We start from the raw sequence: 56,709 nt of genomic DNA on the forward strand, positions 1-56,709 counted from the left end.
CGCCATACTGCGGGATATCCGCGACCGCGGCAGACAGTGCGATCAGCGCGGCGGTGACGGGCTGCTGCTGGCCGGTCGTGAACGTCACGCCGAAGAGGAACTCGTTCCAGATATGCGTGAACTGCCAGATCACGGTGACGATCAGGATCGGAGAGGAGAGCGGCAGAATGATGCGCCAGAAGATTCGGAAGAACCCGGCGCCATCGATGCGCGCGGCCCTGATCAGCTCATGGGGAATGGCGACGTAATAGTTTCGGCAGAACAGCACGGTGAAGGAGAGGCCCTGGATCGTGTGAATCAGCACGAGACCTGTCAGCGTGTTGATGAGGCCGATGTCTCGCAGCACGATGGTCCAAGGTAAGAGGCGCATCTGCTGGGGGAGGAAGAGGCCGAGGGTGACGATGCCGTAGATCCAGTTGTCGCCGCGGAATCGCCAGAGCGACACGGCGTAGCCGGCGACAGCGCCGAGAAGGGTGGAGAGGATCGTCGCGGGAATCGTGATGAGGGTGGAGTTCAACATGTATGGCCGGATGCCGGCGCAGGTCTCGGCAACGCAGAACCCGCTCCAGGCCTTGGCGTAGTTGCTCCAGGCCAGTTGTTGCGGCCAGCCGATCATCGACCCCTGCGCAATCTCCTCGTTGGTCCGGAGCGAGTTCAGCACCACGACGACCAGCGGAGCGAGATACGCAGCCGCGAACAATGTCACGATGACATAAATCAGGATGCGGCTCGGAGCAAAACCTCGGTCACGCATGGGTGGCCCGCCGTCGCCGGAGATAGCGCCACGCTGCGTAGGGTAGCAGCACCGCGAGAAGGATGAGCAACATCAACACTGCCGCCGCCGCGCCGCGGCCGAGCTGGCTGCGCTGGAACATGAGGTCGTAGACGACCAAAGCCGGCAACTGGGTCGCGATCCCGGGCCCGCCGTTGGTGAGCGCACGGACGAGGTCGAACGCCGAGATCGCAAACTGCAGCTGAACGACGATGACGGTGATGGTGATCGGCCAGAGCGTCGGCAACACCACCCGCCAATAAGTTCGGATCGGCCCGGCGCCGTCGATCTGCGCGGCCTTGATGATGTCGGAATCGACGGAGCGAAGCCCGGCCAGGAAGAGCGCCATGGCGAAGCCCGAGGACTGCCAGATCGCAGCGATGACGATCGTCCAGATCGCCATGTCGCGGTTGACCAGCCAGTCGAAGTGGAAAGCGGTCCAGCCGAGGTCATGGACGAGCTTCTCGATCCCGATGCCGGGATTGAGCAGCCAGCTCCAGACCGTGCCAGTGACGACGAACGACACCGCCAAGGGATAGAGGAAGATGGTCCGCAGCACGTTCTCGCCGCGAATGCGCTGGTCGAGCAGGATCGCGAGCAGCAGGCCGGTGATCAAGCTGAGCAGCACGAAAGCGATGCCAAACAACAGCAGATTGTCGAAGGCGACCTGCCAGTTCCGCGACGCGAGAACCGCGGTGTAGTTGCGCAAGCCCACCCAGCCCGAGACCGGAACGAGGGTGGAGGGCGTGAACGAAATCCAGATCGTCCAGATCGAAAACGAAATGAGGTGCGCTGCCGACAGTAGCAGCGGCACCCAGATCATCAGAAATTCGGGCAGCCGGCGCACCGTCTCAGAGGTCGCCGACCGGCCCGGCCCTGTTGCTGTCGAGGCGACGTCGGTCAACGTGCGCCCTCGACGGCGTCGGCGAGGCGTGTGACCGCCTCTTCCGGCTTGATCGTCTTGTTCTTCACATATTCGGTGATGACGTCGATCATCGCGGCGGTCAGGCCGTTTTCCTGCGCCATGTTGTGCGCAACACTCAGGACGGCCTGGTTGCTGGCGACGGCGTCTTTCAGCGCCGCGGCCGTCCGCCGCTGGCCGTCCGACCAGCCTTCACCGGACAGATCGACATCGGTGCGCACGGGGATCGATCCCGTGATCTGCGAGTACATGGTCTGGATCGCCGGATCCATCACGAGCTGCGCCATCAACATTTGGCCGGCCTGCAGATCGGCCTCCTTGCGCTGCCAGAAGATGAAGGCATCGGCATTCAACAGGAACACCGGCTTGCCATTGTCGCTGGGGCCCGGAGCGATGACGTAGTCCTCAAACTTGAAACCGGCGTTTTTCAACACGCCCTGCGCCCAGCCGCCATTGATCAACATGCCCATGTCGCCGTCGACGAAGCGCTTCAGATTGACCGCATAAGGCTGCGCGCCGACATTGGGATCACACCAGTCGGCGATCTTGCGCGTCTGTGCGAAGGCTGCCTTGATTTCGGGCCCCTCCAGCGCCTTCTTGTCGAGATTCATGATGGCTGCGCGATATGCCGTCGGGCTGATGCCGGCGAAGGAGGCCTCGAATTTTTGCCCGTCATCGGGACGGGTGCCACCATTGGCGAGGGGATAAGCCATGCCGGCCGATTTCATCTTCTCGGCAAGTGCATTGAAGTCAGCCCAGGTGACGGGAATCTTGTCGGCCTTGGCCTTGTCCATCCCGCGCTTGGAGAGAAACAGCATGTTGGTGCTGTAGATCTGCAGCGGCAGGGCAATCCACTTGCCGCCCGGCTTGTGCAATTTTGCAAGGTCCGGCGCGACGACCTTCTCGTAGCCGGCAGCCGCGACCACGGCGTCAAGATCGACGGTCGGAGCAATCTTCGACCAGGCCGCAATCTCGGGGCCCTTGAGTTGCGAGCAGGCCGGCGGATCGCCTGCGATGATCTGCGCGCGCAGCTTGTTCATCATCTCGGTGGTGAAGCCGGGAACGGGCGAGTGCTGCCAAACGCCGCCTTTCTCCTCGAATTTCTTGCCGAGTGCGGTGATCGCCGCGCCGTCGCTGCCTGCTGACCATTGCGAGATCGCGGTGAGGCGGGGCTTGACCGCACCTTGCGCGCGGGCAAAGGCCGGCAGCGCGAGTGCGGCAGCAGATCCAGCGAGCAGACGACGCCTTGTTGTTGTGATCGGCATGGCAAGTTCCTCCCGGGTGTGAACTCTTTGGCGCGAGACGCGCGACATCAGATTATTTCAGGCGGCCTCCGTCGATGCGGCCGGCATGCCGCCGCTTCTGGTCAGGCAGAACGCGGCGAAGGCGAGGGCTGCCTGCGGGTCGTTCCCGTTCGAGGGCGGCACGAAGGCGACCGACACCTGCGCCAGCTTCCGGCCGCCCAGCAGGCAGGCGTCGATCCCGTCGATGACTGCCTTTCGATCCTCTTCGGCAAGATGCGATGGCCAGCCGCTGACGACGACGCCGCGGCAAGGCTTGACGTTCAGCGTGTTGCCGACGGCAAGGCCAAGCCTGAACAGCCGCTGACGCAATTCCCGGCGCACGCGCGATGTGAGGGGGATCGTGGTCACCCAATCAGGGCCAAGCTGAAGCAATTCCGTTTCGGTGGCGCGTAGCAGGTCGGCCAGTGCCGGCAGCGACGTATAGGCTTCGACACAGCCGTGATGACCGCAGCGGCAGCGAGGGCCATCGGTTCCGAACACCATATGGCCGAGCTCGACCGGGTCGAGCGCGTCGTCTTCGATTGGATCGTCAACCCAGGCGCCGGCGACGCCCTGGCCGACGAACACGAACAGATGTGCGTCGTTGAACGGATAGTTTTCCGTGCGGCAACGATGAAAGGTGGCGTGTGCCACCACCGAGTTGGTGAACGTGACTGGCACCTCCGTAAACAATTCGGCAAACATGTCGCCGATACGTCCGACGTCACAGGGAATGATCGGATTGCCTGATACGCTGAGGCGGCCGAGACCAGGAATGGTGATGCCGACCTGCGCGAGGGCGATCCGGCGGCGGCGCGTCCAGTCGCGCAGCAATGTCAGCGCCTCGCGAAATACCCGGCCGACGGATTCGATCGTCGGCTTCTTCGGCAGCGGCACGCGCTCGGTGTAATGCAGCTCGCCAGACAGACTGCCCACGCCGACGCTGAGCCATTGGCTGGTCAGCTCGAGCGCCCCAAGCGCCACGCTGTCGTCAAGTGAAACGAGACCCGTCGGGCCGCCGACATAAGGGGCAGGGCGCCGCACTTCCTCGATCAGGCCTTCGGCCTTCAGGTCAAACAGGATGCGCGACAGGCTCGCTTCCGACAGGCGTACGGCTCTCGCCAGCGGCGGCCGGAACGAGCCGCCCGACTGCAGCAAGTGAGTCAAAATGGCAGCGCGCGTCTGCCGCCGACTTCTCGGCTGCTCCGGCATTTCCATCCCTGTCGTCGTCATTCTTACTTAGTGTAAGAATTTGCGCGCGGAGCGTTTCGTCTGTCAAGCGCTCGTCGGCGCGATGCATGGACTTGTTGTTGTGCGCGGCAGCAAGATCGGAGCGTGCGACACTGCTCACGACAAACGCGTGACGTCGACGATGATCCGTTTGTGGTTGTCTGGGTCAACCAGAACGGGCAACTCGCTGCCTGGCGCGGCGCGGCTTTCGCGGCGGCTTGAACTGCTGAACGACATGCGCGTGACCGCTTCCCAGCCTGGTCCGCCGTTGGGGTCGTTTACCCGGACGGCAATGTTCCATGTCCCGCCCGGCGCGCTGCTCGGTTGCACCTCGTGTGCAGCCAACACCATCGCCGTGGCGGGCACCAGGCCGAGGGCCGCGGCGCCGCCGGCGAGCGCGATCTCAGTCTGTTGCGGCGTGAGGCCGTTGACCAGCGCCGGCGATGGCGCTGCGTGCTCGACCTCGCGCCAGGTGCGGGGAAAGGGATGGCGGCCGGGCGTGTCGGTCTGCTCCGCGCCCGTTGGCTCGCGGCGCAAATGCGCGGCGAGCCGTTCGGCGGCCTCTGGTTCGGTCGGCACCAGATCCCATTCAATCCTGAACCGCGAGGGGGCAGCCAGGTCCACGGTGACGGGAAGCGTCATCCCCGGGCGCGGCCATTTCGGCTTGGGCACGTCGTAACCGTTGTACCGCACGGCCGTCGCGGCCAGGCGCTCTGCAGTGATCACCCCGTCAATGTCGCATTTGGGGTAAAGAACCATCTCGCCGGCCGCGTCGGGGAATGGCGAGCAGGCTGTGACCTGCAACCATCCATCCACCGGGTTCGTGATCCGCATCCGCTTGCCCCGTGCTTTGCTCCGTCTGTCTGGCGTCTTGCCAAACAAAAACGGCGCCATCGTGAGATGGCGCCGTCTTGTGAGTCGTGTCGTTTGCAGACTTACTTGCGATCCTTCATCGCGACGTAGTCGCGGCGGGTGACGCCGGTGTAGAGCTGGCGCGGACGGCCGATCTTCTGCTGCGGATCCTCGATCATCTCGCTCCACTGGCTGATCCAACCGACGGTGCGGGCGACCGCGAACAGCACGGTGAACATCGAGACCGGGAAGCCCATCGCCTTCAGCGTGATGCCCGAATAGAAGTCGACGTTCGGGTAGAGCTTGCGGTCGATGAAGTACTGGTCGCTGAGCGCGATCTTCTCGAGCTCGAGCGCCACCTTCAGCATCGGATCGTCGCCATGGCCGGTCTCCTTGAGAACGGCGTGACACATCTTCTGCATGATCTTGGCGCGCGGATCGTAGTTCTTGTAGACGCGATGACCGAAGCCCATCAGGCGGACTTCGGAGTTCTTGTCCTTCACCTTGGCGATGAACTCGGGGATCTTGTCCACGGAGCCGATCTCGGCAAGCATTGCCAGTGCGGCTTCGTTGGCGCCGCCATGCGCCGGGCCCCAGAGGCAGGCGATGCCGGCGGCGATGCAGGCGAACGGGTTGGCGCCCGAGGAGCCGGCGATACGCACCGTCGAGGTCGAGGCGTTCTGCTCGTGGTCGGCGTGCAGGATGAAGATCTTGTCCAGCGCGTCAGCCAGCACCGGGTTGATCTTGTACTCCTCGCACGGCACCGCGAAGCACATGTTGAGGAAGTTCTCGGCGAAGGTGAGCGAGTTCTTCGGATACACGAAGGGCTGACCGACCGTGTACTTGTAGGCCATCGCGGCGAGCGTCGGGATCTTCGCGATCATGCGCATGGAAGCGATCATGCGCTGCTTCGGATCGTTGATGTCGGTCGAGTCGTGATAGAACGCGGCGAGCGCGCCGACCGAAGCGACCATGACGGCCATCGGGTGAGCGTCACGACGGAAGCCCTGGAAGAAGCGGGCCATCTGCTCGTGCACCATCGTGTGACGGGTCACGCGGTCGTCGAAATCCTTCTTCTGCGCTGCTGTCGGCAGGTTCCCGTAGAGCAGCAGATAGCAGGTCTCGAGGAAGTCGCCGTTCTCGGCGAGCTGCTCGATCGGATAGCCGCGGTATTCCAGCACGCCCGCATCACCGTCGATATAGGTGATCTTGGACTGGCAGCTCGCGGTGGAGGTAAAGCCGGGATCGTAGGTGAACAGGCCGGACTGGCCGTACAGCTTGCCGATATCGACGACATCAGGTCCGACGCTGCCGCTGTAAATCGGAAGATCGTAATTCTTGTTTCCGACCGTCAGCGTGGCGGTCTTATTGCTTGGTTTTGCGTCCATCGTAGGTCCCCGATGTGTGGTGAAACGGGCCGGAGCCGGAGTCCCCCAAGGGAGAAAATGGGGCAGGCCGGATGTTCCAGAATGTACGGGGGAGATGGGTATATTATTGCTGTGTGCGCTGCAAGATCACCCGCACGCATGGTCGACTTACGTCGTAGATTGATCCTTCAGCCGGGCGAGGCTTTCCTGGCGCCCGAGCACGTCCAAAACCTCAAATATACCAGGCGATGTGGTGCGGCCGGTCAGCGCGGCCCGCAGCGGCTGGGCGACGGCGCCGAGCTTGAGACTATTTTCCTCGGCAAAAGCGCGCAGCGCAGCCTCCGTGGCGCCGCCGCTCCAGGTCTCAACTTTCTCCAGCGCGGAATGAAGCTGGCCGATCAGCTTGCGGTTTTCCGGCGTCAGCAGCGCTGCTGCCTTGGGATCGAGCTGCAACGGCCGCTCGGCGAAGATGAAATAGGCGCCGTCGATCAGCTCGATCAGCGTCTTGGCGCGCTCCTTCAGGGCCGGCATGGCCTTGAGAAGCTGGGCGCGCGTGGTGTCGCTTAACTTGGCCTTAATCTCGGCGCGCGCGGGCACGACGTGGTCGAGCACGTCCTCGAACATCTTCACGAGCGATTGATCGTCGGCGTGACGGATGTAGTGGCCGTTGAGGTTCTCCAGCTTGGCGAAGTCGAAGCGAGCGGCAGCGCGGCCGACATTGGCGAGGTCGAACGCCGCGATCATCTCCTCGGTGGAGAAGATTTCCTGATCGCCGTGGCTCCAGCCGAGGCGGACGAGGTAGTTGCGAAGCGCGGCCGGGAGGTATCCCATTGCGCGATAGGCATCGACGCCGAGCGCGCCGTGGCGCTTGGAGAGTTTCGAGCCGTCCGGGCCGTGGATCAGGGGGATGTGCGACATGTTCGGCAGCGCCCAGCCCATCGCATCGTAGATCTGCTTCTGGCGCGCGGCATTGATCAGATGGTCGTCGCCGCGGATGACGTGGGTGACGCCCATGTCGTGGTCGTCCACGACCACCGCGAGCATATACGTCGGGTTGCCATCGCCGCGCAGAAGGACGAGGTCATCGAGGTTCTCGTTCTGCCAGACCACGCGGCCCTGAACTTGGTCCTCGATCACAGTCTCGCCGGTCTGCGGCGCACGGAGCCGAATGGTCGGCTTGACGTCGGACGGTGCGGTTGCGGGATCACGGTCGCGCCACATGCCGTCATAGAGGCGGGTGCGGCCCTCTGCGCGCGCCTTCTCGCGCATCGCGGTGAGCTCTTCAGCGGTGGCGTAGCAGCGGTAGGCCTTGCCGTCGGCGAGCAGCTGCTCGGCTACCTCGCGGTGGCGGGCGGCGCGCCTGAACTGGTAGATGACGTCGCCATCCCAGCCGAGCTCGAGCCATTTCAGCCCGTCGAGGATGGCGCCGATCGCGGCCTCGGTGGAGCGCTCGCGGTCGGTGTCCTCGATCCGGAGCAGCATCTTGCCGCCGTGCTTCTTCGCATAGAGCCAGTTGAACAGCGCCGTGCGGGCGCCCCCGATATGGAGGAAGCCGGTCGGCGAGGGAGCGAAGCGCGTGACGACGGAATCGGTCATTCTTGGCAGGGCCTATGCATTGGAAGCGGTGGTGTATAGCAGGAACGGGACATAACTAAAGCCCGGCGGCGGATGGCTTGCAGCCTCGCTTAACACTTGGCTCGGCGACGCGAATTTGGCAGAAGGGCCGCTGATTTCCCTACAGGATTTTCGTAATGACAGAACCGGTGGCGACTGAGGTTGGGCGCGATTTCATTCGTGACATCATCCAGGCTGACCTCGATCAGGCCAGGTACAAGGAGATCGTGACCCGGTTCCCACCGGAGCCGAACGGCTACCTGCATATCGGCCACGCCAAGTCGATCGCCCTCAATTTCGGCATCGCCCAGGAGTTTCCAGGCCGCTGCCATCTGCGCTTCGACGACACCAATCCGGTCAAGGAAGAGCAGGAATATATCGATTCCATCCAGGCCGACGTGCGCTGGCTCGGCTTCGACTGGGGCAAGAATCTGTTCTTCGCCTCGGACTATTTCGAGCGGCTCTATGAATGGGCGGAGAAGCTGATCCGCGACGGGCTCGCCTATGTCGACGACCAGACCCAGGAGGAGATCCGCCTCTCGCGCGGCACGCTGACCGAACCCGGCAAGAATTCGCCGTTCCGCGACCGCAGCGTGGACGAAAACCTCGACCTGTTCCGCCGCATGAAAGCCGGCGAATTCCCGAACGGCGCGCGCGTGCTCAGGGCCAAGATCGACATGAGCGCGGGCAACATCAATCTGCGTGACCCCGTGCTGTACCGCATCCTGCATGCGCATCATCCGCGCACCGGGACCAAGTGGCACATCTATCCGAGCTACGACTATGCCCACGGCCAGTCGGACGCGATCGAGGGCATCACGCACTCGATCTGCACGCTGGAGTTCGAGGATCATCGGCCGCTCTATGACTGGTTCATCGAGAAGCTGCCGGTGCCGTCCAAGCCGCACCAGTACGAGTTCGCGCGGCTGAACCTGACCTACACGCTGCTGTCCAAGCGCGTGCTGACCCAGCTCGTTCGCGACGGCCATGTCGCGGGCTGGGACGATCCGCGCATGCCGACCATGGCGGGCATGCGCCGCCGCGGCGTGCCGCCGGCCGCGCTCCGTGAATTCGTCAAGCGCATCGGCGTCGCCAAGGCCAACAGCGTGGTCGATGTCGGCATGCTGGAGTTCTGCATCCGCGAGGAGCTGAACCGCAGCTCGCAGCGGCGCATGGGCGTGCTGCGGCCGCTCAAGGTGGTGATCGAGAACTATCCGGAAGGGCAGACCGAGGAGCTCGAGGCGATCAATCACCCGGATGATCCCTCCGCCGGTACGCGCAAGATCACGTTTGGCCGCGAGCTCTATATCGAGCAGGACGACTTCATGGAGAATCCGCCCAAGAAGTTCTTCCGCCTGTCGCCGGGCAATGAGGTGCGGCTGCGCTACGCCTATTTCGTCAAGTGCACCGGCGTGATCAAGAACGACAAGGGCGAGGTGGTGGAGCTGCGCTGCAGCTACGATCCCGCGACCAAGGGCGGCAATGCGCCCGACGGCCGCAAGGTCAAGGCGACCATGCACTGGCTGCCGGCGGCGAATTCGGTGCCCGCGGAGATCCGCATCTACAACCAGCTCTTTGCCAACCCGAGCCCGGACGCCTCGAACTTCGCCGCCGATCTCAATCCGCAGTCGCTGGAGATCCTGTCGGACGCGCGGATCGAGGCATCGGTCGCCGAGAGCAATTCGACCGAGCCGATGCAGTTCGAGCGCCAGGGCTACTTCGTGCGCGACAAGGACTCGACGCCGGGCAAGCCGGTGTTCTCGCGCACCATCGGTCTGCGCGATACCTTCGCGAAGGAAGTTGCCAAGGGCTGAGGAAAGGCCATGCAGGACGGAGCCGACGCCATCGTTTCCGCCATCATCGCGAAATGGTGCGCCGGCTTCGCGACGCTCGATGCGGCCGCGCTGTCGTCGCTGTACTCCAAGAACGCGTTCTTCTTCGGCTCCAATCCAAAACTCTATCGGGGCAGGGATGGCGCTGCCGACTATTTCAACGGCCTGCCGCGTTGGCACAAGCCGAGCGCGGTGTTTTCCGAGGTGCAGGCGGCGCACGCGGGGCCGGATCTGATCAACATGGGCGCGACCATCTCATTTGATCTCGCCGGGGAGCGGCCGGATCTCGTGGTCAAGATGAGCTGGGTCATCATTCGCGAAGATGGCGACTGGAAGATCGTCAATCACCACGCTTCGGCGAAGGCGCCGCTGATTTGACGTAGGTGCTAGCACATCAGTTTCGTCATTCCGGGCTCGCGCCAAGTGGCGCGCCCCGGAATGACGATAGAAACGAACGAGCTCCCCCGGCGTTGATGTGGATCCAACCAATGGGATCCCGCCATGCAGAACATCGCAGAACACATGGAAGTCATCGGTGCCGACGGCGTCCATGTCGGCACGGTCGACAAGGTCGAAGGCAATCGCATCAAGCTGACCAAGAAGGACAGCGGCGAGGGCAGCCACAGGGGTCACCACCATTTCATCGACAAGGGCCTGGTCGCCGGTGTCGAGGGCAACAAGGTCCGGCTATCGGCCAAGGCGGATGTCGCCGTGACGATGGAAGAGGAAAAGTAGGGCTGCGGCCCCTCGTTCTCGATCTGTACCGCTATTCGACGGGCTGCACGTTCCGGTAGCTTCTGACCCCGTCGCGTATCGCAGGGTTGCTCAGGAATGGCGGAGCCGGGCCGGCCACAGCGCGCCTCGCAGGGGATCGCCGGGACGCCGATTGCAGGGACCTGGCCGACTGGCCGGACCGCGTCGGCCGGCGGCCTTGTGCCGGCAGGTTTTGACGTCTGGCCTTCGATCGTTGGGACGCTGCGCGAATGGGTGCGCGCCGAGGCCGGCGCTGGGCGGTTGTTCCCTTGGGTGCCCATCGCTTTCGGCTGTGGCATCGCGCTCTACTTCGCCGCTGATCATGAGCCGGTGCTGTGGGTCGCCGCCACGACGGCGGCGGCACTCACGATCGGCGCGGTGCTGTTGCGGCGGAGCCGGCTGTTTGCGCCTGCGATCATGACCGCGGCGGTCGCGGCCGGCTTTGCCATGGCAACGTGGAAGACGGCACGCATCGAACATGCCGTGCTCGCGAAGCCGCTCTATTCGGTGTCGCTATCGGGCTTCGTCGAGACTCGCGACATCCGCGAACGAACCGATCGGTTCGTGCTGCGCGTCACCGCGATGGAGGCGCAGCGCAGCGACGTGAAGCTCGATCGCGTCCGTCTCTCCGTGCGCAAGGGGACGGCGCCCGACGTCGGCAGCTTCGTGCAGTTGAAAGCGCGGCTGATGCCGCCGCTCGCACCATTGCGGCCGGGCAGCTATGATTTCTCGCGCGATATGTTTTTCCAAGGCATCGGCGCCTCCGGTTTCGCAATGGGGGCGATCACCGTGTCGGCGCCGCCCGCTGCCGGTGGCCTGCAGTTGCGCTACGCGGCCGTCATGCAGGGCCTGCGCGATGCGATCGATGCGCGCATTCGCTCTGTGCTCGACGGCGACAAGCGCGCGATCGCCACCGCGCTTCTGACCGGCCGCCGCGATGCAATCACCACGCCCGTCAACGACGCGATGTTCATCTCCGGTCTCGGCCATGTGCTGTCGATCTCCGGCTATCACATGGCCGTCGTCGCCGGCGTCGTCTTCTTCGCAGTCCGCGCGCTGCTGGCCCTGATCCCGGGACTGGCGGTCGGCTTCGCAATCAAGAAATGGTCGGCCGCCGCGGCGCTCATCGCATCCGCATTCTATCTGCTGCTCTCCGGCGCGGAGGTCGCAACGCAGAGATCGTTCTTCATGACCGCGGTGGTGCTGATCGCCGTGATGGTCGATCGCCGCGCCATCACGTTCCGCACCCTGGCCGTGGCGGCTTTGATCGTGCTTGCGGTTGCGCCGGAGGCGCTCGTCCATCCGAGTTTCCAGATGTCGTTCGCGGCGACGCTTGGGCTGGTGGCGCTGGTGCAGATCGGTATGCCGAACCTGTTTGCTTCGCCGGATCATTCGGCGACCGCGCGGATCGCGCTGTGGGGCGGCCGCGAGATCGCGATGCTGTTCATGGCCTCGATGATCGCGGGGCTCGCGACCACGCCCTATGCCGCCTTCCATTTCCATCGCGTCACGCCCTACGGCGTGCTCGCCAATCTCGGCGCCATGCCGGTGGTCTCGGCGCTGGTGATGCCGGCCGGGCTGTTGGGATTGCTCGCGGCACCGTTCGGGCTCGACGGCGTGTTCTGGTGGCTGATGGGGATCGGCATCGACTGGATGGTGGCGGTGTCGCGCTGGGTGGCCGCGCTGCCAGGCGCGGTCGGCCACATCGCAGCCTTCGGTACCGCGCCGCTGATCGCTGCCAGCCTCGGCCTCATCCTATTGGGTCTGTTGCGCACTCCGCTGCGCTGGTCGGGCGCGTTCGTGCTCATGGCAGCTGCCGTCTGGGGTCTGTCGGTCCGTCAGCCCGACATCCTCATCGCCGGTAACGGTCAAAGCGTCGCGGTGCGGGGCAGGGACGGGCAGCTGCATCTGATCAGGACCAGCAAGGACAATTTCCTGCTGAAGGAATGGCTAGCTGCGGACGCCGATCCGCGCGATGCCGGCAGCGCCTCGCTCGGTGACGGCGTGTCCTGCGACGAAATCGGTTGCGTGACGCCGCTCGCCGACGGCCGCATGATTGCGCTGGCGCTGCGCATCGACGCGCTGGCCGACGATTGCAGCCGTGCCGCGCTGGTGGTGACAGCCAGGCCCGCGCCGCCGGATTGCGCTGCGATGGTGGTCGATCGGCCGCGTCTTGCGCGTCAGGGTGCACTGGCGCTGACGCAGCGTGGTGACGGTTTTGCGATTGCGGCGGTGAAGGCGAGGGGCGCAAATCGCCCCTGGTCGCCGGCGGCGGCCGGCGATGGAGAATTCGAACAGACCCTCATGCCACGATCGACAGCTCCGCGCGCCAAAGACGCAACACCATCGGAGGCCGACCTTCAGGCCGAGGATTAAGGCCGTTGTCTCAGCCGATCGGCAGACGCGGGGGCGTCGTGCGGTTGTCGGCGATCACGCGCGGCTTCTGCTCGCGTTCGCCGAGCGGCTGGGTCACCGGCAGTTGCAGCACGGTCGCGCGCTGGCCTTCGACCAGCTGCGTCACCAGCACGTACTTGCCGTCGGGGAATTCGATCGCGTCGTGATGGCGATCGGGAATGTGCGGATCGATCTTGCCGAACTTGCCGACGCGCGAGTTGACAGTGCGGGTCCAGATCCAGCGATTATCGTAGCGGACGTTGTCGGCAAAGGCGAGCTCCGTTCCTGGAAGGAGGCAGACCGCGACCGACATGTCGGCTTCGGAGGCGAAGCCGCGCGTCGAGGTGCCGCGGAAGGTTGTCGTGACGATCGTCTCGCCCACTTCTGCGGGGCGCGTCGCGACAGCGTGCAGGCTGTAGTCACACATCGGGGTGCTCCTCAATCAGGATAGCGACCCACGCCTCTGTCTCGGACGCGCAGGCCCCTATCAGAGTGGAAGTCTGCGATCTTATGCTTGTTTGTGGGCAAATCTGCGGCTCGCATCCGCAGCGCGCGATCACATTATCTTTTTCAAATGCACGAGGAACAAAGCTTGCTCTCGCGCATTCGGAGAGCGCGTTGCCTCAGCGGCCAGCAGGTGCCGACCAGCCCGAATATTGCCAGCCCGGTTGCGACGGCTGCTCGACGGCGTTGCGGGCATTGCGGAATTGCTCGCTCGTCGCCTGCGGTGCCTTGCGGGCGTGGTGCTGCGCAGCCAAGGCCTGCGACGCTGATGCTGCGATCAGCGCCATCGCGACGGTGCTCAAAATGATCTTGCGCATGGTTGTCTCCTCGGTCTCTCAAAGGCCTGCGAAGCGACGCGTGCTTCGTTGCGGCGTACCGAGGATGTCGCGCTGGAGAGGGGGCCGGATAATCTGTGCAAAACCAGAAAGACTATCCAGCCAGGGCGGACAATCGTCCGCTCCAATCGTTGATCGCGGTCGTCGATCGCGGCGCGCTCAATACTTCCGGTACAGCCCGATCAGCTTGCCCTGGATCTTCACCCGGTTGGGCGGGAGGATGCGCACCTCATAGGCCGCATTGGCAGGCTCAAGTGCAATCGAGGCGCCGCGGCGGCGGAAGCGCTTCAGCGTGGCCTCTTCGTCGTCGATCAGGGCCACCACGATATCGCCGGTGTCGCAGCTCTCGTTGCGCTGGATCAGCGCCATGTCGCCATCGAGAATGCCGGCATCGACCATCGAATCGCCGCGTACTTCGAGCGCGTAGTGCTCGCCAGCCCCGAGCATGTCCGGCGGGACGCTGATGGTGTGGCTGCGGGTCTGCAAGGCCTCGATCGGCGTACCGGCCGCGATCCGACCCATCACGGGCACCGCGACGGGGCGCTCACCCTCGTCGGCGGGTGGACTCGAGGTCGTGCGCACCTTGCCGAGGTTGCCCTCGATGACGCTCGGCGTGAAGCCGCGGCGGTTGCCGGCGGCGGCCTGGAGCTCGGGCAGCTTGATCACTTCGATCGCGCGGGCGCGGTTCGGCAGGCGCCGGATGAAGCCACGCTCCTCGAGCGCGGTGATCAGGCGATGGATGCCTGATTTCGAGCGCAGATCGAGCGCGTCCTTCATCTCGTCGAAGGAGGGCGGCACGCCGCTTTCCTTCAACCGCTCGCTGATGAACCGCAGGAGCTCGTATTGTTTGCGCGTTAACATCTCGACCAAAATCCCCCGGTTGATGTCGTTCGATTCCGAGACGCTGAGTTCAGCGATAAGCCGCTACATGCTCGAAACAAATCATGAACGGACACTATATGTTCGATACATGTTCCGCAACTGCTTAATTTACCGTGAACGCGACAAAGTTCGCGGAACGGTTGCGAACGAAGCGGTCAGGCGGGCAGTCGCAGCACCTCGCAAGGCATGCCCGTCGCGGCCTTCGGCGCAAACGGCGGGCGCACGAGAAGTGCCTGTGCCGCAGCGAGATTCGCAAGCAGCGAGGAGTCCTGGTGATCGACGGGGACGGCGACGAGCGTGCCGTCGTCGCGCATGTCGAGGCGCGCGCGCAGATAATCCTCGCGCTGGTCGTTGGCGCCGACATCGCGGCCGAGCACGGCGCGTTCGCGACGGTGATGAACCGCGGAGCGACCTGAGAGCGCGCGAATCAGCGGCACCATGAACAGGAAGGCGCACACATAGGACGACACGGGATTGCCGGGCAGTCCGATCACCCGCATCGGCCCGAGCTGGCCGTTCATCATCGGCTTGCCCGGCCGCATCGCAATCTTCCAGAACGCCATCGCGGTGCCTTCTTCCCTCAGCGCCTGCTGCACCAGATCGTGGTCACCGACTGAGGCGCCGCCGGTCGTGATCAGGATGTCGGCACCGGATTCGCGCGCACGGCGGATGCCGGCGGTGGTGGCGGCAAGCGTGTCGGCGGCAACGCCGAGGTCGATGGTTTCGGCGCCCTCGCTGCGGGCGAGCGCATGCAGGGCATAGCCGTTGGAATAGACGATCTGGCCATGGCCGGGCGTTGAGCCCGGCATCACCAGCTCGTCGCCGGTGGCGAGAATCGCGACCTTCGGGCGGCGGCGAACGGCAAGCTGCGGGTGGTTCATGCCGGCGGCGAGCGCGACGTCGCGCTCGGTCAGCCGCGCGCCCTTGCGCAGGAGCACGTCACCCTCGCGGAAGTCGATACCGGCAGGGCGGATGTGCCGTCCGGCGATGGCGGCTTCCCTGATCACGATGCGTCTGCCGTCGGCGACCGTGTCCTCCTGGATCACGACGGCGTCCGCGCCATCGGGAACGATGCCGCCGGTGAAGATCCGGACCGCTTCGCCCGCGCCGACAGTTCCTGCGTAAGGGCGGCCGGCTGCGACCTCGCCAATGACGGTCAGCTGCGCGTCGACCTTTGCGGCATCGGCCGCGCGGACGGCATAGCCATCCATCGCTGACATCGCCTGTGGCGGTTGCGTCCGCCGCGCCGCGACATCGCGCGCGAGCACGCGATGAAAGGCCTCATCGAGCGAGACTGATTCTTCGGCCAGCGGCTCTGCACCGGCGAGCACGGCGGCAAGCGCATCGGATACCGGCATCAGGGCCACAGTGAACTCCTGCTACAAATCGAGTGATTTGGTCGGCAAGGTTCTAGCCGAGCGAAGGGGCTGAGGCAAAACACCGCGAGATCACGTGCAACACGCGCGCCTGCCTTGGTCGCAGGAGATTTATTTCTGCAGCATGAGCCGCACCAGCTCGGCCTGCCGGGTGACACCGGTCTTGTCGAAAATCTTCGACAGATGGCTGCGCGCGGTTCCATCGGTGATGCCGAGGCGCTCCGCCGTGGCCCTGCGGCCGCCGCCCTTGACGATCTCCAGCGCGAACGCGGCTTCAGCGCGGGTGAGGCCGTAGCGCTCGCGCAAAGTCTCGCCTTGCGTCTTGGCGGCGGGTTCGGGGTCGGTGATCAACACCATCGCGCTCGAGCGCCAGCCGGAGGCGAGGGGGACGGCCTTCTCGGTCCATTCGCTGCCGACCGGTGTTACCTGCACGCGCAGCGGCATGCGGCCAGGCGGTCGCTGCAGGCTCATCTCGCCGCCGATGCGGTCCGGATTGTCGAGGCTGCAGGAGCTGATCAGTGCGCGCAGCTGATGACCGTCCTCGGCGTTGACGGCGCTCAGCACGCCGTCCTCGACAACGACACCGTGGCCGGCCTCCATAAGCTCGCGTGCCCGGCGATTGATGAAAACCGGGCGACCCTGCGCGTCCGCGAGAACAAATCCCTGATCGAGCCCGTCCAGGCCCGCCAGCGCCGCGCGGCCGGTGATGTCGAGCTGGTGCGTACGCCGCTGGATAGCAACGGCGCGCACGAGATGCTGTGCCAGTGTCGCAAACAACCGGCGCGCCTTGGCATCATAGGGCTCCAGATTGGACGGCCGGTGGCTGGTCAGGATGCCGGTGGCATTGTGATCGACCAGCAAATTGGTCGTCAGCGGCTCGGTGTCGAAGCCGGCCGGCTGCCACCATTCGTTGTAGAAATCGCTGCTAGTGAACTGCGCGCGGCTGATGAAGTCGCCAATGGTGAAGATTTCGCCCGGCGTCCTGCCGACCCCCAGTGGCAGCAGCGGATTGCGCGGCGCCCAGCCGAGCAGGTCCTGCACGCGGGCGGGATCGATGCGCGGCGAGAGCAGGCTGGACAGACCGTTGGCCGGATCGTAGATGCCAAACAGCACGCGGCCGCCGATGGCGTCATCGACGCGCTCCAGCACGCTCGACCAGCGGTCCTGCTCGAGCGCGGCGTCGTAGATTGCGCCCACGAGGTCCAATACGGCGTCGTCCGAAAGCTCGCCGGCGCGCATTCCAACCCCCGCAGTTGCAATGCGACATTTGAACGCAGTTTCAGGGTGGGAACAAGGTCAGAAAAGCGGCAGGTCGGGCCTTGTTACCGCGAAGCCGCAGTTTCCTGGGTATGGGCGATCGGATATCCGGCGAAGGGTGCACGAGATCACGACGTCGTCGGGTTTCCGTCCAGAGCCACATCAGGCGCTTGGGGGCCTTGATCCCGGTCGGGCATTGGATCGGCCTGGGCCTTCAAATCGGCGGCCTTGCTGATCAGCTTTGCGGAAAGGTCAGAATCCGAGGTGGTTCTGGCGAATTTCATCAGCAGAGAGGCCTGCTTGGTGAGGTAGGTTTTGCCCAACACGTTGATACGTCCGATGTAGAAATCCCAACGGACTCATGAGTCCGGGAGGCGGGCATTCGTTCCAGGAACTTCGTATAAAAATGCACAGAGCTGGTTGGTTCCTGATCTCCGGACGAAATTGTTCCGGAATCGGCCGGTTGGGCAGCCGGCTCCGGCGGATCAGATCCCCAGCGCCTCCAGCGCAAGGCCGACGTCGCGGGGCGAGGTCACATGCACCGCGGTGAGGCCGCGAGCCCGGGCGCCCTCGATGTTCTCGGCGAGATCATCAAAGAACACGATACGGTTGGCCGGCACGCCCATCGCGGCGACGACATGGTCGAATGCTTCCGCATCCGGCTTGCGCAGGCCGATGTTGGAGGACAGATACAATTTGCGGAAGTGGCCGAGCAGGTCGGCATATTCCTTCGAGAAATGGTCCACATGCGGCCGATTGGTATTTGAGAATGCATAGAGCGGCATCCGCCTCGCCGCGCGCGGCAGCAGGTCCGCGATGTCGGGCATCTCGCCGGCGAAGATCGCGTTCCAGCCCTCGAGGAACTGCGCATCCGAGATGCCGATGCCGAGCGAGGAGCGCAGCGACTGGAAATAGTCCTCGTCGCTGATCTTGCCGACCTCGTGCAACCGGTAGGCCTCGCTGTCGCGGACATAGCGTGCGACGATGGCCTCTGGCTGGCACCCGGCATGTCGCGCCCAGCAGACGATCGCCTTGGAGAAATCGATGTCGAGCACCACGCGCCCGAGATCGAACAGAAGCGCATCCGCGCTGCCGGGAGAGAGCGATGTCATGGCGTCGTTTTCTCGTCAGTAGCGATATGGTTCGTGATCGAACAGCGGGAACGCGCTGAACACGCTCGGCGCATTGGTTGCCGTGGCCGGGTGCAGGCAGGATTTGTTGACCTCGGTGAACGAGGTGGCGCCCAAAAGACCGAGGCAGCGCAGCACCTCGTCCTCGAGGAGTTCCAGCATCCGCGTCACACCGGTCTCGCCGGCCGCGGCCAGCGCCCAGCATTGCAGCCGGCCGATGCCGACGAGGTCGGCACCTGCTGCGATCGCCTTGACGATGTCGGTGCCGCGGCAAATGCCGCCATCGACCATGATCTTGGCCCGGCCCTTCACCGCATCGACGATCTCGGGCAGCACATGCATGGCGCCGCGGCCGTGATCGAGCTGGCGGCCGCCATGGTTGGAGACATAGATCCACTCGACGCCGTGATCGACCGCGATCTGCGCATCCTCGGCCGTGGCGATGCCCTTGAGGATCAACGGTATCCTGAACTTGTCCTTGACCATCTTCACCGTCCGCCACTCCAGTCCTTTCTGGAAGTCGCCGCCGGTCGCGCGCAGGCGGCTCTCGCGCACGTAACGCTTGGCAATGTCGCGCTCTCGACGGCTGTAATGAGCCGTGTCGACGGTCAGGCAGAAGGCGGCATAGTTGGCCTTCTCGGCGCGGCTGACGACGTCGGCGACGAACGCGTCGTCGCCGCGGACATAGAGCTGGTAGATGCGCAGCGCATCGGGGGCCGCCTCGGCGGTCTTTTCCAGGCCCGGCTCGGAGACCGAGCTCAGCATATGCGACGCCCCGAATGTGCCGGCCGCACGCGCGACGCTGGCAGCGCCATGCGGGTCGAAAATCTCCAGCGCACCGACCGGGGCGAGCACCACCGGCAGGCGCATCTTGCGGCCGAACTGCTCGACAGAGCCGTCGACCTTGCGGACGTCGCGCAGCACCCGTGGGCGGAAAGCGATTTCATCCAGCGCCATGCGGTTGCGGCGCATCGTGGTCTCGGTCTCGGCGGCGCCGACGATGTAGTCCCAGGCATTCTGGTTGAGGTTGGAACGGGCCTTCCGGATGAATTCGTGCAGGTTCTGGAACGGCTCGCTGCTGGCGCCGAGCTCGACGTTCCGTTCCGGCCGGAGTGCTTCGTTCATTGTTATCCTCCCGAGAATTTGAAGCCTTACGCCATCGCCTATCCCGTCCGGCCGGCCAAAACCATCCTAAAATCGCATGGCTGCGAGGCGTTGTCCGGTTGACCGATTCCCGCTGAGAACGGGGCATTCTTCCGAACGTTGCCAAATGTTTAGGTCAAGGCGAAGGGATTTCGACCGGGTACGCGCCGGCGTGGCAGGCCGGCCTTGAAGAAACCAGAATGATATTGTGAGAACCGGGCTGGATCGCCATTTGCTTGGCGGCTGCCAAGCCTCAAAAGAACCGCTCAGCGAAAAGGCTACCCATTCCATGCGGAAAACCCTGCTATTCCCCCTGGGCGCGCTCACCGGCGCGTGCCTCACTCTCCTCGTATCCGGTCCGCAGGGCGGACTATGGGCGGCGCGGGCGGCGGCGGGCGCAGGTGATGCTTATTCCCAGCTCAATCTGTTCGGGGAGGTCTTCGAGCGGGTGAAGGCGAGCTATGTCGAGAAGCCCGACAATTCCAAGCTGATCGAAGGCGCGATCACCGGCATGGTGACCTCGCTCGATCCGCACTCGCGCTACATGAACGCCAAGGCCTGGACCGATATGCAGGAGACCACCTCCGGCGAGTTCGGTGGTCTCGGCATCGAGGTCACGATGGAGGAGGGCCTGGTCAAGGTCGTCTCGCCGATCGACGACACGCCGGCGTCCAAGGCCGGCCTCATGTCCGGCGACCTCATCAGCAAGATCGATGGCGAGGCCGTGCAGGGCATGACGCTCGAGCAGGCCGTCAACAAGATGAAGGGCCCGGTCGATACCAAGGCCAAGCTGACCATCATGCGCAAGGGCGCCGACGCGCCGCTCGACGTAGCGATCACGCGCGAGATCATCCATGTCCGCCCCGTGCGCTTCCACGTCGAGAACGGCGACATCGGCTACATCCGAGTCACCTCGTTCAACGAGCAGACCACCGACGGTCTGAAGAAAGCGATCGCCTCGATCTCCAAGGACGTTCCGCAGGAGAAGCTCGTCGGCTACGTGATGGACCTGCGCAACAATCCCGGCGGCCTGCTCGACCAGGCGGTGTCGGTGTCGAGCGCGTTCCTGCAGCGTGGCGAGGTCGTCTCGACCCGCGGCCGCAATCCGGAAGAGACGCAGCGTTTCACCGCGCATGGCGGCGATCTCACCAAGGGCAAGCCGCTCGTGATTCTGGTCAATGGCGGCTCGGCTTCGGCCTCGGAGATCGTGGCCGGCGCGCTGCATGACCACAAGCGTGCGACGATCATCGGCACGCGCTCGTTCGGCAAAGGCTCGGTGCAGACCATCATTCCGCTCGGCAGCGGTAACGGCGCGCTCGCGCTGACCACGGCGCGCTACTACACCCCGTCGGGCCGCTCGATCCAGGCGCAAGGCATCGCGCCCGATATCGAGATCCTCCAGGACGTTCCGGCCGAGCTGAAAGGCCGCGTCGACACCATCGCGGAGTCCCAGATGCGCGGTCATTTGCAGGCCGCCGACGGCACCGAGCAGACCGGATCGCAGTCCTACGTTCCGCCGGAAGAGAAGGACGACAAGGCGCTGCACGCGGCCTACGACTTCCTGCATGGCGTTACCGCGAATGCGGTCGCCGCCAAGCCCGCGCCGAAGGCTGCGGTGCCGAACTAGGGCCAGAGCAGGCCGCAACAAGCTGAGCTCTTGTCTTGCGAGTTCCTCGCGGACAAGGGCGCGAAGCGCCGGTGGCGACACGGAAAGCGGGCTTGGTCCGGTGACCTACTGATGCCAGCCGGCACGAAGCCAATCGAGCACAGCGTGGCCCGCGGAATGCCGTGAGTAATTGAGCCACGCGAAAGCCGGATGATCGCCAGGCATCAGTTGATGGACGACATCCGGCATGATCGCCATTCCATTGGAGCCGTTGGTGAAGACGACGACGGCCGACTGATCCGCTCGTGATCCGATCACGAATGCCTTGAACTGGTCGTTGTCACCCCAGTGGAAGAACGAGCCTCCATCAGGCTCCAGACCCCAGCCCAGGCCCCAAGCGATGTGCTGATCTGCGTCCGGTTGATCAGTCGATAGGCATTGAATGCAATGCTGTCGAAGCCTGATCTGCGGCTCTAGCCATTGTTTTGCAGTCTCTGGCTTGAGGCGCGCGCCGGACAGGACCGCTTGCAGGAAGCGCGCATAGTCTGCTGCGGTCGTTTGCAGCGAGGACGCGGTTACGGCCTTTGACGGCCGCCGCTTGTTGCCGGAAGCCGGCTTGGAATCATGTGGAGCTGCGTAGTCCGCTTCGAAGTCCGCGCGCCAGATAAAACTGGATCGTTTCATGTCCAGTGGATCAAAGACCAGGCGCGTGACGACATCATTGAGCGGTCTCCACGACGCGCTGCAGCCAGACAAATCCCTCGCCGGAATAGCTAAAGCGCTCGCCCGGTGGGAAATAGGTCTTGAGAGGGATGGTGCTGCTGCGCCAGTTCGGCAAGCCGGAGGATTGGCGGAGCACGTTGTGCACGGTGATCGAAGCCGCACGTGCGTCATCCCCGACGAAGTCCGGCACGTAGGTCGAAAGAGGCTTGTCCAACGACAACATTCCGTCATCGACGAGCTGAAGCACGGCGTAGGCGAAAACCGGCTTGGACAGCGAGGCAGCCTCAAAGATCGTGTTCTCGTCGACCGGTGTGCCTGTCGAGACGTCGCGGACACCAAGCGCTCTCGTTTCGACGATCTTGCCGGCGTGTACAGCAAAGGAAAGCCCTGGCACGCGACCGTCTCTGAGAAGCTGCTCAAGATCTGCGGCTGAACTTTGACTGGCCCAGATTGTGCCTAACCATAGGCAAGCCGTTGCTACGGACGTTCCGAGAAAACGCATCTGAGGACACCTGCGGGGCGGCTTTCACCAACTTAGCAGAACGTGTCCCCGTGCGCCTAGCTCGCCTCGCGGCGGCGGCTTTCGTTGCCGTCGCGCCGGGCGAGACGGCTGCGGTGGAGTGCGAACAGCTCCACGACCTTGTCGGCCGGCTTTGCGGCGCTGAACAGATAGCCCTGCATTTCAGTGCAGCCGAGCGTGCGCAACAGCCGCTGCTGCTCCTCGGTTTCGACGCCTTCGGCCGTCGTCGCCATGCGGCGGGCACTGGCGAGGTTGACTACGGCCTGCACGATGCTGGCGGAGCCATCGGGACCGGCGATGTCGTTGACGAAGCAGCGGTCGATCTTGATCTTGTCGAACGGGAAGCGATGGAGGTAGCTCAGCGAGGAATAGCCGGTGCCGAAATCGTCCAGCGCAATGCGGACGCCGATGGCGCGGAGCTGGTGCAGGATCGCAAGCGCGGTGTCGTCGTCGCGGATCAGCACGGCCTCGGTGATCTCGAGCTCGAGCCGGCTCGCCGGCAGATTGGAGGCGGCCAGCGCCGCCATGATCTTCAGGGCCAGCGTGCCGCTCTTGAACTGCACCGGCGAGACGTTGACGGCGAGACGGATATCGTCGGGCCAGCCGGCCGCGTCGCGGCAGGCGGTCGCCAGCACCCATTCGCCGATCGCGTTGATCAGCCCGGTATCCTCTGCGATCGGGATGAACTCGGCGGGCGAGACCATGCCGCGCTCGGGGTGATGCCAGCGCACCAGCGCCTCGCAGCCGGTGATGCGATCGTCCTTCAGGCTCAGGCAGGGTTGGTAATAGACCTCGAGACCGCCATGGGCGATGGCGTGGCGCAGGTCGATCTCCACCTGGCGCCGCTCGCGCACCTTCGCGTCCATTTCCGGCTCGAAGAAGCGATAGGTGCGGCGCCCGGCGGTTTTGGCGGCGTACATCGCCATGTCCGCATTCTTCAGGATCTGATCCAATGCGGTGCCGTGTCCCGGCGCCAGCGCAATGCCGATGCTGGCGTCAGTGGTGAGGTGATGGCCCATGCAGTCGAACGGCACGCGGATCGCCGCGAAGATCCGCGAGACGAGCTCGCTGACCTGATCGTGTGAGGTCACCGCGCTCTGTACGATCGCAAATTCGTCGCCACCGAGCCGCGCGACGAAGTCGGTCGGCCCGGCGCAGTCGCGCAGGCTCTTCGCCACCCACTTCAACAGCTCGTCGCCGACGAGATGGCCGAGTGCATCGTTGACGCCCTTGAATTCGTCGATGTCGATGTAATGCACCGCGATTTCTTCGCCGTGGACGATGGCGCCGAGCTCCTCGCGCAGATGTTCGTGGAACATGGCGCGGTTCGGCAGGTCGGTCAGCGCGTCGTAATGGGCGAGGTGGGTGATGCGTTCCTCGATGCGACGGCGCTCGGTGATGTCCTCATGTGTCGCCACCCAGCCGCCATCACCGAGCGGCTCGTTGACGATCTGGACCGAGCGGCCGTCGCTGGTGTCGACGACCATGGAGTTGCGCACATGGATATCGCGCAGCACGCGCGCGACATACTGGTCCACATCGCCCGTGAACGAGCCCGTCGCCTTGCGGTGCACGATGATGTCGCGGAAGCTGGAGCCGGGCTTCACGATCTCGGCCGACAGGCCGTATATTTCGATGTAGCGCTGGTTGCAGACCACGAGCCGCTTCGAAGCGTCGAACAGCAGCAGGCCCTGGGTCATGTTGTTGACGGCGCGGTCGAGGCGCTGCTTCTCCAGCGTCAGCCGCTCCCGGGAGATGCGGTGCTGCTCCAGGAGCTTGCGCACGATCGCGATCAGCACGCCGGCGATGGCGAGCGCGGACGCGCCGGCGACCGAAATCAGGATGCCGATCTGCTCGCGCCAGTCGGCAAGCGCCGCCGCGCGCGTGGTCGTTGCCATCATCAGAATTGGGAAATGGGGCAGGGCTCGCGCCGAGATCAGCCGGTCCTCGCCGTCGATCGGGCTCACGAAGCGTCCGGCGAATTGGTCGAGTCCGAAGATCCTTTGCTGCTCGAACGAGCCGTTCTTGAAATTCCGCCCCATCAGTTCGCTGGAGTGAGGATAGCGGGCGAGCAGCGTGCCATCGCGATGCAGCATCGAGATCGTTGCACCCTCGCCCAGCACGACGGAGGCGAAGAACTTCTCGAAGCCGACGGGTTCGATGCCGCGCCCGACCACGCCCATGAATTCGCCGTTGGGGCCAACGACCTTGCGCACGATCAGGATCGTCCATTGCCCGGAGACGCGGCTATAAAGCGGCTCGATCAGGACGTCTGGCGAGGAGGGGGCGTATTTGAAGGTGCGAAAATAGGCGCGATCGGCAACATTCACTTTCGGCGCCGGCCACGCCATCGACGAGTTGATCAGGTTGCCTTCGGCATCGATGACGTTGACGGCGCCCATGTAGGGCAAGGCTTCGATTTTCGAACGCAGCATCCGGTGGATGTCCTGACCGGAGAGGCGATTGCGATAGTCTTCCGTCCCTGCGATACCGATCGCGCGGACATGGTCGACGAAATCTCTCTGGATGACCGCGAAATCCTGCAATTGCTGATCGAAATGATGGGTGAGCAGCAGCACGGTGTTGTCCAGCTCGCGGCCGGAGTTGCGCAGCGCGCGTTCGCGGAAATTCTGCGCCATCAGCACCGCGCCGACTGCGATCGCCGCGATCAACAGCGTGCCGCCCACCACGAGCCAGCGGATCGGTCCGCTGCGCACGAAAGCCTGGTCAAGGAGGCGGCTGCCGTATCTCATCATCATGTCGATCGTTGCCGTACACACGTCAGGGTCAATTCGCGATCCCATAACATCCGTCGGTTTACGGGATCGATGTGGAGGCGGCGTTAGGAAGCGCGGTTAATGCGACATGAACCGTAACGCACAAATGCAATCGATGCGCACGGCGAGAGGCGTGCAAATTTTGCCTGCGATGGTCGCGATGACCGTCAGTTCTTGCCGGTCGCGGCCGCGTCAATCAATGCTTAACCATCTAACGCGTTGACGGTCCTCGGTGCTGCACTGGCACGCGATTTGCGAGTTGGGTTTGCGACGACGCAGAGAGGATACGAGCATGAGAAAGACTTTGAAAAATTTTTGGGCCGACGAATCCGGTGCGACGGCAATCGAATACGGGCTGATCGCGGCTGGCATCGCGCTTGCCATCATCAGCGTCGTCAACGGCCTCGGCAGCAAGCTCAATGCGAAATTCGGCTCGATCAGCTCGTCGTTGAAGTAGGAGGGTCAGGCGCGGTAGTGGCCCGATTTGCCGCCGAGCTTCTCGATGAGATGGATGCCCTCGATGCGGACGCCGCGCTCCACGGCCTTGATCATGTCGTAGATGGTGAGGCAGGCGACAGAGACCGCCGTCAACGCCTCCATCTCGACGCCGGTCGGGCCGGTCACCTTGACGCTGGCACGCACCACGCAGCCCGGCAGCTTTGCGTCGGGCTCGATGTCGACAATGACCTTCGATAGCGCGAGCGGATGACAGAGCGGGATCAGCTCCGAGGTGCGCTTCGCCGCCATGATTCCGGCGATGCGCGCGGTACCGAGTACGTCGCCCTTCTTGGCATTGCCCGAAACGATCAGGTCGAGCGTCGCCTTCTCCATGATGACGCGCCCTTCGGCGACCGCGAGCCGCTCGGTTGCGGCCTTGTCGGAGACGTCGACCATACGAGCCTCGCCGGAGGCGCCGATATGAGTGAGGACAGGGCTCGCCGTCTTCGAGGGCCTGGCCTTCGCGGGCTTGCGCGCCATGTCAGCGCGTGCCCGCGGCGCGGGTCTTGGTCTCGCGCGCGAGCAGCGCGCGTGTGGCCGCAGTCACGTCGGCCTGTCGCATCAGGCTCTCGCCAACCAGGAAGGTCGACATGCCCACGCGCGCGAGCCTTGCGAGGTCGCCAGGGGTGAAGATGCCGCTCTCGCCGACCATCAGCCGCCCCTCGGGAATCAACGGCGCCAGCGTCTCGCTGGTCGCAAGCGTGGTCTCGAAGGTGCGCAGATTGCGGTTGTTGACGCCGATCATCGGCGAACGCAGCTTCAGCGCGCGGTCGAGCTCGGCGCGGTCGTGGATCTCGATCAGCACGTCCATGCCGTAGGCGAGGGCTGCGTCTTCGAGATCCGCGGCCGTGGCGTCATCGAGCGCGGCCATGATGATGAGAATGCAGTCGGCGCCATGCGCGCGTGCCTCGACGACCTGATAGGTGTCGAACAGAAAATCCTTGCGCAGCACCGGCAGCGAGGTCGCCGCGCGCGCTGCCACCATGAAGTCGAGATGGCCCTGGAACGAGGGCGTGTCAGTCAGCACCGAGAGGCAGGCCGCTCCGCCGGCCTCATAGGCCTTGGCGAGCGCCGGCGGATCGAAATCGGCGCGGATCAGCCCCTTGGAAGGCGAGGCCTTCTTCACCTCGGCGATCAGCGCGTAGTCGCCATTGGCGTGCTTGGCCTTGATCGCACGCACGAAGCCGCGCGGCGCGGCTTGCGCCTTGGCCTCGGCTTCGACGACGGAGAGCGGCTGGGCGCGCTTGGCTGCCGCGATCTCCTCGCGCTTGTAGGTTTCGATCTTGGTCAGGATGTCGGACATGACAGGCTCAGCTGTTCGAGACCGCGATCAGATGCTTAAGCCGGGCGCTCGCCGCGCCGCTGTCGAGCGATTTTGCGCCGATCGCGACGCCTTCCCTGAGGTCCTTGGCGCGGCCGGCGACGATGAGCGCGGCGGCGGCATTCAGCAGCGCGACGTCGCGATAGGGGCTCGGCTTGCCGTCGAGCACGCTTTGCAGCGCAATTGCATTGGCGTCGGCATCGCCGCCCTTGAGGGCGCCGGACTCGCAGCGCGACAGGCCGGCGTCCTCTGGCGTCACTTCGAAATTCCGGATCTCGCCATTGTGGAGCGCGGAAACGAAGGTCGGGCCGGTGAGGGTGATCTCGTCGAGGCCATCGGAGCCGTGCACCACCCAGGCGGATTCGGAGCCGAGATTCATCAACACCTGCGCCAGCGGTTGCACCCATTGTCGCGAGAACACGCCGACCATCTGCCGCTTCACGCCGGCCGGATTGGACAGCGGCCCGAGCAGATTGAAGATCGTGCGGGTCGCGAGCTCGACCCGGGTCGGGCCGACGTTCTTCATCGCGGGGTGATGCGCCGGCGCGAACATGAAGCCGATGCCGCATTCGCGGACGCAGCGGCCGACCTGGTCGGGCCGGAGGTCGATCTTCACGCCGAGCGAGGCCAGCACGTCGGCTGCGCCCGAGCGCGACGACAGCGCGCGATTGCCGTGCTTGGCGACCGGCAGGCCGGTGCCCGCGACGATGAACGAGGCGCAGGTCGAGACGTTGACGGAGCCGGAGCCGTCGCCGCCGGTGCCGACGATATCGACGGCGTCCGCGGGGGCGTCGACCGTGAGCATCTTCGAGCGCATGGCGGTGACGGCGCCGGTGATCTCGTCCACCGTTTCGCCGCGCACGCGCAGCGCCATCAACAGCCCGCCCATCTGCGAGGGCGTGGCCTCGCCGGACATTACGGCGTCGAAGGCGGAGGCCGCCTCGTCACGCGACAGGCTGGCGCCGGTCGCCACTTTTCCAATGATCGATTTCAGGTCGTCCATCGCGTGCTTTCAACTCACTGGTTCGCGCCGGTCACTTGCGCGAAGGCGGCCTGATTAATGGTGGTCCCGATGTCGGTTTCAAGCTTGGTGACGTAGGAGGCGACCTGCTCGTCGGTCAGCGCCCGGTCGATGCCGTCCTTCAGCTTCTTGACGGCGTCGGAGGCGGTATCGACCGCGGGTTCGACGATATCGGTGACGCGGTAAACGATGACTTCGGTGCCGCCGGTCACGGGCGCCTGTCCGACGCCGTCCTTGGCGGTCCGGAAGGCGGCCGCGACGATGTTTGCGGGCACGCCAGCCGGCTGATCATCGCGCTTGAAGCCGCTGGCGGTCTCGACCTTGGCGCCGACGGCCGAGGCTTCGTCGGCGAGCTTGCCGCCTTGTTCGAGCTTCTGCACCATTTCGGTCGCCTTGGTCTTCAGCTTGGCGGCGATCTGGTCCTGGCGCCAACGGGCCTCGACCTGATCGCGGACCTCGTCGAGATTGCGGTCGCGCGACGGCGTGATGGCGAGCACGTCGTACCAGACATAGCCGCCTTTGAACGAGATCGGGTCGTTGTCGACGCCGACGTCGCTGTTGAAGGCCTGCGACACCACATCGAGCCCCTGCGGAATGTTGGCAACGGTCTGCCCGTTCGGCGCGCGGCCGGAGCGGTCGACGGCATCGATGGTCACGGCGGTGAGCCCGAGCTTCTGCGCGGCCTCGGCGACGCTGGTGCCTGCGCCGCGTTCGTCCTCCATCTTGTCGCGGAGCTCGCCGACCTTGGTGCGCGCACGCTCGGTCGCGATCTGGCGCTTCACGTCGGCGGCAAATTTGGCGTAGTCGGCCTCGGCGCCCGGCTCGATCTTGTCGACCTTGACGATCGAGACGCCGAGACGCCCCTGGATCGGCTGGCTGATCTCGCCCGCGGGAAGCGCGAAGGCGGCGTCACCGACTGCGGGTTCGAGCGAGGATTTGGCCACGAGCCCGAGATCGACGTCGGTGGCGCTCAGCCCGCGCTCCTTGCCGAGGTCCTCGAAGGAGAGACCGCCGGCGAGGCGCTCGCGCGCGGCCTGCGCGTCGGCGACGTTCGGGAATACGATCTGATGGATCTGGCGCTTCTCCGGCGTGCCGAGCTGGTCCTTGCGCTGATCGAACAGCTTCTTCGCGTCGTCGTCAGAAACGTCGCTCCATTTGGCGATCTCCTCCGGCGAGATCACGGCGAAGACGATCTTGCGATATTCGGGCGCGCGGAACTGGACCTTGTGATCCTCGAAATAGGCGGCGAGCGCCTCGGGCGAGGGCGGGTCGATGGTGCCCGCCTGTGCCGTGTCGAGCCTGACGAACTCGATCGCGCGCTGTTCGTTCTGGAAGCGCGTCGCCACGTCGAGCATGGTCTTCGGCGGCTCGAGGCCGGCGCCGATCGTGCCGGTGATCTGCCGACGCAAGGCCACCTTGCGCTGCTCGGCCACGTAACGCTGCTCGGTGTAGCCGAAATTGCGGATCACGGCCTGGAAGCGGTTCGCATCGAACTTGCCGTCGACGCCCTTGAAGTTCGGGTCGTTCATGATGAGTTGCCGGATCTGGTCGTCGGACTGGCCGAGCCCGAGCCGGCGCGTGTTTTCATCCAGGGCGGCTTCAGCAATCGTCTGCTGGAGCACCTGGCGGTCGACGCCGAACGCGCGTGCCTGTTCGGGCGTCAGCGGCCGGCCGAACTGGCGGCCGATCTGCTGGAGGCGGTCGGTGTAGATCTGGCGGAACTCGTTCAGCGAGATCTCGGTGTGGCCGACCTTGGCGACCGTGGACTGCCCGAAGCCCCGGAAAATGTCGGCGATGCCCCAAATGCCGAAGCTGATGATCAACACGCCCATCACGACGGCCATGATGGTCTTGCCGACCCAGTTTGATGAGGCCTTGCGCATTCCTCGAAGCATTTGGTCCAACTTGTTTGGCAGGAGGGGAACGGGAGCGCGTCTTAATGCAGATTCCGCAAAAGCGCGTCACCAAATTGATATGCCATCATAAAGTGGCGGCTTTCCCCCCGCAACCTCAGGCCAGGCCGCCTGAGACTGCGGTTAAAGGCCCCAAGGCGCTTTCTAAGGAAGTGGCCCCCGGGTTCGCGTCGGGAAAACGCGTCAAAACAAGAATCTGGAACTGCAGCAGGACCTCTGCTAGCGCATGCACAAACCTCATTCTGCTGGAAAATTGACATGACCGATGCCATCCGACCGCTGATCGCCGGCAACTGGAAAATGAACGGTATGAAGGCCGCGGCCGCCGAATTCGACGCCATGCTCGATGGCGCGGCAGACGTCGCCGGCAAGGCCGATCTGCTGGTCTGTCCGCCCGCGACCTTGATTGCGGCTTTTGCGGAGAATGGGCGCGGCAAGAAGGTCGCCGTGGGGGCCCAGGATTGCCATCCCAAGGCCTCTGGCGCCCATACCGGCGATATCGCGGCCGAAATGCTGGTTGACGCGGGGGCGACCGCTATCATCGTCGGCCATTCCGAGCGCCGTGCCGACCACGGTGAGGGCGATGCCCTGATCCGGCAGAAGGCGGAAGCGGCCTGGCGGGCCGGGGTGGTCGCGATCGTCTGTATCGGTGAGACGCAAGCCCAGCGCGATGCCGGCCAGACCCTGGAGGTCCTCCGTGGCCAGCTCAACGGCTCGCTGCCGGACGGTTCCACGGCCGCCAATCTGGTCGTGGCCTATGAGCCGGTCTGGGCGATCGGCACGGGACTGACGCCCACGGCCAAGGATGTGGAGCAGATTCATGGCTTTATCCGGGAACTTCTGACCTCCCGGTTCAAGCCGGAGGGGGCCAAGATGCGGATCCTCTACGGCGGTTCGGTCAAGCCCTCGAATGCGGCTGAGCTGATGGCGGTGAAGAACGTCAACGGCGCTCTGGTCGGCGGCGCCAGCCTGAAGGCGGCCGATTTCCTTGCCATTGCCAAGGGCTGCCCTTAGCTAAAGCGCGCTGCCCCCAGCTGGGCGTAAAGCGCGGACCGTGGCCGATCGGGGGTGGCAATGCCCCTTCCGATCGTGTAACACCGCGCAACTTCAGGAAAACCCGCGAAGCGCGATCGGCCGCCGTCAGGCGCCGCCCGCTTGTGACGGAAGGATACTATGCAGACTGTTGTCATCGTCATCCACCTTATGATCGTTGCCGTCATGATCGGTGCCGTCCTGCTCCAGAAGTCGGAAGGCGGCGGCCTCGGCATGGGCGGCGGCGCGGGCTTCATGTCGAGCCGCGGTACCGCGAATCTTCTGTCGCGCACCACCGCGATCCTCGCTGCCGGCTTCTTCCTGACCAGCCTGTTCCTGTCCTGGTACGCCGGCTACAACCGCGCGCCGTCCTCGATTATCGGCCAGCCGGCGTCGCAGACCCAGCCGGCCGGCGGCGCGCCGATCTCGGCGCCGACCTCGGGCGGCATTCTGGATACGCTGAAGAAGGCGGACGAGCAGCAGCAGGCCCCGGCAGCGCCGAGCGGCCCGCAGGTGCCTCGCTCGCAATAAAGCAGGGGGGCCATGCAGGACGGCGGCTAGCGTCCTGCATCAATAATCCCCATCAAGGCTCTGTCACCACTCTTCGTTTTGGCTCACCCACAGGCCCGCAGATTCTTTGGGGCGGAATGCGAATCGCTTTGGCGAATCGGATTCGAGGGATTAGAGGTTAGGTCCCATGGCGCGGTACATATTCATCACCGGCGGCGTGGTTTCTTCGCTCGGCAAGGGTCTGGCTTCAGCGGCACTCGGTGCCCTGCTGCAGGCCCGGGGCTACAAGGTCCGCCTCCGCAAGCTCGATCCCTATCTCAATCTCGATCCCGGAACGATGTCGCCGTATCAGCACGGCGAAGTGTTCGTGACCGATGACGGCGCGGAGACCGATCTCGATCTCGGTCACTACGAGCGCTTCACCGGGCGGCCTGCGACCAAGCAGGACAACATCACGACGGGGCGCATCTACCAGGACATCATCTCGAAGGAACGCCGCGGCGATTATCTCGGCGCGACCATCCAGGTGGTGCCGCACGTCACCAACGCGATCAAGGAGTTCGTCCTCTCCGGCAACGACGATTACGACTTCGTGCTGGTCGAGATCGGCGGCACCGTTGGTGACATCGAGGGCCTGCCGTTCTTCGAGGCGATCCGCCAGCTCAAGAACGAGCTGCCGCGCGACCACGCCGTCTACATCCATCTGACGCTGCTGCCCTACATCCCGAGCGCCGGTGAGCTCAAGACCAAGCCGACGCAGCACTCGGTGAAGGAGCTGCGCTCGATCGGCATCCAGCCGGACATCCTGCTGTGCCGTACCGATCGCGAGATCCCGAAGGAGGAGCGGCGCAAGCTCGGTCTGTTCTGCAACGTGCGCGAAAGCGCCGTGATCGAGGCGCGCGACGTCGACAACATCTATGCGGTGCCCGAGGCCTACCACGACGCCGGTCTCGACGACGAAGTGCTTGCTGCGTTCGGCATCGGCTCGCGGATTCCGCCGGCGCTGCAGAGCTGGCAGAAGATCAACGAGCGCGTCCGCAATCCCGAAGGCAACGTCACCATCGCCATCGTCGGCAAGTACACCGGCATGAAGGATGCGTATAAGTCGCTGATCGAGGCGCTCTCGCATGGCGGAATCGCCAACAAGGTGAAGGTCAATCTCGACTGGATCGAGAGCGAGATCTTCGAGAAGGAAGATCCGGCGCCGTTCCTCGAGCACGTCAACGGCATCCTGGTGCCCGGTGGTTTCGGCCAGCGCGGTGCGGAAGGCAAGATCCGCGCGGCGCAGTTCGCGCGCGAGCGCGACGTGCCGTATTTCGGCATCTGCTTCGGCATGCAGATGGCGGTAATCGAGGCGGCCCGAAATCTCGTCGGCATCGAGGACGCCAACTCCACCGAGTTCGGCCCGACCAAGGAGCCCTTGGTCGGCCTGATGACGGAATGGCTGCGCGGCAACGAGCTCGAGAAGCGCTCGCAGGCCGGCGACCTCGGCGGTACGATGCGCCTCGGCGCGTACCCCGCCGCGCTGAACCGCGGCAGCCGCGTCTCAGAGGTCTATGGCGGCGCGACCGAGATTTCCGAGCGCCACCGCCATCGCTACGAGGTCAACACCGCCTACAAGGATCGGCTCGAGCAGCACGGCCTGAAGTTCTCCGGCCTCTCGCCCGACGGCGTGCTGCCGGAGATCGTCGAGTACGAGGATCACCCCTGGTTCATCGGTGTCCAGTTCCACCCCGAGCTGAAGTCGCGGCCGTTCGAGCCGCACCCGCTGTTCGCCTCGTTCATTGCGGCGGCGGCGAAGCAGAGCCGGCTGGTGTAGCATCGCAAGTGACCCCTCACGGCGAGGAGGCGCGCTTGCACAGAAAGCAGCGCGCCTACGCTCCAACCTTGAGGTCCGGCGGGTCGTCTCGAAGACCCAAATGATCAAGGCCAAAGTTCTCGCGAAGACCGGCCTGGCCAGCACTCGTCAATTGCACAGCTCGTGTATCATCCACTCGGATGAGCCAATTCAGCTCCATGCAGCGTCGTTGGATCTCTGCGCCGACGTGACCGGCGATGTGATGTCGGCGTTCGCTCCAGTCGAGGCATGGCTTGCAGAAGATGCGCTTGCTTTTGCGCTTCTGGCTCAGATCGACGCCAAACTCCGTCAACATCCTGACGCCGGCATCGGTGACATCGCCGCCATCTTCGTCGAGGACGATGCAACCGCTGGCGATCAGGGAGTCTGCAATCGCAACGCCCAGTCGACCCGCCAAATGATCGTAGCAAGTGCGTCCGAACCGCAGCGCTGCGTCACGCGCGGATCGAGGTTGATATCGCTGAGGGACCTCGAGAGCAGCCACCAGCTTGATGCTCTCAAGCATGCTCGCAACCAGCGGTGAGGCAATGCGGTAATACCGATAGCTGCGCTTCCTCGTCACCGAGATGAGCCGCGCCTCGACCATTTTGGACAGGTGCTCACTGGCTGTCGGTCGCGAAATTCGTGCAAGGAACGCCAACTCGCTTCCGGTGAGGGATTGTCCGCCCATGAGGGCCGACAACATGGTGGCGCGCGCCGTATCACCGACGAGCGCTGCAACCTCGACCAAATTCGCCGCTGCAACCATAGTGTCCTCTACCATCGTCCGCGTCGGATCAACAAGCGACGTGAGTTCGGCACGTACCGAACTTACGACCGGAGACATTTGGCTCGTCGGATGCGACAGAGTTGAAGTTGCTTAGTCCACTCGATCGATCGTGTTCTGGAGGCGGCCGTGAAGCGCGAACCCATCAGAGTTGAGCCCATTTCCACGTATTTGGAGCAACGGCGGAAGGGACCGATCTGCCCTGTCATTGTCGCCGGCGAGACGGTTTATGTCTCGGGCCTCCCGCCATTTGATCCGGTCACCGGTGAGGTCAGGCGATTGCCGTTCGTGCAGCAAGCCGAGATCGTTCTCGAGCAAATGAAGCTGTGCCTGGAGGTTGCCGGCTCGTCGTTGCACCAGGTCGTGAAATGCAATGTCTACTGCACCCCCGACAGTTCGAATTTCACTGCGTTCAATGACGTCTACCAACGCTATTTTCCCGTCTCGCCACCCGCGCGCATCTTTCTAACGGTGCCGTCCTGGCCGGGTGAATTCGACGTGGAAGTCGATTGTGTTGCGATCAAAGCCGATCTGGAAGATCGGTCGGCTTCGGCAAGGGATATGAACGCATTGAAGCACCTGAACGCGGGCTACATGCGCTCGGTCGCCATGAAGGATGTTGATTGGTTTCGCGAACATCTGAGCGACGATTTCCTCAACAGCAACCCCGACGGATCAGTGGTCGATCGTGCAGGCTTTCTTGGACAGATCGCGAGGCCCGTAACCATATCGAACTTGGGATACGAGGACGAGCGGATCCGGATCATGGGCGATATGGCGATCATCCATGCACGGACAACCTATGTCAGGGCCGACGGTTCGGCCGGTTTCGGACGATACACCGACAGTTGGGCGCGCCGTGCCGGCGTCTGGGTTTGCGTCGCCGCTCATGTCACGCGGGGATGAGGACAGACAGAATTTGGCGGCAGACCGAGCTCAAGCTTGAGCATGATTTGAGCGCCGTCCCGCCAATTGCCAGGTCGGGAGCGGCTCCGTCGCTTTGTCTCAGGGCGGGGAGCTGTGGGCATGTTCCAGAGATCCAGCTATGCGCGAAACGCCGCGCGGGCGGTCGAGCGGGGCTCAAGACAGCGTCATGGCCGATCGCTATAACCGCCGGGCCAGTTCAGGGAGAAAAACAACCATGATCTACGAGATGCGCGTCTATCGCTGTGTGCCCGGCCGCCTGCCGGCGCTACTGAAGCGCTTTGACACGATCACGCTGAAAATCTGGGAGAAGCATGGCATCAAGCAGGCCGGGTTCTTCACCACCCTGATTGGCGAATCCAACCAGGAACTGACCTATTTCCTGGCCTGGGACTCGCTCGCCGAGCGCGAGAAGAAGTGGGGCGCGTTCGCGACCGATCCGGAATGGCTCGAGGCGCGCGCGAAGACCGAGGCGGACGGCCAGATCGTTGCCAGTATCGTCAATCAGATCCTGGCACCGACCGCTTTCTCGGCGGTCAAGTAGCAACGTTCCGGCATGGATTGCGGCGGGCACCTCTGGCGCAACCCTGATATTCTGACAGCCCGGGCCGAATGGGGTTGATCGGCCCCTCATCACCGCTATGGTCGCGGCGAAACGAGGGATTTTGCCTTGAGCTTTTCGAATTCCGCGGCGCCGGTCGTCACCGTTGGCACGGTCAAATTCGGCAATGATCTGCCGATCTCGATCATTGCCGGGCCGTGTCAGCTTGAAAGCCGCGCGCATGCGCTGGAGGTGGCCTCCGCGCTGAAGGAGATCGCCGCGCGTCTGAAGATCGGCCTCGTCTACAAGACCTCGTTCGACAAGGCCAACCGCACCAGCGCGTCGGCGGCGCGCGGTCTCGGGCTTTCGCAGTCGCTGCCGATCTTCGCCGAGATCCGGTCCTCGCTCGGTCTACCCGTGCTGACCGACGTGCACGATGCCGCGCAATGCGCCGAGGTGGCACAAGCCGTCGACGTCCTGCAGATCCCGGCCTTCCTGTGCCGGCAGACCGATCTGCTGCTGGCCGCGGCCGCGACCGGCAAGGTGGTCAACGTCAAGAAGGGCCAGTTTCTCGCGCCCTGGGACATGGCGAATGTCGTGAGCAAGATCACCAGCGCCAACAATCCCAACGTGCTTGTCACCGAGCGCGGCGTCTCCTTTGGCTACAACACGCTGGTCTCGGACATGCGCGCGCTGCCGATCATGGCGCGCACCACGGGGGCGCCCGTGATCTTCGATGCCACCCATTCGGTGCAGCAGCCGGGCGGGAAGGGGGCCTCCTCCGGTGGCGAGCGTGAATTCGTGCCAGTGCTGGCCCGCGCGGCCGTCGCCGTCGGCGTCGCCGGGCTCTTCATCGAGACCCATCCCGATCCGGATCGCGCGCCGTCGGACGGGCCGAACATGGTGCCGTTGCGCCAGTTCGAAGGGCTGATCCACACGCTGTTGGCGTTCGACGCAGTTGCAAAGAGTACGTCGCAGAGTCCACCGCGCTGATGCACCAGCCTGTGACCAGGCCGCCCCAAGACCAGAAGTTTCCGCCGGCGATCAATATCATCGCGCTCGCCGGCTTCTCGGCGGCCTTGTCGACGCGGGCGCTCGATCCCGTGCTGCCACATGTCGCGGAGGATTTTTCGATCAGCATCACCACGGCTGCAAGCATCGCGGCCGGCTTTGCGCTGATCTATGCGCTGGTCCAGCCGGCGATCGGGGCGGCAGCCGATCTGTTCGGCAAAGCGCGATTGATGACGCTGTGCCTGGCGCTCCTTGGTGTTGCCTGCATTCTCGGCGCGCTGACGAGCACGTTCTCAGCCTTGTTTGCGACCCGCATCCTGGCCGGTATCGCCTCCGGTGGCGTGTTTCCCGTTGCGCTCGGCCTGACCGCCGACCTCGTTGCACCCGCCAAGCGACAGGTCGCGATCGGGCGCACGATGGCGGGTTCCATGACCGGCAACCTGCTCGGTGCATCCGCCTCGGGCATCATCGGTGATTTCATCGGCTGGCGTGGGGTGCTCGTGATCCTCGGTGCGCTTGGCCTGATCGCAGCCGTCGCGGTCGCCGCGGGTTTTCGCGGCGCCGCGCTGACGCCGCCCCCGAAGACCGATCTGAAGACTCTGCGGCAGGGCTACCGCACCATCTTCGCCAATCCCAACACGCGCTACTGCTATTCGGCCGTCTTCGTCGAGGGCTGCTGCGTCTTCGGCCTGTTTCCCTTCATCGCCGCGTTTCTGTTCGATCTCGGTGAAAAATCATTGTCGATCGCAGGCATCGTCATCGCGGGGTTTGCCGTCGGCGGGCTGCTCTACACCTTCACGGTGTCACGCATGCTGCCGCGGCTTGGCGTCAAGGGCATGATGATCGCCGGCGGCTGCCTCGTTGCGTTGCAACTCGGCGCGCTCGCCTTTGGTCCCGGCTGGAAGCTGCAATTCGCCAGCATGCTGGCGATGGGCTGGGGCTTATACATGATCCATGGCTGCCTGCAGGTGTTCGCCAGCGAGCTGTCGATCGGGGCGCGGGCGACCGCGATGTCGCTGCATTCGTTCTTTTTCTTCATGGGGCAGACCGTCGGACCACTGGCCTATGGCCTTGGCCTCCAGCATGGCGGCAAGGCGCCGACCCTGCTTGCGAGCGCGGCCATCATGGCGGTGCTGGGTCTGGTCTGCGCCCGGCTGCTCAAGCCGCGTGCGCCGTCCGACGTGCGCGCTTGATTGCGGCGCGGTCGCGGTACTACCTTTGCTGCCAACGACTTGTAGGACGATGTGGCGAGCGTGGTTGCCAGCAGTAGCTTTGTCGAATTCCTGCGCGAGCAACTTGCGCCGCTCGGCCGCATCACTGTGCGGCGCATGTTCGGCAAGACGGGCGTGTTCTGCGACGGCGTCATGCTTGGGATGGTGAGGGATGATACGCTTTACTTCCGGGTCGACGATGGCAACCGCGCCGTTCTGAAGGAAGCCGAAGCGTTTCCGCCGCTGAACTATGAGAAGAAGGGCGGCACGATCGATCTATCGTTCTGGCGCGCACCGGAGCGGCTGTTCGACGACCCTGACGAGCTGGTGCTGTGGGCGAGGTCCGCTATCGAAGCCGCACGTCGGGTCGCGGTCAAACGGCAGCGCACGACGCCGAAACGGACGTCAAAGCCCCGAAAGATGCGGCCGGTCAGCTGCTAGCCCCGGCCGCGATACGGCGCGACGCCTTGCTCGGGCACCCAGAGGCCCTTCGGCACGCGTCCGGTCTGCCAGAACACGTCGATGGGAATGCCGCCGCGCGGGTACCAGTATCCGCCGATGCGCAGCCATTTCGGCTTGATCTCGGCGGCGATGCGCTTGCCGATCATCACGGTGCAATCCTCGTGGAAGGCGCCATGGTTGCGGAAGCTGGCGATGTAGAGTTTCAGCGATTTCGACTCCAGCAGCCACGGGCCCGGTGCGTAGTCGATCATCAGATGGGCGAAATCGGGCTGTCCCGTGACCGGGCAGAGCGAGGTGAATTCCGGCACGGTGAAGCGGATCAGATAATCGGTGCCGGCTTGCGGATTCGGCACGCGGTCGAGCTTGGCCTTCTCGGGGGTATCAGGCCATTCCACGGCACGGCCGAGCTGCAATGCAGGTGAGTTGTTCGATTTGCTGGGTTTTTTCGACATGAGGCCGCCTCCGATGCGGCCCTCTTAGCTAATCAAGGCGCAGCCGTCACCCGGCCTTTTCCGGTTCGATGCATTGCGGTAGAAGCACCCGCGAACTGCCCCCTTGGTTCCCCGAAAAGAGGCTCTCATGACCGCCATCATTGACATCATTGGACGCGAAATCCTCGATAGCCGCGGCAATCCCACTGTCGAGGTCGACGTCGTGCTGGAAGATGGCGCGCTCGGCCGCGCTGCGGTGCCGTCAGGCGCTTCGACCGGCGCCCATGAGGCGGTCGAACTGCGCGACGGCGACAAGGCCCGCTATCTCGGTAAGGGCGTCACCAAGGCGGTCGGTGCCGTCAACGGTGAGATCTTTGAGGCCCTGAGCGGGCTCGACGTCGAGCAGCAGGCCCAGATCGACCAGATCATGATCGAGCTCGACGGCACCCCGAACAAGAGCCGGCTGGGCGCCAACGCCATTCTCGGCGTGTCGCTCGCCTGCGCCAAGGCGGCCGCGAACTCGCTCGACATGCCGCTCTATCGTTACGTCGGAGGCACCTCGGCGCGGCTGCTGCCGGTGCCGATGATGAACATCATCAATGGCGGCGTGCATGCCGACAATCCGATCGACTTCCAGGAGTTCATGATCCTCCCTGTGGGCGCGTCCTCCTTCGCCGAGGGCCTGCGCTACGGCGCGGAAGTGTTCCACACGCTGAAGTCGGAGCTGAAGAAAGCCGGCCATAACACCAATGTCGGCGACGAGGGCGGATTCGCGCCGAATCTGCCGTCGGCGGACGCTGCGCTCGAGTTCGTCATGAATGCGATCGGCAAGGCCGGCTTCAAGGCTGGCAACGACATCGTGCTCGGCCTCGACTGCGCCTCGACCGAGTTCTTCAAGGACGGCAAGTACGTCTATGAAGGCGAGGGCAAGACCCGTTCGATCTCCGAGCAGGCCAAGTACCTCGCCGACCTCGTCGGCCGCTATCCGATCGTCACGATCGAGGACGGCATGTCGGAAGACGACATGGACGGCTGGAAGGAGCTCACCGACCTCGTCGGCAGGAAGTGTCAGCTTGTCGGCGACGATCTCTTCGTCACCAACGTCAAGCGTCTTGGCGAGGGCATCAAGGCCGGCCGGGCCAACTCGATCCTGATCAAGGTCAACCAGATCGGCACGCTGACCGAGACGCTCGCCGCCGTCGAGATGGCGCACAAGGCCGGCTACACCTCGGTGATGTCGCACCGTTCCGGCGAGACTGAGGATTCCACCATCGCCGACCTGGCGGTCGCCACGAACTGCGGTCAGATCAAGACCGGCTCCCTTGCACGATCCGATCGCACAGCCAAATACAACCAGCTCCTCCGCATCGAGCAGCAGCTCGGCAAGCAGGCGCTCTACGGCGGCAAGGCGGCACTGAAGGCGCTGGCATAAGCCAGCGTTTCAACAACACAGGGGAGGATCGACATGAGCGACGGCAAGACCGGACTGCAACTGCGTTCGCTGATCAAGAAGAGCGGAGAGCTCGAGATCTCGCTGTTGGACGTGCCGACCCCCGAGCCCGCGGACGACGAGGTCGTCGTCCGCATCGAGGCGGCGCCGATCAACCCGTCCGATCTCGGCCTGCTCGTCGGCGCCGCCGACATGGGCACGGCCAAGGCGTCCGGGACGAAAGAGGCGCCCGTCATCACCGCGAAGGTGCCTGACGGTGCGATGCGGGCGATGGGCGCGCGGCTCGACCAGTCCCTGCCGGTCGGCAATGAGGGCGCCGGCGTCGTCATCAAGACCGGCTCGTCCGATGCTGCGAAGGCGCTGATGGGCAAGACGGTCGCGATGATCGGCGGTGCCATGTACGCGCAGTACCGGACCCTGAAGGCCAGGGACTGCCAGCCGCTGCCCGAAGGCACGACGGCGGCGGAGGGCGCATCCTGGTTCGTCAACCCGCTCACCGCGCTCGGCATGACCGAGACGATGCGGCGCGAAGGCCACAAGGCGCTGGTGCACACCGCAGCCGCCTCCAATCTCGGCCAGATGCTGAACAAGATCTGCATCAAGGACGGCATCGCGCTGGTCAACATCGTGCGCAGCAAGGAGCAGGCGGAGATCCTGAAGAAGATCGGCGCCAAGTACGTCGTCGATTCCAGTGCGCCGAGCTTCCTCGACGATCTCACGGCCGCGCTGGTCGAGACCGGCGCCACCATCGCCTTCGATGCCATCGGCGGCGGCAAGCTCGCCGGCGACATCCTCAACTGCATGGAAATCGCGATCAACAAGACCGCGAAGGAATACAGCCGCTACGGCTCCAGCGTGCACAAGCAGGTCTATGTCTATGGCGCGCTCGACATCCGTCCGATCGAGCTGCCGCGCGGCTTTGGCATGGCCTGGGGCGTCGGTGGTTGGCTGCTCACGCCGTTCCTGCAGAAGATCGGACCTGCCGATATCGGGCGGCTGCGTCAGCGCGTCGTGAGCGAATTGAAGACCACCTTTGCCAGCCATTACACCAAGGTGGTGTCGCTGCAGGAGACGCTCGATCCCGCCAACATCGCGGTGTATGCCAAACGCGCCACCGGCGAAAAATTCCTCATCAACCCGAGTAAGTCGTCGTGACGTGCGACGGTGTCCGGGCCTGATCGAATTCAGGCCTTAGCGGTGGGACGGATAACGATCTCGCCGACATCCACATGATCCGGCTGCGCTATCGCGAAGGCCATCGCTTCCGCGATGGCGCTTGCCGGAATGGCCATCGACTTCATGCTTGCTTGCCCTTGCTCCGGTAACGCGGATCCGTCATGGAGGACGGCAGTTGGCCGACGCCGCCGCTATGTCGCGATCCGCATTTTCGAAGCGGTTCAAGTCGCTCGTGGGGATGGCGCCGCTCGACTACCTGCTTCGATGGCGCATGCGGCTTGCATGCGACCGGCTGCGTCGTGGAGCGACCGTTTCTGCGACCGCGGCGCAAGTCGGGTACTCTTCGGAGAGCGCTTTCGGGCATGCCTTCAAACGCGTCTACGGCCTCGCGCCGAAGCGATACTGGCGCAGACATGCCATCGGCGAAAAATTCCCCATCGCTTCAAGAAAATTTTCGTGACGTGCGGCGGCACGTCCCCGAAAGAAGGTCTTGCCTTCTGAGCGAAGCGGGAGATTATTCCGCCGCCGTCGCAGGCGGGAAAACCGCAAAGCGCTCAGAAGGGGACATCTTCATGACCGATCTCAATCGCCGACATTTGCTCGCAGGCGCTGCTGCAGTCGGCGCTGCCGCCGTCACCGGATTGCGACCGACCGCAGCCAATGCCGCAGTGCCACAAACGGGAGCGCAGGCGCCGGGCTTCTATCGATACAAGGTCGGCAGCTTCGAGTGCACCTCGATCAACGACGGTGCGCGCAGCTTCCCGATGCCGGACAAGTTCGTCGTCAACATTCCGAAGGAGGAGGCGCTCGCCGCCGCCGACGCAGCCTACATGCCCAAGGGCATGGTGACGGTCCCGTTCAATCCGCAGCTGATCAACACCGGCTCCAAGCTCGTGCTGATCGATACTGGCAACGGCGTCGCCAATCTGGAGCCCAGCAAGGGCGCGGTCGGCCGCACCCTGCAGAACCTCCAGGCCGCCGGTGTCGACCCGAAGAGCATCGACATCGTGCTGCTGTCACATCTGCATCCGGACCACACCAACGGCATTCGTCTGGCCGACGGCGCGCTGGCTTTCCCGAATGCCGAGATCATGGTCCCGGTGAAGGACTGGGAGTTCTGGGCCAGTGAGGAGAACGCGGGCAAGGCCTCCAGCGACATGATGAAGAACTACTTCGCCAACGTGAAGAAGACCTTCGCCGGCATCGAGTCCAAGGTGACCAAGTATGAATGGGGCAAGGAGGTCGCGCCCGGCATCACCTCGATCGCGACGCCCGGCCACACGCCCGGTCACACCTCGTTCGCGGTTGCCTCGGGCGACAAGAAGATCCTGATCCAGTCCGACGTCACCAACATTCCGGAGCTGTTCCTACGCAATCCGGATTGGCACGTGGCCTTCGACACCGACGGCGCGCTGGCGCAGCAGACGCGTCACAAGTTCTACGACATGGCGGCGGCCGAGAAGGCGACCGTAATCGGCTTCCACTTCACGTTCCCCTCGGTCGGCCACGTCGAGAAGGACGGCGCCAAGTATCGCCTGATCCCGTCGGCCTGGAATCCGACGATCTGAACTGGTTTGCAGGTTTGCACGAAGGATCAGGCCGCCGATTGGCGGCCTGATCGTTTTGGGCGACCATCTGCTTTCACGAAACTCAGCGTTTCCAAACCAGACCGGTTCATGCACTTGCATCCATCGATCCGGATCGCTTAAGTGCCGCCCGGCACTTCCCCTCAAGGTTTCAAGGACAAACCATGGCCTACAATATCGTCGTGATCGCCGGCAGCCTGCGCAAGGACAGCTTTTCGCTGAAGATCGCCAACGCGCTCGCAAAACTCGCGCCGGCATCCGTCAAGCTTGACGTCACCACGCCGGCGGGCATTTCGTTCTTTAACCAGGATCTCGAGGGCGCGCCGCCCGCCGACTGGCTGGCCTTCCGCGACAAGCTGCAGAAGTCCGACGGCGTCATCTTCGTGACGCCGGAATACAATCGCGCCATTCCGGGCGTGCTGAAGAACGCCATCGATGTCGCCTCGCGGCCTTATGGCAAGAGCTCGTTCAACGGCAAGCCGGTCGGCATCATCTCCAACTCGCCGGGCCCGCTCGGCGGCGTCAGCGCTGCCAAGACCCTGCAGAACATCCTGCCCGGCATCAGCGGCCCGATCATGCAGCAGCCCGAGACTTACCTGAACGCGGTCGGCGACGCCTTCGATGCCGAGGGCAATCTGACCAAGGATTCGCTCAAGGGCGTGCTCCAGGCCTATATCGACGCCTTCGCCGCGCACGTGGCCAAGCATCACGGCTGAGGCCAATACCCAAGTCTCCGTCATGGCCGGGCAAAAGCGCGAAGTGCGTCTTCGCGTAGATGTCCCGGCCATCCACATCTTGGCCCGCTGCGACGAAGAACGTGGATGCCCCGGCACAAGGCCGGGCATGACGATCGTGATTGGCGGTGCGGATAGGAGCGCAATTAGCACTCCCTTAACCAAGCTGGCCCATCTTGCCAAAATGGTCTCCCGCGCCCGCCTCAAATCGATCCTGACCGGTCTTGCTCTCTACGCGATGGCGGCCGCCATCGTCGGCTATTTCGGCGTCAACGCCTATACCGGCAAGTATGGCCTCAACGCCCGCCAAGAGCTCGACCAGGAGATCATTGCGCTGACCAGCGAGCTTGCCCAGCTCAAGCGCGAGCGCGCCCGGAGCGAGCAGCGCGTCTCGCTGCTGCGGACCGAGAAGATTGATCCTGACATGCTGGACGAGCGAGCCCGGTTCCAGCTCGACTATGTCAATCCGCACGATCTCGTTCGAATGATCCCGCAGAACTAGCGCTTTCCGCAGCATTCGAAACGGGCCGCGAAAGCCGCCATGCCGAATCCCGATAGCGCGACCCCAAATATTCCGAAAGTCGTAGAGCCCGACCGGACCGCCGCCTTGACGCCGGCGTGGCGAGGGGGGCATTGCTTGCCTAGGCGCGATGCCGCCAAAGGTTGACGGAGATCAATCGGGTTGTGAGGGCGCCGACTAGACTGCTTCCCGGAGGAAACGGTGATGGATGGGTCGATGCCCCGGCATCACGCGGCTCGTGTCGAAGCCGCTATTGCGTCAGGCCAGGCGGCTCGTTCCGCGCTCGTGGCCTCGTGGCGCCGTTCGTCCCGCCTACATCATCTCGATCCCTCCGGCCGTAGCGTGCCCGTGCGCCTGAGCGACGTCGAGCTGCAACAGGCACGCGAGCGCATCGCGCCGCTGCTGGCCGCCGCGCAAGGCACCCTGGATCGGCTCTACCAGGCGGTCGGCGCGAGCGGCTGTTGTGTGCTGCTCGCCGACGGCGAGGGGGTTCCGGTCGACCGCCGTGGCACGCCCGCCGACGACGCGACATTTCGGTCCTGGGGCCTCTGGACCGGCGCACTCTGGAGCGAGGAGCACGAGGGCACCAATGGCATCGGCACCTGCGTCGTCGAGCAACGGCCGCTGACGATCGATCGCGACCAGCATTTCTTCACCCGCAACACGCTTCTGAGCTGCACCGCCGTTCCGATCTACGACCACGAGGCGGCCTTTGCCGGCGTGCTCGACGTCTCCTCCTGCCGCGCCGACCGCACGGACGCCTTCTCCAGTCTGATCGCGCTGGCGGCCGGTGAAGCCGCGAGGCGCATCGAGGCCGACCTGTTTCGCCGGGCCTTCGCCCATGCCCGTATCGTGCTGACGCCGGGAGCTGACGGCCAGTCCATCGGACTGGTCGCGGTCGATGCGGACGACCTCGTGATCGGTGCGACCCGGTCGGCGAGGGCGGGACTCGGGATTGCGCCTGGCCGGGCGCTGCAACCGGTGCCCGCGGCGGATCTGCTCGGCGGCGATACCGCGTGTGACCACCTGGCCGGCGGTCAGCGCGCGGTGGTGCAGCGGGCGCTGCTTCGCGCCGGCGGCAACGTCTCGGCAGCCGCCAAGGCCCTCGGCGTCAGCCGCGCCACGCTGCACAGGAAGCTGAAGCGGTTCGAGCTGAAGCACTGAGTGCTATTGCCCGGGACTGTCGCACAACTGCGACAGGTCCGCCCGGCCATCGCGTCCACCCGGGCTGACAGAAATCACCTTCCGCGAGATCGTTGGGCAAGTCGTGAACACACGACGATTTGCGCAAACATCAACATCGGGAGTGATCAATGAACAAGGTTGAATTCCTCAACGTCACCAAAGTTCCCTTCGCCGAACGCTACGACAACTTCATCGGCGGCAAGTTCGTCGCGCCGATTTCGGGCAAATATTTCGACAATGCCTCGCCGGTGAACGGCCAGATCGTCTGCAAGATCGCGCGCTCCGACGCGCAGGACGTCGAAGCGGCGCTCGATGCCGCGCATGCCGCGAAGGGCGCCTGGGGACGGGCCAGCGTCGCCGAGCGCGCCGCGATCCTGAACAAGATCGCCGACCGCATGGAAGAGAATCTCGAGCGCCTCGCCATCGCCGAGACCTGGGACAACGGCAAGCCGATCCGCGAGACCCGCGCCGCCGACATTCCGCTCGCGATCGATCACTTCCGCTACTTCGCCGGCGTGGTGCGCGCGCAGGAAGGCTCGATCGGCGAGATCGACCACGACACCATCGCCTATCATTTTCACGAGCCGCTCGGCGTGGTCGGCCAGATCATTCCCTGGAACTTTCCGTTGCTGATGGCGTGCTGGAAGCTCGCCCCCGCGCTTGCCGCCGGCAATTGCGTCGTGCTCAAGCCGGCGGAGCAGACACCGGCCTCGATCATGGTCTGGGCCGAGATCATTGGCGACCTCTTGCCGCCCGGCGTGCTCAATATCGTCAACGGTTTCGGTCTCGAAGCCGGCAAGCCGCTCGCCTCCAGCCCGCGCATCGCCAAGATCGCCTTCACCGGTGAGACCTCGACGGGCCGGCTGATTATGCAATATGCCAGCCAGAACCTCATTCCGGTCACGCTCGAGCTCGGCGGCAAGTCGCCGAACATCTTCTTCAAGGACGTCACCGCCGAGGACGACGATTTCTTCGACAAGGCGATCGAGGGTTTCGTGATGTTCGCGCTGAACCAGGGTGAGGTCTGCACCTGTCCGAGCCGGGCGCTGGTCCACGCTGACATCTATGATCGCTTCATGGAGCGGGCGCTGAAGCGTGTTGCCGCCATCAAGCAGGGCGATCCGCGTGCGGCCGACACCATGATCGGTGCGCAGGCCTCCGGCGAGCAGCTCGCAAAGATCCTCTCCTATATCGACATCGGCAAGCAGGAGGGCGCCAAGGTCCTGGCCGGCGGCGGACGGGCCGACCTGGGCGGCGATCTCTCGGGTGGCTTCTATGTCCAGCCGACGGTGTTCGAGGGCCACAACAAGATGCGGATCTTCCAGGAGGAGATCTTCGGCCCCGTCGTCTCGGTCACGACCTTCAAGAGCGACGACGAAGCGCTCGCGATCGCCAATGACACGCTCTACGGCCTCGGGGCGGGCGTCTGGAGCCGCGACGCCAACCGTTGCTACCGCTTCGGCCGGGCGATCCAGGCCGGCCGGGTCTGGACCAACTGCTACCACGCCTATCCGGCGCATGCGGCCTTCGGCGGCTACAAGCAATCGGGTGTCGGGCGCGAGACCCACAAGATGATGCTCGATCACTATCAGCAGACCAAGAACCTCCTGGTCAGCTACAGCCCGAAGAAGCTCGGCTTCTTCTGATCGGCGGATCCCGATCGGCAAGTTCTGATCGGAAAGGCACAGGCGGCGTCACAGCGGCGCCGCCTGTGTACATCCGTCATCATTCGCCCCGCCGTCATCCGTCTGTCAGAGAATTGAGACAAGACGGCAGCCCGATCGCTACGATGCGATGCCAGGCCATGACGGAAGGCGCGACCATGACGAGCAATCCCCTGCACACTCTCCTGCAGCGTAAGATCCATGTCGGAGCGATGCTGCTCGGCGTGGCGGCCGTGGCGTTGCTTGCGCCATCGATCGCCCTCGCGCAGACCGCGCCGGCGCCATCAGGCGCAAAACCCTTCCTAACCGTGGACGGAAAAGCACCGCTGATCCTCGGACATCGCGGCGTACCGGGGCTGGTGCCGGAAGAAACCCATGCCTCGTACGACCTCGCCGCGGCATTGGGAACCGACGCACTCGAAGAAGATCTGCATCTGACCAAGGACTGCGTCCTGGTTGCGCGTCACAACCCCTGGCTGGGCGACAACACCAACGTTGCCGAAGTGGCGAAGACCAATGCGGCGATCGCGACCCGCAAGCGCACGGTGCCCGGCGTGCGCGTCAAGGCGCCGGCGGCCGCCGGCGTGCCCGCTGACTACCTCACGGATCTCACCGATCCGACCGATCCCAAATCGGTGTTGAAGTCATTGATCGTCGACGGTGAGGATCACAGCAATGACTGGTCGATCACCGACTTCACCATGGCCGAGCTGAAGGAATGGATCGGCGGCACCACCTATGACGCCGCCAATGAGCGGCCGAAGGTTTTCAACGGCAAGCTCCCGGTCATCAGCTTCCAGGACATCCTCGACATCGCCAAAGCCAAGAGCAAGGAGACGGGGCGGACCATCCTGGTCTATCCAGAGACCAAGAACCCGAGCTGGAACAATGCCCAGGCCATCGCCAATGGTTGTGGCGCGCCGGGCAGTCATCCGCTCGAGGACGCCCTCATCAAGATCATCAAGGACAACGGCCTCAACACGAAGGATGCACCCATCCTCGTTCAGAGCTTTGAGCCGGGCAGCCTGAAATACATGCGCAGCCATGGTCTCCAGGCGCGGCAGGTTCAGCTCGTCGACGGCAACGGCATCGACTTCAGGACCGGCAACGTCCTGCTCAACAACATCACCAATTCACGTCCGTTCGACTGGACGGCAGCCGGAGACGCGCGCCTGTATGACGCGATGCTGACGCCTGCGGGCCTTGCCGAGATCAAGACCTATGCCGACGGCATCGGTCCGTGGAAGGCCTATATCGTTCCGCTCAAGATCGCGCCGTGGAAGGATGCCAATGCCGACGGTACGCCCTACAAGGGATCGACACCGGAGGCTTCGACGCAGGACGCAACCAGCCTGATTGCCGATGCCCACAAGCTCGGCCTTTTTGTCCACGTCTTCACGTTTCGGAACGAGAAGAAATATCTGGCTGCCGACTATCACGCCGATCCCGCGCAGGAATATCTCAAATTCTTCCGTCTTGGTGTGGACGGGGTCTTCACCGACTTCACGCATACCGGGGTTGCCGCCCGCGCGGCGTATTTGCGCGAGCTCGGCTGGTGAGGCGAGCGGCGTGGAATCCGAATGTTGCCTGATCGTGCCCAAAGGTTTTGCAAAATTTCGGCCACGTTGCAGTGCGGCATAATGAAAGTCGTGGCATGTCACTGCGGTGCTTTCACACACGATTGAGTTAGGTTAGAGAGGGCTTAGTTTTCTCTGACCCGGAATTCTCATGGCCGCCCCCAAGAAAGCCGCCGCAAGCAGCCCACAAGACAAAACCGACGGCGGTTCGCCCCCGGAATTCACGAGAGAGCAGGAGCTGAAGGCGCTCCGCGACATGCTCCTGATCCGGCGATTCGAGGAAAAAGCCGGCCAGCTCTATGGCATGGGTGCGATCGGCGGCTTCTGCCATCTCTATATCGGCCAGGAGGCCGTGGTGGTCGGCATGCAGATGGCCCTGAAAGAGGGCGATCAGGTCATCACCGGCTATCGCGATCACGGCCATATGCTTGCCACCGGCATGGACGCCAACGGCGTCATGGCCGAGCTCACGGGACGCCGCGGCGGCTATTCCAAGGGCAAGGGCGGCTCCATGCACATGTTCAGCAAGGAGAAGCACTTCTACGGCGGTCACGGCATCGTCGGCGCGCAGGTCTCGCTCGGCACGGGTCTCGCCTTCGCCAACAATTATCGCAGCAATGGCAATGTCAGCGTCACTTATTTCGGTGACGGCGCGGCCAATCAGGGCCAGGTCTATGAGAGCTTCAACATGGCGGAGCTCTGGAAGCTGCCGGTGATCTTCGTCATCGAGAACAACCGCTACGCGATGGGCACGGCGGTCTCGCGCGCCTCGGCGCAGCAGGATTTCTCCAAGCGCGGCGTGTCCTTCAACATCCCCGGCAAGCAGGTCGACGGAATGGATGTCCGCGCCGTCAAGGCTGCGGGCGAGGAGGCGGCGGCCTGGTGCCGCGCCGGCAAGGGCCCCTTCATTCTCGAAATGCAGACCTACCGCTATCGCGGCCACTCGATGTCCGACCCGGCAAAATACCGCACGCGCGAGGAGGTCGAGAAGGTTCGCCACGACCAGGATCCGATCGAGCAGGTGCGCAACCGTCTGCTGGCGTCGAAGGTCAGCGAGGCCGATCTCAAGGCGATCGACGCCGAGGTGCGCGACATCGTCAATGCGTCCGCCGACTTTGCCCAGCATGATCCCGAGCCGGATGCGTCCGAGCTCTGGACCGATGTTTACCGCTGAACGCGCGCAAGCTTTCTTTTGGAGTCGATATGCCAATTCAAGTGCTGATGCCCGCGTTGTCGCCCACGATGGAAAAGGGCAACCTCGCCAAATGGCTGAAAAAAGAGGGTGAGACGATCAAATCGGGCGACGTGATCGCCGAGATCGAGACCGACAAGGCCACGATGGAGGTCGAGGCGACCGATGAGGGCACGCTCGGCAAGATCCTGATTCCCGAAGGCACAGCCGACGTTGCCGTGAACACGCCGATCGCGACCATTCTCGCCGACGGTGAGAGCGCCGCCGACCTTGCCAAGGCGCCCGCGCCTGCCAAGCAGGAGAAGGCTGCGGAATCCGCTGCCCCCGCCGCGGCGAAAGCCGAAGCGCCGAAGGCCGCATCTGCGCCGCAGGCCGTCGCCGAGCCCGATCCCGAAGTGCCTGCCGGCACCGAGATGATCACGCAGACCATCCGCGAAGCGCTGCGCGACGCCATGGCCGAAGAGATGCGCCGCGACCCCGACGTCTTCGTGATGGGCGAAGAGGTCGCCGAATATCAGGGCGCCTACAAGGTGACGCAAGGGTTGCTCCAGGAGTTCGGCGCGAGGCGCGTGATCGACACCCCGATCACCGAGCACGGCTTTGCCGGCGTCGGCGTCGGCGCTGCGATGACCGGGTTGAAGCCGGTCGTCGAGTTCATGACCTTCAACTTCGCCATGCAGGCGATCGACCAGATCATCAACTCCGCGGCCAAGACTCTCTATATGTCCGGCGGCCAGATGGGCTGCTCGATCGTATTCCGCGGACCGAACGGCGCGGCAGCCCGCGTTGCCGCCCAGCACAGCCAGGACTACTCGGCCTGGTACTCGAACGTCCCCGGCCTCAAGGTCGTCGCGCCGTTCTCGGCCGCCGACTACAAGGGCTTGCTCAAGGCCGCGATCCGCGATCCCAATCCGGTGATCTTCCTCGAGAACGAGGTGCTCTACGGCCACACCGGCGAGGTGCCGAAGCTCGACGATTTCGTCATTCCGATCGGCAAGGCGCGCATCGTGCGCTCCGGCAGCCACGTCAGCATCATCTCCTGGTCGAACGGCATGACCTATGCGCTGAAGGCCGCCGACGAGCTCGCCAAGGACGGCATCGAGGCCGAGGTGATCGATCTGCGCACGCTGCGGCCGATGGACACCGAGACCATCATCAACTCGGTCAAGAAGACCGGCCGTGCCGTCACGGTGGAAGAGGGCTGGGCGCAGAGCGGCGTCGGCGCCGAGATCGCCGCGCGCATCATGGAGAATGCCTTCGACTATCTGGACGCGCCGGTTGCGCGCGTCGCCGGCAAGGACGTGCCGATGCCTTATGCGGCGAACCTGGAGAAGCTCGCGCTGCCGTCGGCGGCCGAAGTCGTCGAGGCCGCCAAAGCCGTCTGCTACAGGTAGGCCATGGCGGGCCCGAAGGAGCAGCCGCTGCCGCCCGACGTCATCGCCCGCGACGACGCGGTCGAAATCCTGCGCGTGTTCGTGCTGGATGGCGGGCTGTCGATGGCGTTCCAGCGTGCCTTCGAAGAGCCCGACATGTGGGGCCTGCTGCTCGTCGATCTCGCCCGCCACGCCGCGCGCGCCTATGCGCGTGAGAGCGAGTACACCGAGGAAGACGCGCTGAACCGGATCCTCGACATGTTCCAGGCCGAGATCGAGCGTCCCACCGACACCGGCACCACGACGCCGCGCGGGAAGGGGCACTGACCGTGACGATCGAAGCCCATCATTTCGATCTCATGCTGGAGGCGATCCGCGAAGCGGAAGCCTCGATCGCGCAAGGCGGCCTGCCGATCGGCGCCGTGCTGACGCGCGACAACAAGATCATCGCCCGCGGTCACAACAACCGCGTGCAGGAGAACAATCCAATCCTTCATGGCGAGATGAGCTGCCTGCGCGAAGCGGGCGCGATCTCGTTCCATGACACCGTCATGTACACCACGCTGTCGCCATGCTCGATGTGTGCCGGCGCGCTCGCTTTGTTCAAGGTCAAGCTCGTCGTGATCGGAGAGTCCGTCACGTTTCCGGGCTCCAAGGATATTCTCGACAAGTTCGGGATTCCCTGGATCGACCTTGCCGACGATCGCTCCATCACCATGATGAGAAATTGGCGTTCCATCCCCGCCAATGAGCGCCTGTGGCAGGGCGACATCGGCAACTAAACCTGGTCCGTTCGTCTTCACTTTCGAAGGCGACGTTTTGAGAAGTTCTTCGTGAGGTCAGCATGCCCATCAACATCCTGATGCCAGCTCTTTCGCCAACGATGGAGAAGGGTAACCTCGCCAAGTGGCTGAAGAAGGAAGGCGACAAGGTCAAATCCGGCGATGTCATCGCCGAGATCGAGACCGACAAGGCCACCATGGAGGTCGAAGCCATCGACGAGGGCACGATCGCCAAGATCCTGGTGCCGGAGGGGACGCAGGATGTGCCGGTCAACGACGTGATCGCTGTGCTCGCCGGCGAGGGCGAGGACGTCAAGGCCGCAGGCAGTGCCAAGCCCAGCGCGTCGGCCGCGCCGCCCAAGGCGGCTGAGGCTCCGGCTGCAGCGCCGGCTCCCGCGCCTGCCGCGCCCAAGGCTGCAGCGCCGCCCGCAGCGGCGCCGGCACCGCAAGCTGCAGCACCCGCCGCTCAGAGCAATGGCCATGCCGGCCGCGTGTTCTCGTCGCCTCTGGCGCGCCGCATCGCCAAGGAAGCCGGCATCGATGTCGGCATGGTCACCGGCACCGGCCCGCACGGCCGCGTGGTTGCGCGCGACGTCGAGCAGGCCAAGTCCGGCAAGGGCCTCAAGGCGCCCGCCGCGGCGCCGTCCGGCGGTGCACCCTCGATCGCACCGACCATGTCGGACAAGCAGATCCTGTCGCTGTTCGAGCCCGGCTCCTACGACATCGTCCCGCATGACGGCATGCGCCGCACCATCGCGCAGCGCCTGACCGCGTCGATCCAGAATGTCCCGCACTTCTTCCTCACCATCGACTGTGACATCGGCAAGCTGATGGCCGCGCGCGAGGAGATCAATGCGGCTGCGCCGAAGGACAAGGAGAAGAAGCCGCTCTACAAGATCTCGGTCAACGACTTCGTCATCAAGGCGATGGCGGTGGCGCTGCAGAAGATCCCGAACTGCAACGTCAGCTGGACCGAGTCCGGCATGGTCAAGCACCACCATTCCGACGTCGGCGTTGCCGTGGCCATGCCGGGCGGCCTGATCACCCCGATCATCCGCAAGGCCGAGACCAAGACGCTGTCCACCATTTCCAACGAGATGAAGGACTTTGCCGCGCGCGCGCGCTCTCGCAAATTGAAGCCGGAAGAATACCAGGGCGGCACCACGGCCGTTTCCAACCTCGGCATGTACGGCATCAGCCACTTCACCGCCGTGATCAACCCGCCGCACGCCACCATTCTCGCGGTCGGCACCAGCGAGGAGCGCCCCGTCGTGCGCGGCGGCAAGATCGAGATCGCGCATATGATGAGCGTGACGCTCTCGTGCGATCACCGTGCCATCGACGGCGCGCTCGGCGCCGAGCTGATCGGTGCGTTCAAGCAGCTGATCGAAAACCCCGTCATGATGATGGTCTGAATTGGCGCATGACGACGCGCTGGCCCTGGATCTCGATGCTGATTTCGCTGATCCTCACGCTCAGCCCGCTCGGCCGCGACATCGTTGACGCCGCCTTCTTTGCCGGGGAGGCGCTGTCGCGCAATATCTGGGCGCCGATCGCGCTCACCATCTTCGCCGTCATGGCACTGGTCATTCTCGCGGAATGGCTGATCAGAACGTACATCCTCAATCGCCGCGCCCGCGGCACAACGACCGCTTGAGTTGAATGGGAGCCGCAATGGCCGACACATCCTTCGACGTCATCATCATCGGCTCCGGCCCCGGCGGTTACGTCACCGCGATCCGCGCCGCCCAGCTCGGCTTCAAGGTCGCGATCGTCGAGAAATCCTATCTCGGCGGCATCTGTCTGAACTGGGGCTGCATCCCGACCAAGGCGCTGCTGCGATCGGCCGAGATCTATCACTACATGCAGCACGCCAAGGATTACGGCCTGTCGGCGGAAAAGGTCTCGTTCGACCCGAAGGCCGTGGTGCAGCGTTCGCGCGGCGTCTCCAAGCGGCTGAACGACGGCGTCGGCTTCCTGATGAAGAAGAACAAGGTGAGCGTGATCTGGGGCGCGGCCTCGATCGACGCGCCCGGCAAGGTCACCGTGAAGAAGTCCGACGTCGAGGCGCCCAAGGGGACGCTGGGCGAGGGGGCTTATCAGGCCAAGCACATCATCATCGCCACCGGCGCGCGGCCGCGCGTGCTGCCGGGCCTCGAGCCCGACAAGAAGCTGATCTGGACCTATTTTGAAGCGATGGTGCCGGAGCGGATGCCGAAGTCGCTGCTGGTGGTCGGCTCCGGCGCGATCGGCATCGAGTTCGCCTCGTTCTTCCACACCATGGGCTCGGACGTCACCGTCGTCGAGGTGCTGCCGCAGATCCTCCCCGTCGAGGACGCCGAGATCGCCGGCCTTGCCCGCAAACGCCTGGAGAAGCAGGGCATCAAGATCATGTCCTCGACCAAGGTGACGAAGCTCGAGAAGAAGGCCGACAGCGTCGTTGCTACCATCGACGACGGCAAGGGCAAGCCCGTTACCACCGAATTCGAGCGCGTGATCTCGGCCGTCGGCGTCGTCGGCAATATCGAGAATCTCGGCCTGGAAAAGCTCGGCGTGAAGACCGACCGCGGCTGCATCGTGATCGACGGTTATGGCAAGACCAACATCCCCGGCATCTACGCCATCGGTGACGTCGCCGGTCCCCCGATGCTCGCGCACAAGGCCGAGCATGAGGGCGTGATCTGCGTCGAGGCGATCAAGGGCCTGCATCCGCATCCCATGGACAAGAACATGATCCCGGGTTGCACCTATTGCCATCCGCAGGTCGCGTCGGTCGGCCTGACGGAAGCCAAGGCCAAGGAGAGCGGCCGCGAGATCCGCGTTGGCCGTTTCCCCTTCGTCGGCAACGGCAAGGCGATCGCGCTCGGCGAGGACCAGGGCCTGGTCAAGGTGATCTTCGACAAGAAGACCGGCCAATTGCTTGGCGCCCACATGGTCGGCGCCGAAGTCACCGAGTTGATCCAGGGCTACGTGGTCGCCATGAATCTGGAGACCACGGAAGAAGAGCTGATGCACACGGTGTTCCCGCATCCGACCCTGTCGGAGATGATGAAGGAAGCGGTGCTGGATGCGTATGGACGGGTGCTGAATATTTGACGGGAGAGGCGGCTGCACCGTCCCGCCCCGTCATCCTGAGGCGCTCGCCTTGCGGCGCGCAATGGCGCCGCTGAGCAAGCCTCGAAGGATGGACGGCCAAGGTGTGGCAGCCGGGCTCGTCGCCGTTCGAGGCCTCCGCTTCGCTCCGGGACCTCAGGGTGACAAGTTCACCAGCGCATAAGCAGAACAACAAGAAAAGGGAGTGAACCCATGCACGACAACGACAACCTGACCATCGAACGCCCGACTTTCGTCACCCATCTCGAATGCGCGATGGAGGGCGATCATTACGCGGCCGACGAGGTCCACAATCTCTCCAAGGCCGGCAAGCCGCTGCTGGTCCGGTACGACCTCGCCGGTGTGAAGAAGGCGCTGACCAAGGATGCGCTCAAGGAACGTCCCGGCGATATGTGGCGCTATCGCGAGCTGCTGCCGGTGCGCAAATGCAAGGACATCGTCTCGCTTGGCGAAGTCACGACGCCGCTGATCCGGCTGCCGAAGCTCGGCAAGAAGCTCGGCGGCGGCGAGATCATCGTGAAGGACGAGGGACGCCTGCCGACCGGCTCGTTCAAGGCGCGCGGCCTGGTGATGGCGGTGTCGATGGGCAAGGCGCTCGGCATCAAGCACATGGCGATGCCGACCAACGGCAATGCTGGCGCGGCGCTCGCGGCCTACGCCACGTCGTGCGGCATCAAGACCACGATCTTCTGCCCGGCCGATACGCCCGAGGTGAATGTCAGCGAGATCGAGCTGCAGGGCGCGACCGTCTACCGCGTCAACGGCTATATCGACGATTGCGGCAAGATCGTCGGCGAGGGCAAGGCGAAGGTCGGCTGGTTCGACACCTCGACCCTGAAGGAGCCGTACCGGATTGAAGGCAAGAAGACGATGGGCCTCGAGCTCGCCGAGCAGCTCGGCTGGGACGTGCCCGACGTGATCTTCTATCCGACCGGCGGCGGCACCGGCCTGATCGGCATGTGGAAGGCGTTCGACGAGCTCGAGAAGATCGGCTTCATCGGCTCCAAGCGCCCGCGCATGGTGGCGGTGCAGGCCTCGGGCTGCGCGCCGATGGTGCGCGCCTATGATGCCGGCACCGAGCACGCGACGCGCTGGGAGGACGCCCACACCATCGCATCCGGCATTCGCGTGCCGCAGGCGATCGGCGACTTCCTCATCCTGCGCGCCGTGCGCGAGAGCAAGGGCTTTGCCATCGCGGTCGACGACGACAAGATCTCGGCGGCGCTGAACGAGGTCGCGCGCGAGGAGGGGCTGCTGCTGTGCCCCGAGGGCGCCGCGACCTACGCCGCCTACAAGGACAGCCTCGCCGATGGCCGCGTCTCGAAGGGTGACCGCGTAATGTTGTTCAACTGCGCGACCGGCCTGAAATACCCGCTGCCGCCAGTCACCCGCACGCTCGATCGCCACAAGCCGATCGACTACACCCAGTTCTAGCGCGGCAATACGTCTCTTCACGAACGATTGCTCTTCCCGTACGCGGGAAGAGATAAAAACAAAAACGAGATCGTTGGGGAGATTACAAATGAAGAAGGCCGTTTGGGCCGGGCTGATCGGCATTCTCGCGATCACGGGCGTCGCGCGCGCC

Annotated in this window: 53 protein-coding genes and 3 pseudogenes (2 of these 56 only partly in view); 33 read left to right on the plus strand and 23 right to left on the minus strand. The window is 64.3% G+C overall.

All coding sequences use genetic code 11. From position 1 onward, the window contains the following. From JQ587_RS04985 to gltX, 7 genes are all read right to left on the minus strand, one after another. Positions 1-754, minus strand: partial view of a carbohydrate ABC transporter permease gene (locus JQ587_RS04985; RefSeq protein WP_212424566.1) — the 5' portion only. 104 nt of this gene lie to the left of the window's left edge; the window shows 754 of its 858 coding nt (coding positions 1-754); the start codon lies at positions 752-754; its stop codon lies beyond the left edge, outside the window. Beyond that, positions 747-1,676: a carbohydrate ABC transporter permease gene (locus tag JQ587_RS04990; RefSeq protein ID WP_212300866.1), complete on the minus strand. Its 930-nt coding sequence runs from the start codon at positions 1,674-1,676 to the stop codon at positions 747-749. The genes JQ587_RS04985 and JQ587_RS04990 overlap by 8 nt, the downstream gene beginning before the upstream one ends. Further along, entirely contained in the window at positions 1,673-2,959 is a 1,287-nt protein-coding gene (locus JQ587_RS04995) for an ABC transporter substrate-binding protein (protein WP_212300865.1), read from the minus strand. Before JQ587_RS04995 ends, JQ587_RS04990 begins: the two co-directional genes overlap by 4 nt. Before the next feature lie 57 nt (positions 2,960-3,016). Beyond that, on the minus strand, positions 3,017-4,195 hold the full coding sequence (locus tag JQ587_RS05000) for an ROK family transcriptional regulator (RefSeq protein ID WP_212424743.1): 1,179 nt from the start codon (positions 4,193-4,195) through the stop codon (positions 3,017-3,019). A 129-nt stretch (positions 4,196-4,324) separates the two neighbouring features. After that, positions 4,325-5,101 (minus strand): hypothetical protein, encoded by a 777-nt coding sequence (locus JQ587_RS05005; protein WP_212424567.1) that lies wholly within the window; start codon positions 5,099-5,101, stop codon positions 4,325-4,327. Positions 5,102-5,142: 41 nt separating this feature from the next. After that, complete coding sequence (gltA, locus tag JQ587_RS05010) at positions 5,143-6,447, minus strand: citrate synthase (protein WP_212300864.1); 1,305 nt, start codon at positions 6,445-6,447, stop codon at positions 5,143-5,145. Positions 6,448-6,594: 147 nt separating this feature from the next. Continuing rightward, positions 6,595-8,022 carry a glutamate--tRNA ligase gene (gene gltX, locus JQ587_RS05015; RefSeq protein WP_212424568.1) on the minus strand — a complete coding sequence of 476 codons (1,428 nt, stop codon included), beginning with the start codon at positions 8,020-8,022 and terminating at the stop codon, positions 6,595-6,597. Positions 8,023-8,177: 155 nt separating this feature from the next. Here gltX and JQ587_RS05020 point away from each other — a divergent pair, with 155 nt between their 5' ends. The 4 genes from JQ587_RS05020 (at position 8,178) to JQ587_RS05035 (ending at position 13,001) form a co-directional block, all read left to right on the plus strand. Continuing rightward, complete coding sequence (locus tag JQ587_RS05020; protein WP_212424569.1) at positions 8,178-9,854, plus strand: glutamine--tRNA ligase/YqeY domain fusion protein; 1,677 nt, start codon at positions 8,178-8,180, stop codon at positions 9,852-9,854. A 9-nt stretch (positions 9,855-9,863) separates the two neighbouring features. Continuing rightward, positions 9,864-10,250 (plus strand): nuclear transport factor 2 family protein, encoded by a 387-nt coding sequence (locus JQ587_RS05025; RefSeq protein ID WP_212424570.1) that lies wholly within the window; start codon positions 9,864-9,866, stop codon positions 10,248-10,250. Between the two features lie 123 nt (positions 10,251-10,373). After that, positions 10,374-10,607 carry a DUF2171 domain-containing protein gene (locus tag JQ587_RS05030; RefSeq protein WP_057756031.1) on the plus strand — a complete coding sequence of 78 codons (234 nt, stop codon included), beginning with the start codon at positions 10,374-10,376 and terminating at the stop codon, positions 10,605-10,607. A gap of 96 nt (positions 10,608-10,703) precedes the next feature. Next, a complete protein-coding gene (locus JQ587_RS05035; RefSeq protein ID WP_212424571.1) occupies positions 10,704-13,001 on the plus strand; it encodes a ComEC/Rec2 family competence protein in 2,298 nt (765 codons plus the stop codon). Positions 13,002-13,011: 10 nt separating this feature from the next. Here JQ587_RS05035 and JQ587_RS05040 read toward each other — a convergent pair whose 3' ends face one another. The 8 genes from JQ587_RS05040 to JQ587_RS05075 all read right to left on the minus strand — a co-directional run bounded on the left by JQ587_RS05040 (position 13,012) and on the right by JQ587_RS05075 (position 19,628). Next, a complete protein-coding gene (locus JQ587_RS05040) occupies positions 13,012-13,446 on the minus strand; it encodes a hypothetical protein (RefSeq protein ID WP_212424572.1) in 435 nt (144 codons plus the stop codon). A gap of 196 nt (positions 13,447-13,642) precedes the next feature. After that, on the minus strand, positions 13,643-13,840 hold the full coding sequence (locus JQ587_RS05045) for a hypothetical protein (protein ID WP_212300857.1): 198 nt from the start codon (positions 13,838-13,840) through the stop codon (positions 13,643-13,645). A 177-nt stretch (positions 13,841-14,017) separates the two neighbouring features. Then, positions 14,018-14,719 (minus strand): transcriptional repressor LexA, encoded by a 702-nt coding sequence (lexA, locus tag JQ587_RS05050; RefSeq protein ID WP_128966471.1) that lies wholly within the window; start codon positions 14,717-14,719, stop codon positions 14,018-14,020. Between the two features lie 176 nt (positions 14,720-14,895). Further along, positions 14,896-16,107 (minus strand): molybdopterin molybdotransferase MoeA, encoded by a 1,212-nt coding sequence (locus JQ587_RS05055; protein ID WP_212424573.1) that lies wholly within the window; start codon positions 16,105-16,107, stop codon positions 14,896-14,898. Positions 16,108-16,227: 120 nt separating this feature from the next. Then, complete coding sequence (locus tag JQ587_RS05060) at positions 16,228-17,355, minus strand: helix-turn-helix transcriptional regulator (protein WP_212424574.1); 1,128 nt, start codon at positions 17,353-17,355, stop codon at positions 16,228-16,230. 146 nt (positions 17,356-17,501) lie between these two features. Next, positions 17,502-17,699 carry a hypothetical protein gene (locus JQ587_RS05065; RefSeq protein ID WP_212300854.1) on the minus strand — a complete coding sequence of 66 codons (198 nt, stop codon included), beginning with the start codon at positions 17,697-17,699 and terminating at the stop codon, positions 17,502-17,504. A gap of 159 nt (positions 17,700-17,858) precedes the next feature. Continuing rightward, the gene (locus JQ587_RS05070; protein WP_212424575.1) at positions 17,859-18,485 is read right to left on the minus strand and encodes an HAD family hydrolase; all 627 of its coding nucleotides are present in this window, start codon (positions 18,483-18,485) and stop codon (positions 17,859-17,861) included. Between the two features lie 15 nt (positions 18,486-18,500). Further along, on the minus strand, positions 18,501-19,628 hold the full coding sequence (locus tag JQ587_RS05075; protein WP_212300852.1) for an alpha-hydroxy acid oxidase: 1,128 nt from the start codon (positions 19,626-19,628) through the stop codon (positions 18,501-18,503). 307 nt (positions 19,629-19,935) lie between these two features. Here JQ587_RS05075 and JQ587_RS05080 point away from each other — a divergent pair, with 307 nt between their 5' ends. Beyond that, positions 19,936-21,273, plus strand: coding sequence for a S41 family peptidase (locus JQ587_RS05080; protein ID WP_212300851.1), 1,338 nt, complete (start codon positions 19,936-19,938; stop codon positions 21,271-21,273). A gap of 105 nt (positions 21,274-21,378) precedes the next feature. On the opposite strand, the pseudogene JQ587_RS36615 reads toward JQ587_RS05080, so the two are convergent. After that, positions 21,379-22,477 (minus strand): annotated as a pseudogene (locus JQ587_RS36615) (serine hydrolase domain-containing protein). 56 nt (positions 22,478-22,533) lie between these two features. Continuing rightward, positions 22,534-25,254, minus strand: coding sequence for a bifunctional diguanylate cyclase/phosphodiesterase (locus JQ587_RS05095; RefSeq protein ID WP_212424577.1), 2,721 nt, complete (start codon positions 25,252-25,254; stop codon positions 22,534-22,536). A 310-nt stretch (positions 25,255-25,564) separates the two neighbouring features. Between JQ587_RS05095 and JQ587_RS05100 the strand changes: the two genes are divergently transcribed. Further along, on the plus strand, positions 25,565-25,729 hold the full coding sequence (locus tag JQ587_RS05100; protein ID WP_212300847.1) for a Flp family type IVb pilin: 165 nt from the start codon (positions 25,565-25,567) through the stop codon (positions 25,727-25,729). A gap of 5 nt (positions 25,730-25,734) precedes the next feature. Here JQ587_RS05100 and moaC read toward each other — a convergent pair whose 3' ends face one another. Genes moaC through JQ587_RS05120 form a run of 4 tightly spaced genes read right to left on the minus strand, consistent with a single transcriptional unit; the run spans position 25,735 to position 30,007 of the window. Next, positions 25,735-26,250 (minus strand): cyclic pyranopterin monophosphate synthase MoaC, encoded by a 516-nt coding sequence (moaC, locus tag JQ587_RS05105; protein WP_212424578.1) that lies wholly within the window; start codon positions 26,248-26,250, stop codon positions 25,735-25,737. A gap of 1 nt (position 26,251) precedes the next feature. Next, on the minus strand, positions 26,252-27,073 hold the full coding sequence (trpC, locus tag JQ587_RS05110; protein WP_212424579.1) for an indole-3-glycerol phosphate synthase TrpC: 822 nt from the start codon (positions 27,071-27,073) through the stop codon (positions 26,252-26,254). 7 nt (positions 27,074-27,080) lie between these two features. After that, entirely contained in the window at positions 27,081-28,094 is a 1,014-nt protein-coding gene (gene trpD / locus JQ587_RS05115) for an anthranilate phosphoribosyltransferase (RefSeq protein ID WP_212424580.1), read from the minus strand. Positions 28,095-28,108: 14 nt separating this feature from the next. Continuing rightward, on the minus strand, positions 28,109-30,007 hold the full coding sequence (locus JQ587_RS05120) for a SurA N-terminal domain-containing protein (protein ID WP_212424581.1): 1,899 nt from the start codon (positions 30,005-30,007) through the stop codon (positions 28,109-28,111). 276 nt (positions 30,008-30,283) lie between these two features. Here JQ587_RS05120 and tpiA point away from each other — a divergent pair, with 276 nt between their 5' ends. The 3 genes from tpiA to pyrG all read left to right on the plus strand — a co-directional run bounded on the left by tpiA (position 30,284) and on the right by pyrG (position 33,386). After that, positions 30,284-31,039 (plus strand): triose-phosphate isomerase, encoded by a 756-nt coding sequence (gene tpiA / locus JQ587_RS05125; RefSeq protein WP_212424582.1) that lies wholly within the window; start codon positions 30,284-30,286, stop codon positions 31,037-31,039. Positions 31,040-31,198: 159 nt separating this feature from the next. Next, the gene (gene secG / locus JQ587_RS05130; protein ID WP_212300841.1) at positions 31,199-31,588 is read left to right on the plus strand and encodes a preprotein translocase subunit SecG; all 390 of its coding nucleotides are present in this window, start codon (positions 31,199-31,201) and stop codon (positions 31,586-31,588) included. Between the two features lie 166 nt (positions 31,589-31,754). Continuing rightward, positions 31,755-33,386 (plus strand): CTP synthase, encoded by a 1,632-nt coding sequence (gene pyrG / locus JQ587_RS05135; RefSeq protein WP_212300840.1) that lies wholly within the window; start codon positions 31,755-31,757, stop codon positions 33,384-33,386. A 55-nt stretch (positions 33,387-33,441) separates the two neighbouring features. Here the strand turns inward: pyrG and JQ587_RS05140 are convergent, their stop codons facing one another. Next, entirely contained in the window at positions 33,442-34,173 is a 732-nt protein-coding gene (locus JQ587_RS05140; RefSeq protein ID WP_212424583.1) for an ArsR/SmtB family transcription factor, read from the minus strand. A gap of 147 nt (positions 34,174-34,320) precedes the next feature. Between JQ587_RS05140 and JQ587_RS05145 the strand changes: the two are divergent. The 6 genes and pseudogenes from JQ587_RS05145 to JQ587_RS05170 all read left to right on the plus strand — a co-directional run. Further along, positions 34,321-34,713, plus strand: a pseudogene (locus tag JQ587_RS05145) (RidA family protein); the annotation flags it as partial. A gap of 39 nt (positions 34,714-34,752) precedes the next feature. Further along, complete coding sequence (locus tag JQ587_RS05150; protein ID WP_212424744.1) at positions 34,753-35,097, plus strand: nuclear transport factor 2 family protein; 345 nt, start codon at positions 34,753-34,755, stop codon at positions 35,095-35,097. 235 nt (positions 35,098-35,332) lie between these two features. Continuing rightward, complete coding sequence (locus tag JQ587_RS05155; RefSeq protein ID WP_212301111.1) at positions 35,333-35,659, plus strand: NIPSNAP family protein; 327 nt, start codon at positions 35,333-35,335, stop codon at positions 35,657-35,659. Positions 35,660-35,785: 126 nt separating this feature from the next. Then, complete coding sequence (gene kdsA / locus JQ587_RS05160) at positions 35,786-36,649, plus strand: 3-deoxy-8-phosphooctulonate synthase (protein ID WP_212424584.1); 864 nt, start codon at positions 35,786-35,788, stop codon at positions 36,647-36,649. After that, positions 36,649-37,860, plus strand: a complete 1,212-nt coding sequence (locus JQ587_RS05165; protein ID WP_212424585.1) for an MFS transporter — start codon at positions 36,649-36,651, stop codon at positions 37,858-37,860. Before kdsA ends, JQ587_RS05165 begins: the two co-directional genes overlap by 1 nt. Before the next feature lie 60 nt (positions 37,861-37,920). After that, on the plus strand, positions 37,921-38,319 hold the full coding sequence (locus JQ587_RS05170; protein WP_212300835.1) for a TfoX/Sxy family protein: 399 nt from the start codon (positions 37,921-37,923) through the stop codon (positions 38,317-38,319). On the opposite strand, the gene queF is transcribed toward JQ587_RS05170, so the two are convergent. Then, positions 38,316-38,792 carry a preQ(1) synthase gene (gene queF / locus JQ587_RS05175; RefSeq protein WP_212424586.1) on the minus strand — a complete coding sequence of 159 codons (477 nt, stop codon included), beginning with the start codon at positions 38,790-38,792 and terminating at the stop codon, positions 38,316-38,318. The two genes, JQ587_RS05170 and queF, sit on opposite strands and share 4 nt — an antisense overlap. A gap of 127 nt (positions 38,793-38,919) precedes the next feature. Here queF and eno point away from each other — a divergent pair, with 127 nt between their 5' ends. The 18 genes and pseudogenes from eno to JQ587_RS05265 all read left to right on the plus strand — a co-directional run. Then, positions 38,920-40,203, plus strand: coding sequence for a phosphopyruvate hydratase (gene eno / locus JQ587_RS05180; protein ID WP_212300833.1), 1,284 nt, complete (start codon positions 38,920-38,922; stop codon positions 40,201-40,203). 33 nt (positions 40,204-40,236) lie between these two features. Continuing rightward, on the plus strand, positions 40,237-41,376 hold the full coding sequence (locus tag JQ587_RS05185; protein WP_212424587.1) for a zinc-binding dehydrogenase: 1,140 nt from the start codon (positions 40,237-40,239) through the stop codon (positions 41,374-41,376). Positions 41,377-41,569: 193 nt separating this feature from the next. Continuing rightward, positions 41,570-41,857: pseudogene (locus JQ587_RS05190) on the plus strand (helix-turn-helix transcriptional regulator); the annotation flags it as partial. Between the two features lie 112 nt (positions 41,858-41,969). Continuing rightward, positions 41,970-42,965 (plus strand): MBL fold metallo-hydrolase, encoded by a 996-nt coding sequence (locus JQ587_RS05195; protein WP_212300831.1) that lies wholly within the window; start codon positions 41,970-41,972, stop codon positions 42,963-42,965. A 182-nt stretch (positions 42,966-43,147) separates the two neighbouring features. Further along, the gene (locus JQ587_RS05200) at positions 43,148-43,699 is read left to right on the plus strand and encodes an NADPH-dependent FMN reductase (RefSeq protein WP_212424588.1); all 552 of its coding nucleotides are present in this window, start codon (positions 43,148-43,150) and stop codon (positions 43,697-43,699) included. 202 nt (positions 43,700-43,901) lie between these two features. Further along, entirely contained in the window at positions 43,902-44,219 is a 318-nt protein-coding gene (locus JQ587_RS05205; RefSeq protein WP_027529774.1) for an FtsB family cell division protein, read from the plus strand. Positions 44,220-44,441: 222 nt separating this feature from the next. Continuing rightward, positions 44,442-45,401, plus strand: coding sequence for a helix-turn-helix domain-containing protein (locus tag JQ587_RS05210; RefSeq protein WP_212300829.1), 960 nt, complete (start codon positions 44,442-44,444; stop codon positions 45,399-45,401). Positions 45,402-45,550: 149 nt separating this feature from the next. Further along, the gene (gene adh, locus JQ587_RS05215) at positions 45,551-47,068 is read left to right on the plus strand and encodes an aldehyde dehydrogenase (protein WP_212424589.1); all 1,518 of its coding nucleotides are present in this window, start codon (positions 45,551-45,553) and stop codon (positions 47,066-47,068) included. Between the two features lie 176 nt (positions 47,069-47,244). Then, on the plus strand, positions 47,245-48,645 hold the full coding sequence (locus JQ587_RS05220; RefSeq protein ID WP_212424590.1) for a glycerophosphodiester phosphodiesterase family protein: 1,401 nt from the start codon (positions 47,245-47,247) through the stop codon (positions 48,643-48,645). A gap of 169 nt (positions 48,646-48,814) precedes the next feature. Then, positions 48,815-49,837 (plus strand): pyruvate dehydrogenase (acetyl-transferring) E1 component subunit alpha, encoded by a 1,023-nt coding sequence (gene pdhA, locus JQ587_RS05225; RefSeq protein WP_212424591.1) that lies wholly within the window; start codon positions 48,815-48,817, stop codon positions 49,835-49,837. Between the two features lie 29 nt (positions 49,838-49,866). Beyond that, positions 49,867-51,249 carry a pyruvate dehydrogenase complex E1 component subunit beta gene (locus JQ587_RS05230; RefSeq protein ID WP_212424592.1) on the plus strand — a complete coding sequence of 461 codons (1,383 nt, stop codon included), beginning with the start codon at positions 49,867-49,869 and terminating at the stop codon, positions 51,247-51,249. A 3-nt stretch (positions 51,250-51,252) separates the two neighbouring features. Continuing rightward, on the plus strand, positions 51,253-51,555 hold the full coding sequence (locus tag JQ587_RS05235; RefSeq protein WP_212424593.1) for a DUF5076 domain-containing protein: 303 nt from the start codon (positions 51,253-51,255) through the stop codon (positions 51,553-51,555). A 2-nt stretch (positions 51,556-51,557) separates the two neighbouring features. Next, on the plus strand, positions 51,558-52,010 hold the full coding sequence (locus JQ587_RS05240) for a nucleoside deaminase (RefSeq protein ID WP_212424594.1): 453 nt from the start codon (positions 51,558-51,560) through the stop codon (positions 52,008-52,010). A 62-nt stretch (positions 52,011-52,072) separates the two neighbouring features. Continuing rightward, entirely contained in the window at positions 52,073-53,425 is a 1,353-nt protein-coding gene (locus JQ587_RS05245; protein WP_212424595.1) for a pyruvate dehydrogenase complex dihydrolipoamide acetyltransferase, read from the plus strand. 8 nt (positions 53,426-53,433) lie between these two features. Beyond that, positions 53,434-53,667, plus strand: coding sequence for a hypothetical protein (locus tag JQ587_RS05250; RefSeq protein ID WP_212424596.1), 234 nt, complete (start codon positions 53,434-53,436; stop codon positions 53,665-53,667). 17 nt (positions 53,668-53,684) lie between these two features. Then, entirely contained in the window at positions 53,685-55,106 is a 1,422-nt protein-coding gene (gene lpdA / locus JQ587_RS05255) for a dihydrolipoyl dehydrogenase (RefSeq protein WP_212424597.1), read from the plus strand. Between the two features lie 210 nt (positions 55,107-55,316). Next, the gene (locus JQ587_RS05260) at positions 55,317-56,558 is read left to right on the plus strand and encodes a threonine synthase (protein ID WP_212424598.1); all 1,242 of its coding nucleotides are present in this window, start codon (positions 55,317-55,319) and stop codon (positions 56,556-56,558) included. 88 nt (positions 56,559-56,646) lie between these two features. Beyond that, a protein-coding gene (locus tag JQ587_RS05265) for a tripartite tricarboxylate transporter substrate binding protein BugD (RefSeq protein WP_212424599.1) crosses the window boundary here: on the plus strand, positions 56,647-56,709 show its 5' end (the start). 909 nt of this gene lie beyond the right edge of the window; only the first 63 of its 972 coding nucleotides appear in the window; it begins with the start codon at positions 56,647-56,649; its stop codon lies off the right edge, out of view.

It is taken from the genome of Bradyrhizobium manausense (assembly GCF_018130615.1).
Taxonomy (GTDB): domain Bacteria; phylum Pseudomonadota; class Alphaproteobacteria; order Rhizobiales; family Xanthobacteraceae; genus Bradyrhizobium; species Bradyrhizobium manausense_A.

What these genes read in the sequence shown, in the direction of transcription:
- JQ587_RS04995 (WP_212300865.1), bottom strand. Translation starts at nt 2,959, where the DNA reads ATGCCGATCACAACAACAAGGCGTCGTCTGCTCGCTGGATCTGCTGCC.
- JQ587_RS05000 (WP_212424743.1), bottom strand. Translation starts at nt 4,195, where the DNA reads ATGGAAATGCCGGAGCAGCCGAGAAGTCGGCGGCAGACGCGCGCTGCC.
- JQ587_RS05005 (WP_212424567.1), bottom strand. Translation starts at nt 5,101, where the DNA reads ATGGCGCCGTTTTTGTTTGGCAAGACGCCAGACAGACGGAGCAAAGCA.
- gltA (WP_212300864.1), bottom strand. Translation starts at nt 6,447, where the DNA reads ATGGACGCAAAACCAAGCAATAAGACCGCCACGCTGACGGTCGGAAAC.
- gltX (WP_212424568.1), bottom strand. Translation starts at nt 8,022, where the DNA reads ATGACCGATTCCGTCGTCACGCGCTTCGCTCCCTCGCCGACCGGCTTC.
- JQ587_RS05020 (WP_212424569.1), top strand. Translation starts at nt 8,178, where the DNA reads ATGACAGAACCGGTGGCGACTGAGGTTGGGCGCGATTTCATTCGTGAC.
- JQ587_RS05025 (WP_212424570.1), top strand. Translation starts at nt 9,864, where the DNA reads ATGCAGGACGGAGCCGACGCCATCGTTTCCGCCATCATCGCGAAATGG.
- JQ587_RS05030 (WP_057756031.1), top strand. Translation starts at nt 10,374, where the DNA reads ATGCAGAACATCGCAGAACACATGGAAGTCATCGGTGCCGACGGCGTC.
- JQ587_RS05035 (WP_212424571.1), top strand. Translation starts at nt 10,704, where the DNA reads ATGGCGGAGCCGGGCCGGCCACAGCGCGCCTCGCAGGGGATCGCCGGG.
- JQ587_RS05040 (WP_212424572.1), bottom strand. Translation starts at nt 13,446, where the DNA reads ATGTGTGACTACAGCCTGCACGCTGTCGCGACGCGCCCCGCAGAAGTG.
- JQ587_RS05045 (WP_212300857.1), bottom strand. Translation starts at nt 13,840, where the DNA reads ATGCGCAAGATCATTTTGAGCACCGTCGCGATGGCGCTGATCGCAGCA.
- lexA (WP_128966471.1), bottom strand. Translation starts at nt 14,719, where the DNA reads ATGTTAACGCGCAAACAATACGAGCTCCTGCGGTTCATCAGCGAGCGG.
- JQ587_RS05060 (WP_212424574.1), bottom strand. Translation starts at nt 17,355, where the DNA reads ATGCGCGCCGGCGAGCTTTCGGACGACGCCGTATTGGACCTCGTGGGC.
- JQ587_RS05070 (WP_212424575.1), bottom strand. Translation starts at nt 18,485, where the DNA reads ATGACATCGCTCTCTCCCGGCAGCGCGGATGCGCTTCTGTTCGATCTC.
- JQ587_RS05075 (WP_212300852.1), bottom strand. Translation starts at nt 19,628, where the DNA reads ATGAACGAAGCACTCCGGCCGGAACGGAACGTCGAGCTCGGCGCCAGC.
- JQ587_RS05080 (WP_212300851.1), top strand. Translation starts at nt 19,936, where the DNA reads ATGCGGAAAACCCTGCTATTCCCCCTGGGCGCGCTCACCGGCGCGTGC.
- JQ587_RS05095 (WP_212424577.1), bottom strand. Translation starts at nt 25,254, where the DNA reads ATGATGATGAGATACGGCAGCCGCCTCCTTGACCAGGCTTTCGTGCGC.
- JQ587_RS05100 (WP_212300847.1), top strand. Translation starts at nt 25,565, where the DNA reads ATGAGAAAGACTTTGAAAAATTTTTGGGCCGACGAATCCGGTGCGACG.
- moaC (WP_212424578.1), bottom strand. Translation starts at nt 26,250, where the DNA reads ATGGCGCGCAAGCCCGCGAAGGCCAGGCCCTCGAAGACGGCGAGCCCT.
- trpC (WP_212424579.1), bottom strand. Translation starts at nt 27,073, where the DNA reads ATGTCCGACATCCTGACCAAGATCGAAACCTACAAGCGCGAGGAGATC.
- trpD (WP_212424580.1), bottom strand. Translation starts at nt 28,094, where the DNA reads ATGGACGACCTGAAATCGATCATTGGAAAAGTGGCGACCGGCGCCAGC.
- JQ587_RS05120 (WP_212424581.1), bottom strand. Translation starts at nt 30,007, where the DNA reads ATGCTTCGAGGAATGCGCAAGGCCTCATCAAACTGGGTCGGCAAGACC.
- tpiA (WP_212424582.1), top strand. Translation starts at nt 30,284, where the DNA reads ATGACCGATGCCATCCGACCGCTGATCGCCGGCAACTGGAAAATGAAC.
- secG (WP_212300841.1), top strand. Translation starts at nt 31,199, where the DNA reads ATGCAGACTGTTGTCATCGTCATCCACCTTATGATCGTTGCCGTCATG.
- pyrG (WP_212300840.1), top strand. Translation starts at nt 31,755, where the DNA reads ATGGCGCGGTACATATTCATCACCGGCGGCGTGGTTTCTTCGCTCGGC.
- JQ587_RS05140 (WP_212424583.1), bottom strand. Translation starts at nt 34,173, where the DNA reads ATGGTTGCAGCGGCGAATTTGGTCGAGGTTGCAGCGCTCGTCGGTGAT.
- JQ587_RS05150 (WP_212424744.1), top strand. Translation starts at nt 34,753, where the DNA reads ATGAACGCATTGAAGCACCTGAACGCGGGCTACATGCGCTCGGTCGCC.
- JQ587_RS05155 (WP_212301111.1), top strand. Translation starts at nt 35,333, where the DNA reads ATGATCTACGAGATGCGCGTCTATCGCTGTGTGCCCGGCCGCCTGCCG.
- JQ587_RS05165 (WP_212424585.1), top strand. Translation starts at nt 36,649, where the DNA reads ATGCACCAGCCTGTGACCAGGCCGCCCCAAGACCAGAAGTTTCCGCCG.
- queF (WP_212424586.1), bottom strand. Translation starts at nt 38,792, where the DNA reads ATGTCGAAAAAACCCAGCAAATCGAACAACTCACCTGCATTGCAGCTC.
- eno (WP_212300833.1), top strand. Translation starts at nt 38,920, where the DNA reads ATGACCGCCATCATTGACATCATTGGACGCGAAATCCTCGATAGCCGC.
- JQ587_RS05185 (WP_212424587.1), top strand. Translation starts at nt 40,237, where the DNA reads ATGAGCGACGGCAAGACCGGACTGCAACTGCGTTCGCTGATCAAGAAG.
- JQ587_RS05195 (WP_212300831.1), top strand. Translation starts at nt 41,970, where the DNA reads ATGACCGATCTCAATCGCCGACATTTGCTCGCAGGCGCTGCTGCAGTC.
- JQ587_RS05200 (WP_212424588.1), top strand. Translation starts at nt 43,148, where the DNA reads ATGGCCTACAATATCGTCGTGATCGCCGGCAGCCTGCGCAAGGACAGC.
- JQ587_RS05205 (WP_027529774.1), top strand. Translation starts at nt 43,902, where the DNA reads ATGGTCTCCCGCGCCCGCCTCAAATCGATCCTGACCGGTCTTGCTCTC.
- JQ587_RS05210 (WP_212300829.1), top strand. Translation starts at nt 44,442, where the DNA reads ATGGATGGGTCGATGCCCCGGCATCACGCGGCTCGTGTCGAAGCCGCT.
- adh (WP_212424589.1), top strand. Translation starts at nt 45,551, where the DNA reads ATGAACAAGGTTGAATTCCTCAACGTCACCAAAGTTCCCTTCGCCGAA.
- JQ587_RS05220 (WP_212424590.1), top strand. Translation starts at nt 47,245, where the DNA reads ATGACGAGCAATCCCCTGCACACTCTCCTGCAGCGTAAGATCCATGTC.
- pdhA (WP_212424591.1), top strand. Translation starts at nt 48,815, where the DNA reads ATGGCCGCCCCCAAGAAAGCCGCCGCAAGCAGCCCACAAGACAAAACC.
- JQ587_RS05230 (WP_212424592.1), top strand. Translation starts at nt 49,867, where the DNA reads ATGCCAATTCAAGTGCTGATGCCCGCGTTGTCGCCCACGATGGAAAAG.
- JQ587_RS05235 (WP_212424593.1), top strand. Translation starts at nt 51,253, where the DNA reads ATGGCGGGCCCGAAGGAGCAGCCGCTGCCGCCCGACGTCATCGCCCGC.
- JQ587_RS05245 (WP_212424595.1), top strand. Translation starts at nt 52,073, where the DNA reads ATGCCCATCAACATCCTGATGCCAGCTCTTTCGCCAACGATGGAGAAG.
- JQ587_RS05250 (WP_212424596.1), top strand. Translation starts at nt 53,434, where the DNA reads ATGACGACGCGCTGGCCCTGGATCTCGATGCTGATTTCGCTGATCCTC.
- lpdA (WP_212424597.1), top strand. Translation starts at nt 53,685, where the DNA reads ATGGCCGACACATCCTTCGACGTCATCATCATCGGCTCCGGCCCCGGC.
- JQ587_RS05260 (WP_212424598.1), top strand. Translation starts at nt 55,317, where the DNA reads ATGCACGACAACGACAACCTGACCATCGAACGCCCGACTTTCGTCACC.